Source organism: Streptomyces sp. NPDC027663, from assembly GCF_055566415.1.
In genome coordinates, this window is sequence record NZ_JBVHSK010000007.1 from 1 (window position 1) to 49246 (window position 49246).

Annotated in this window: 36 protein-coding genes and 2 pseudogenes; 13 read left to right on the forward strand and 25 right to left on the reverse strand. The window is 70.6% G+C overall.

The window, feature by feature from the left end:
* Positions 1-261: 261 nt before the first annotated feature.
* The 3 genes from ACZ4SF_RS20005 to thyX form a co-directional block, all read right to left on the reverse strand.
* Positions 262-1947, reverse strand: coding sequence for a ribonuclease J (locus tag ACZ4SF_RS20005; RefSeq protein WP_468386020.1), 1686 nt, complete (start codon positions 1945-1947; stop codon positions 262-264).
* 156 nt (positions 1948-2103) lie between these two features.
* Positions 2104-3003, reverse strand: a complete 900-nt coding sequence (gene dapA / locus ACZ4SF_RS20010; protein WP_468386023.1) for a 4-hydroxy-tetrahydrodipicolinate synthase — start codon at positions 3001-3003, stop codon at positions 2104-2106.
* Between the two features lie 211 nt (positions 3004-3214).
* Entirely contained in the window at positions 3215-3964 is a 750-nt protein-coding gene (gene thyX / locus ACZ4SF_RS20015; RefSeq protein ID WP_468386026.1) for an FAD-dependent thymidylate synthase, read from the reverse strand.
* Positions 3965-4137: 173 nt separating this feature from the next.
* Between thyX and ACZ4SF_RS20020 the strand changes: the two genes are divergently transcribed.
* Together ACZ4SF_RS20020 and ACZ4SF_RS20025 are read left to right on the forward strand one after the other, a co-directional pair.
* Entirely contained in the window at positions 4138-4374 is a 237-nt protein-coding gene (locus tag ACZ4SF_RS20020; protein ID WP_468386029.1) for a hypothetical protein, read from the forward strand.
* A 143-nt stretch (positions 4375-4517) separates the two neighbouring features.
* Positions 4518-5069 (forward strand): hypothetical protein, encoded by a 552-nt coding sequence (locus ACZ4SF_RS20025; RefSeq protein WP_468386031.1) that lies wholly within the window; start codon positions 4518-4520, stop codon positions 5067-5069.
* Between the two features lie 240 nt (positions 5070-5309).
* Here ACZ4SF_RS20025 and ACZ4SF_RS20030 read toward each other — a convergent pair whose 3' ends face one another.
* From ACZ4SF_RS20030 to rpsO, 5 genes are all read right to left on the reverse strand, one after another.
* Positions 5310-5762 (reverse strand): tetratricopeptide repeat protein, encoded by a 453-nt coding sequence (locus tag ACZ4SF_RS20030; RefSeq protein WP_468386034.1) that lies wholly within the window; start codon positions 5760-5762, stop codon positions 5310-5312.
* A gap of 10 nt (positions 5763-5772) precedes the next feature.
* The gene (gene dapB / locus ACZ4SF_RS20035) at positions 5773-6525 is read right to left on the reverse strand and encodes a 4-hydroxy-tetrahydrodipicolinate reductase (protein ID WP_468386037.1); all 753 of its coding nucleotides are present in this window, start codon (positions 6523-6525) and stop codon (positions 5773-5775) included.
* Between the two features lie 26 nt (positions 6526-6551).
* Positions 6552-7931: a M16 family metallopeptidase gene (locus ACZ4SF_RS20040; protein WP_468386039.1), complete on the reverse strand. Its 1380-nt coding sequence runs from the start codon at positions 7929-7931 to the stop codon at positions 6552-6554.
* Positions 7928-10147, reverse strand: a complete 2220-nt coding sequence (locus ACZ4SF_RS20045; protein ID WP_468386041.1) for a polyribonucleotide nucleotidyltransferase — start codon at positions 10145-10147, stop codon at positions 7928-7930. The genes ACZ4SF_RS20040 and ACZ4SF_RS20045 overlap by 4 nt, the downstream gene beginning before the upstream one ends.
* A gap of 353 nt (positions 10148-10500) precedes the next feature.
* A complete protein-coding gene (gene rpsO, locus ACZ4SF_RS20050; RefSeq protein WP_003997419.1) occupies positions 10501-10788 on the reverse strand; it encodes a 30S ribosomal protein S15 in 288 nt (95 codons plus the stop codon).
* 275 nt (positions 10789-11063) lie between these two features.
* Between rpsO and ACZ4SF_RS20055 the strand changes: the two genes are divergently transcribed.
* Positions 11064-11357 carry a DUF397 domain-containing protein gene (locus ACZ4SF_RS20055; RefSeq protein WP_468386044.1) on the forward strand — a complete coding sequence of 98 codons (294 nt, stop codon included), beginning with the start codon at positions 11064-11066 and terminating at the stop codon, positions 11355-11357.
* 67 nt (positions 11358-11424) lie between these two features.
* Here ACZ4SF_RS20055 and eccD read toward each other — a convergent pair whose 3' ends face one another.
* Positions 11425-12930: a type VII secretion integral membrane protein EccD gene (eccD, locus tag ACZ4SF_RS20060; RefSeq protein WP_468386788.1), complete on the reverse strand. Its 1506-nt coding sequence runs from the start codon at positions 12928-12930 to the stop codon at positions 11425-11427.
* 300 nt (positions 12931-13230) lie between these two features.
* Between eccD and eccCa the strand changes: the two genes are divergently transcribed.
* The 3 genes from eccCa (at position 13231) to ACZ4SF_RS20075 (ending at position 18125) form a co-directional block, all read left to right on the forward strand.
* Positions 13231-17196 (forward strand): type VII secretion protein EccCa, encoded by a 3966-nt coding sequence (eccCa, locus tag ACZ4SF_RS20065; RefSeq protein ID WP_468386047.1) that lies wholly within the window; start codon positions 13231-13233, stop codon positions 17194-17196.
* 70 nt (positions 17197-17266) lie between these two features.
* Positions 17267-17428 (forward strand): hypothetical protein, encoded by a 162-nt coding sequence (locus ACZ4SF_RS20070; RefSeq protein WP_468386050.1) that lies wholly within the window; start codon positions 17267-17269, stop codon positions 17426-17428.
* A 130-nt stretch (positions 17429-17558) separates the two neighbouring features.
* Positions 17559-18125 (forward strand): hypothetical protein, encoded by a 567-nt coding sequence (locus ACZ4SF_RS20075; RefSeq protein WP_468386053.1) that lies wholly within the window; start codon positions 17559-17561, stop codon positions 18123-18125.
* 114 nt (positions 18126-18239) lie between these two features.
* Here ACZ4SF_RS20075 and ACZ4SF_RS20080 read toward each other — a convergent pair whose 3' ends face one another.
* From ACZ4SF_RS20080 to ACZ4SF_RS20100, 5 genes are all read right to left on the reverse strand, one after another.
* Positions 18240-18542 (reverse strand): WXG100 family type VII secretion target, encoded by a 303-nt coding sequence (locus tag ACZ4SF_RS20080; RefSeq protein ID WP_468386055.1) that lies wholly within the window; start codon positions 18540-18542, stop codon positions 18240-18242.
* Between the two features lie 38 nt (positions 18543-18580).
* Entirely contained in the window at positions 18581-18922 is a 342-nt protein-coding gene (locus ACZ4SF_RS20085; RefSeq protein ID WP_468386058.1) for a WXG100 family type VII secretion target, read from the reverse strand.
* Positions 18923-19042: 120 nt separating this feature from the next.
* Positions 19043-20311 (reverse strand): S8 family serine peptidase, encoded by a 1269-nt coding sequence (locus ACZ4SF_RS20090; RefSeq protein ID WP_468386791.1) that lies wholly within the window; start codon positions 20309-20311, stop codon positions 19043-19045.
* Positions 20312-20362: 51 nt separating this feature from the next.
* Entirely contained in the window at positions 20363-22195 is a 1833-nt protein-coding gene (locus ACZ4SF_RS20095) for a hypothetical protein (protein ID WP_468386061.1), read from the reverse strand.
* Positions 22188-22652 (reverse strand): hypothetical protein, encoded by a 465-nt coding sequence (locus ACZ4SF_RS20100; protein WP_468386064.1) that lies wholly within the window; start codon positions 22650-22652, stop codon positions 22188-22190. The genes ACZ4SF_RS20095 and ACZ4SF_RS20100 overlap by 8 nt, the downstream gene beginning before the upstream one ends.
* A 514-nt stretch (positions 22653-23166) precedes the next feature.
* On the opposite strand from ACZ4SF_RS20100, the pseudogene ACZ4SF_RS20105 reads away from it, so the two are divergent.
* The 3 genes and pseudogenes from ACZ4SF_RS20105 to ACZ4SF_RS20115 all read left to right on the forward strand — a co-directional run bounded on the left by ACZ4SF_RS20105 (position 23167) and on the right by ACZ4SF_RS20115 (position 26608).
* Positions 23167-23683 (forward strand): annotated as a pseudogene (locus tag ACZ4SF_RS20105) (hypothetical protein).
* Between the two features lie 67 nt (positions 23684-23750).
* Positions 23751-26048, forward strand: coding sequence for a hypothetical protein (locus ACZ4SF_RS20110; RefSeq protein WP_468386067.1), 2298 nt, complete (start codon positions 23751-23753; stop codon positions 26046-26048).
* Between the two features lie 65 nt (positions 26049-26113).
* Positions 26114-26608, forward strand: a complete 495-nt coding sequence (locus ACZ4SF_RS20115; RefSeq protein ID WP_468386070.1) for a hypothetical protein — start codon at positions 26114-26116, stop codon at positions 26606-26608.
* A gap of 207 nt (positions 26609-26815) precedes the next feature.
* Here ACZ4SF_RS20115 and mycP read toward each other — a convergent pair whose 3' ends face one another.
* Together mycP and eccB are read right to left on the reverse strand one after the other, a co-directional pair.
* The gene (mycP, locus tag ACZ4SF_RS20120) at positions 26816-28057 is read right to left on the reverse strand and encodes a type VII secretion-associated serine protease mycosin (RefSeq protein WP_468386073.1); all 1242 of its coding nucleotides are present in this window, start codon (positions 28055-28057) and stop codon (positions 26816-26818) included.
* 11 nt (positions 28058-28068) lie between these two features.
* Positions 28069-29595 (reverse strand): type VII secretion protein EccB, encoded by a 1527-nt coding sequence (eccB, locus tag ACZ4SF_RS20125; protein ID WP_468386076.1) that lies wholly within the window; start codon positions 29593-29595, stop codon positions 28069-28071.
* 197 nt (positions 29596-29792) lie between these two features.
* On the opposite strand from eccB, the gene eccE reads away from it, so the two are divergent.
* The 4 genes and pseudogenes from eccE to ACZ4SF_RS20145 all read left to right on the forward strand — a co-directional run bounded on the left by eccE (position 29793) and on the right by ACZ4SF_RS20145 (position 36296).
* Complete coding sequence (eccE, locus tag ACZ4SF_RS20130) at positions 29793-31130, forward strand: type VII secretion protein EccE (protein ID WP_468386079.1); 1338 nt, start codon at positions 29793-29795, stop codon at positions 31128-31130.
* On the forward strand, positions 31127-31915 hold the full coding sequence (locus ACZ4SF_RS20135) for a hypothetical protein (protein ID WP_468386082.1): 789 nt from the start codon (positions 31127-31129) through the stop codon (positions 31913-31915). The genes eccE and ACZ4SF_RS20135 overlap by 4 nt, the downstream gene beginning before the upstream one ends.
* A gap of 322 nt (positions 31916-32237) precedes the next feature.
* A pseudogene (locus ACZ4SF_RS20140) lies at positions 32238-32294 on the forward strand (hypothetical protein); the annotation flags it as partial.
* Between the two features lie 558 nt (positions 32295-32852).
* Positions 32853-36296 (forward strand): nucleotide-binding protein, encoded by a 3444-nt coding sequence (locus ACZ4SF_RS20145; RefSeq protein ID WP_468386794.1) that lies wholly within the window; start codon positions 32853-32855, stop codon positions 36294-36296.
* Between the two features lie 79 nt (positions 36297-36375).
* On the opposite strand, the gene ACZ4SF_RS20150 is transcribed toward ACZ4SF_RS20145, so the two are convergent.
* The 9 genes from ACZ4SF_RS20150 to rimP form a co-directional block, all read right to left on the reverse strand.
* A complete protein-coding gene (locus ACZ4SF_RS20150; protein ID WP_468386085.1) occupies positions 36376-37323 on the reverse strand; it encodes a bifunctional riboflavin kinase/FAD synthetase in 948 nt (315 codons plus the stop codon).
* A gap of 260 nt (positions 37324-37583) precedes the next feature.
* A complete protein-coding gene (locus ACZ4SF_RS20155; protein WP_468386088.1) occupies positions 37584-41558 on the reverse strand; it encodes a trypsin-like peptidase domain-containing protein in 3975 nt (1324 codons plus the stop codon).
* 252 nt (positions 41559-41810) lie between these two features.
* On the reverse strand, positions 41811-42716 hold the full coding sequence (gene truB / locus ACZ4SF_RS20160; RefSeq protein WP_468386090.1) for a tRNA pseudouridine(55) synthase TruB: 906 nt from the start codon (positions 42714-42716) through the stop codon (positions 41811-41813).
* Entirely contained in the window at positions 42713-43168 is a 456-nt protein-coding gene (gene rbfA, locus ACZ4SF_RS20165) for a 30S ribosome-binding factor RbfA (RefSeq protein ID WP_468386093.1), read from the reverse strand. Before rbfA ends, truB begins: the two co-directional genes overlap by 4 nt.
* Before the next feature lie 41 nt (positions 43169-43209).
* The gene (locus tag ACZ4SF_RS20170) at positions 43210-43503 is read right to left on the reverse strand and encodes a DUF503 domain-containing protein (RefSeq protein ID WP_468386096.1); all 294 of its coding nucleotides are present in this window, start codon (positions 43501-43503) and stop codon (positions 43210-43212) included.
* Between the two features lie 450 nt (positions 43504-43953).
* The gene (infB, locus tag ACZ4SF_RS20175) at positions 43954-47040 is read right to left on the reverse strand and encodes a translation initiation factor IF-2 (RefSeq protein ID WP_468386098.1); all 3087 of its coding nucleotides are present in this window, start codon (positions 47038-47040) and stop codon (positions 43954-43956) included.
* Between the two features lie 145 nt (positions 47041-47185).
* Positions 47186-47482, reverse strand: a complete 297-nt coding sequence (locus ACZ4SF_RS20180) for a YlxR family protein (RefSeq protein ID WP_468386101.1) — start codon at positions 47480-47482, stop codon at positions 47186-47188.
* Positions 47483-47572: 90 nt separating this feature from the next.
* The gene (nusA, locus tag ACZ4SF_RS20185; protein WP_468386104.1) at positions 47573-48559 is read right to left on the reverse strand and encodes a transcription termination factor NusA; all 987 of its coding nucleotides are present in this window, start codon (positions 48557-48559) and stop codon (positions 47573-47575) included.
* Positions 48560-48561: 2 nt separating this feature from the next.
* Positions 48562-49074, reverse strand: a complete 513-nt coding sequence (rimP, locus tag ACZ4SF_RS20190; protein WP_468386107.1) for a ribosome maturation factor RimP — start codon at positions 49072-49074, stop codon at positions 48562-48564.
* Positions 49075-49246 lie beyond the last annotated feature (172 nt).

Here is a 49246-nt window from a genome sequence, read left to right on the forward strand (position 1 = left end):
CCCTTCGTGTTTCCCAGTCTATCAGATCTTTTCTCGATCCGATTTCCTCGGTGCTTTCCAGGTTCCCGCTCTCGCGTTTCCCTTTCCGGCGGTTCCGACTTTATCAGAAGTTCTGAGTCGGTTTTCCCACCCGCTCCGGGCATCCGTGTCCAGCGCGTGAAGTGCTGGGGTTCCCGGTTGGGCGGAGCCGTAAACGTACTGGAGCGGGGCGCCCCGATGCAAATCGAGGCGCCCCGCTCCGGGCTCACATCCGACGGGGCGTCAGACCTCCACGACCACCGGGAGGATCATCGGCCTGCGGCGATACGTGTCCGAGACCCACTTGCCGAGGGTCCGGCGGATCAGTTGCTGGAGCTGGTGCGGCTCCACGACGCCGTCCTGGGCGGACCGCTCCAGGACTTCCGTGATCTTCGGGAGGACGTCGGCGAACGCCGAGTCCTCGATGCCGGAGCCGCGGGCCTGGACGTGCGGGCCTCCGGTGATCTTGCCGGTGGAGGCGTCCACGACCACGAAGACCGAGATGATGCCCTCGTCGCCGAGGATCTTGCGGTCCTTGAGCGCCGGCTCACCGACGTCGCCGACCGAGAGGCCGTCGACGTAGACGTAGCCTGCCTGGACCTTGCCGGAGATCTTGGCCTTGCCCTCGACGAGGTCGACCGCCACGCCGTCCTCGGCGATGACGATCCGGTCGTGCGGGACGCCCGTGAGCGCGCCCAGTTCGGCGTTGGCCCGCAGGTGGCGCCACTCGCCGTGGACCGGCATCAGGTTCCTCGGGCGGCAGATGTTGTAGAAGTACAGCAGCTCGCCCGCGGAGGCGTGGCCGGAGACGTGCACCTTGGCGTTGCCCTTGTGGACGACGTTCGCGCCCCATCGGGTCAGGCCGTTGATCACGCGGTAGACCGCGTTCTCGTTCCCGGGGATCAGCGAGGACGCCAGGATGACCGTGTCGCCGTCGACGATGCGGATCTGGTGGTCACGGTTGGCCATACGGGACAGGGCCGCCATCGGCTCGCCCTGGGAACCCGTGCAGACCAGGACCACCTCGTGGTCGGGCAGGTCGTCCAGCGTCCTGACGTCGACCACCAGGCCCGGCGGGACCTTCAGGTAGCCGAGGTCGCGGGCGATGCCCATGTTGCGGACCATGGAGCGGCCGACGAAGGCGACCCTGCGGCCGTACTCGTGGGCCGCGTCCAGAATCTGCTGGATGCGGTGGACATGACTGGCGAAGCTCGCCACGATGATCCGCTTGCGGGCGCCGGCGAAGACCTGCCGCAGGACGTTGGAGATGTCGCGCTCGTGCGGCGTGAAGCCCGGGACCTCGGCGTTCGTCGAGTCGCTGAGGAGGAGGTCGATGCCCTCTTCGCTCAGCCGGGCGAAGGCGTGCAGGTCGGTGAGGCGGTTGTCCAGCGGGAGCTGGTCCATCTTGAAGTCGCCGGTGTGCACCACCATGCCCGCGGGGGTGCGGATGGCGACGGCCAGGGCGTCCGGGATGGAGTGGTTGACGGCGACGAACTCGCAGTCGAAGGGGCCGATGCGCTCACGGTTCCCCTCCGCCACCTCCAGGGTGTACGGACGGATCCGGTGCTCCTGGAGCTTGGCCTCGATGAGGGCGAGGGTCAGCTTGGAGCCGATCAGCGGAATGTCCGGCTTCTCGCGGAGCAGGAAGGGGACGCCGCCGATGTGGTCCTCGTGGCCGTGCGTGAGGACGATGCCCTCGATGTCGTCGAGGCGGTCCCGGACGGACGAGAAGTCCGGCAGGATCAGGTCGATTCCGGGCTGCTCCTCCTCGGGGAAGAGCACTCCGCAGTCGACGATCAGCAGGCGGCCGCCGTACTCGAAGACCGTCATGTTGCGGCCGATCTCGCCGAGACCGCCGAGCGGGGTGACCCGCAGACCGCCCTCGGGGAGCGGCGGCGGCGGGCCCAGTTCAGGATGCGGATGACTCAAAAGACTCTCCTCACCACGCGCGCCACGTACCGGTCGGGCACGTGGCGCGCATGACGTTCGTGCAGAAGCAGTTGTCGTTGTGGGGTGCGGGCACCGGTGGCCCGCTGTCTTCTGTTGTTCTTCAGTTGTGAAGCCCTTGTGGTGCCAAGTCCGTTGTCAGAGCTGTACCCCGCCGGCAGCAAGATCGATCTTGAGCTGGGAGATCTCCTCGGGCGAGCACTCGACCATCGGCGAGCGCAGCGGCCCGGCGGGCAGTCCCTGCAGGGCGAGTGCGGCCTTGGTGGTCATGACGCCCTGGGTGCGGAACATGCCGGTGTAGACCGGGAGCAGCTTCTGGTGGATCTCGGTGGCCTTGACGACGTCGCCGGAGACGTAGGCGTCCACCAGCGCACGCAGGTCGGGGGTGACCACATGGCCGACGACCGAGACGAAGCCGACCGCGCCGACGGAGAGCAGCGGGAGGTTGAGCATGTCGTCGCCGGAGTACCAGGCGAGGCCGGACTGGGCGATGGCCCAGCTGGCGCGGCCCAGGTCTCCCTTGGCGTCCTTGTTGGCGACGATCCGGGGGTGCTCGGCGAGCCGGACGAGCGTCTCGGTGTTGATCGGGACGCCGCTGCGGCCGGGGATGTCGTAGAGCATGACCGGCAGGCCGGTGGCGTCGGCGACCGTCGTGAAGTGCCGGTACAGGCCCTCTTGCGGGGGCTTGTTGTAGTACGGCGTGACGACCAGCAGGCCGTGGGCGCCGTCGCGCTCGGCCTGGCGGGCCAGCTCGACGCTGTGGTGGGTGTCGTTGGTGCCGACGCCGGCGACGACGTGGGCGCGGTCGCCGACGGCCTCCAGAACGGCTCGTACGAGGTCCGATTTCTCCGCGTCGCTGGTGGTGGGGGACTCGCCGGTGGTGCCGTTGACGATCAGGCCGTCGTTGCCTGCGTCCACCAGGTGGGCGGCGAGCCGCTGCGCGCCGTCGAGGTCGAGTGCGCCGTCCGCCGTGAAGGGCGTGACCATGGCGGTGAGGACCCGCCCGAAGGGGGTCTGCGGAGTCGAGGTCGGAGCCATGGGTAACACGCTACTCGGTGCTTGAAGCGGGGTGCGCCCTCGGGGTATCGGGAAAGTCAGGACAAATATGGAGCCCGGCACTGCCTGCTCGGGGGTTCAAGCAGTGCCGGGTCCGTTTGATCAGGCTAGATGAACTTCTCTAAATGCCGCAATACGGACACTTCGCCAGGCTGATCCGTACACCCGTTCCCGGTGCCCGAACAGGGCTTCGTTACGGGGCCACACGCCCGTTCGCGTTGAAGGCCGCGTACGTCAGCGGCATGAGCTTCGCCCACTCCGCCTCCATCTTCTCGCCCACCATCTCGATCTCCCGCTGCGGGAAGGACGGCACCTTGGCCAGCTCGTGCTGGGTGCGCAGGCCGAGGAAGTGCATCAGGGAGCGGGCGTTGCAGGTGGCGTACATCGAGGAGTAGAGGCCGACGGGGAGGGCCGCGCGGGCGACCTCGCGGGCGACGCCCTCGGCGAGCATCTTCTGGTACGCCGTATAGGCCTGCTCGTACGACTCCCGGAGCGTGCTGGACACCGCCTCCTGCTGGGCCGGGGTGCCCTCGACGAAGACGTACTTGCCCGGGCGGCCCTCCTGCACGAGCTTGCGGGAAGCGTCGGGGACGTAGAAGACCGGCTGGAGCTCGCGGTAGCGGCCGGACTCCTCGTTGTACGACCAGCCCACCCGGTGCCGCATGAACTCGCGGAAGACGAAGATCGGGGCACTGATGAAGAACGTCATCGAGTTGTGCTCGAACGGGCTGCCGTGCCGGTCGCGCATCAGGTAGTTGATCAGGCCCTTGGAGCGCTCGGGGTCCTTCTTCAGCTCGTCCAGGGACTGCTCGCCGGCGGTGGAGACGCGGGCGGCGAAGAGGACGTCGGCGTCCGAAGCGCTGGACTTCACCAGCTCGACGGTGACATCGCTGCGGAACGTGAGCGACTCGGGGGTGGTCACGGGGGTCGGGGTCCTTCCCATCACTGAGTGGTTCGCGCCCACCTTACGGGGCACCCGCCGAGGCCGGAGCAGTACCTCGCCTCAAAAAACGCACCCGCGATTTTTTCGGACATGGGCACCATTTGTGTCACTCGATCGTCTGTACCGGTGAGGCCTGCACGCTCGGCCCGAGACCCGAGAGGAAGCCAACCGCCATGTTCCGTCGGCGCGAGCCCGTACCCTTCGCCTTCCTGGCCGAGGCGGACCGGTTCCGCAGCAATGTCACTCCCCCGCCGCGCACGCAGGCGTCCTTCGGCGAGATGGCCGGGCGCTGGCTGCTGGGGCTCACCCTCGTCGCCGGGCTCGTCGGCTCCCTGATCCTGGCCATGCCGGCGCTGTCCACGCCGTCCGGTGCGCCGACGCAGCAGTCCCAGGCGTCCCAGGGGCGCTGATGCCGGGCCCGGCACGGCGCTCACCGGGAGCCGTTACCCTTCCGGACGCTCAAGGCTGGTGAGCGGGAACACGGCCGGATAGCCTCACCGGGCACAGCCCACGCGAGGACCGGAGCACGTGGGCCCGCGAGTGAGGACCAGCCGTGCCCCTGCCCTTCCTGACGGCCGACCGCACCTTCGAGACCACGTCCGAGAGCGCACTGCCGTACGACGATCCGGACCACTGGCGCCGCCCCTACCGGCCCGGGCCCTGGCGGGTGTGCGCCGCCGCGCTGGGCCTGCTGCTCGCCTCGTTCGTCCTCTTCGCCGCGGTCCTCATCGCTCTGACCTCGCTGTCCTCCGCGGGAGCGGTCCTCGTCGCGGGCCTGGCGATCGTCGTCGGCTCGCTGCGGCTGCTGCGCATGGGTGTGTGGGTCAGCGGGCGCGGGCTGCGCCGGGTCGGCTTCCTGGGAACGCGGACGCTGCCGTGGGCGCGGGTGGTCTCCGTGCGGACGGTGCAGCAGCCGGTGCGCTGGCTGGGGCTGCCGCGCACGGTGCAGGGGCAGGCGCTGGCGCTCGTACGCAAGGACCGGCGCGCCGAGGACACTCCGCCGCTGCTGACCACGCACGGCCTGGACTTCCTGGGCCGCCCGGCGGCCTTCGACCGGGCGGCCGACACGGTGGAGGCATGGGCCGCGGAGAACCGTCGCGGCTGAACCGGGCGCGCCGAAGGGGCCGGCCCGCGGTGGTGCGGGCCGGCCCCTTCGGCTCACAGGTACGGCCGGCGGGGCGGCTCGGCGGGCTCGTGGCCTCCGGCGGGCCTCCGCGAGTTCGACCGGGAGGCGGGTGTCCGCGGGGCTGCCGAGCCGGCGGGGCGGCTCGGCGGGCTCGTGGCCTCCGGCGAGCCTCCGCGAGTTCAACCGCGAGGCGGGTGTCCGCGGGGCTGCCGGTGAGGGTCACACCTGGGCCGGTCTGCCGCCGTGCAGGGCGATGGCTCGCTGCATCGCCTTGCGGGCACGCGGGGTGTCGCGGGCGTCGTGGTAGGCGACGGCGAGCCGGAACCAGCAGCGCCAGTCGTCGGGAGTCGCCTCCGTCTCGGCCTTGCGCTTGGCGAAGACCTCGTCGGCCGAGTCCCGGTCGATGCGGCCGCCCTCGGTGCGCTTCAGCTCGTCGACGGGCAGTCCGCCCTCGGCGTCGAGTTCGGCGGCGAGCTGGTTGGCCCGGCGGACGAACTGGGTGTTCTTCCACAGGAACCACAGGCCGATGACCGGCAGGATCAGCACCGCCACGCCGAAGGTGACGGTGAGGAGCGTGCCGGACTGGATGAGCATCACGCCGCGGCTGCCGACCAGGACGAAGTAGAAGACCAGGACGGCGGCCGTGACGAGATAGGTGATCTTCGCGCGCATGACGGGTGGCTCAGCTCAGGTCGAGGAAGTGCTCCAGGCCGAAGGTCAGGCCGGGAGTGGTCACCACGCGGCGGGCGCCGAGCAGGATGCCCGGCATGAAGCTGCTGTGGTGCAGGGAGTCGTGGCGGACGGTGAGGGTCTCGCCCTCGCCGCCGAGCAGCACCTCCTGGTGGGCCAGCAGGCCCCGCAGGCGGACCGCGTGCACGGGAACGCCGTCGACGTTCGCGCCCCGCGCGCCGTCCAGGGCCGTGACGGTGGCGTCCGGCGCCGGGGCCGTACCGGCGGCCCGGCGGGCCTCGGCGATGAGCTGGGCCGTGCGCGTGGCGGTTCCGGAGGGCGCGTCCACCTTGTTCGGGTGGTGCAGCTCGACCACCTCGACGGACTCGAAGTACGGCGCGGCGATCTGCGCGAACTTCATGGTCAGCACGGCGCCGATGGAGAAGTTCGGCGCGATGAGCACACCGGTCTCCGGGGACTGGGCGAGCCAGCCCTTGAGCTGCGCGAGGCGGTCGTCGGTCCACCCGGTCGTACCGACGACCGCGTGGATGCCGTGGCGCACGCAGAAGTCGAGGTTGCCCATGACCGAGGCGGGGGTGGTCAGCTCGACGGCGACCTGGGCGCCGGTCTCCGCCAGCGTCTCCAGCTTGTCGCCCCGGCCGAGGGCGGCGACCAGTTCCATGTCCTCGGCGGCTTCGACCGCCTTGACCGCCTCGGATCCGATGCGGCCCCCGGCACCGAGGACCGCCACGCGCAGCTTGCTCATGTTCCTGCTTCCTAACCGGTGGGGTTTCAGGCGACCACGTCGTGCAGCCGGGCCGCCTGCTTGTCCTTCAGCGGGCCGATGACCGAGAGCGAGGGACGCTGTCCCAGGATGTCCCGGGCGACCGAGCGGACCTCGTCGGGGGTGACCGCCGCTATCTTCGCCAGCATGTCGTCGACGGACATCTGCTCGCCCCAGCACAGCTCGCTCTTGCCGATACGGTTCATCAGCGCGCCGGTGTCCTCCAGGCCCAGGACCGTGGACCCCCGGAGCTGACCGATGGCGCGGGCGATCTCGTCGTCGGAGAGGCCGTTCTGCGCGACGTGGTCGAGTTCGTCGCGGCAGATCCGCAGCACGTCGTGGACCTGGCTGGGCCGGCAGCCGGCGTACACACCGAACAGGCCGCAGTCGGCGAAGCCGGAGGTGTACGAGTACACGCTGTAGGCGAGGCCCCGCTTCTCCCGGACCTCCTGGAAGAGGCGGGAGGACATGCCGCCGCCGAGGGCGGTGTTGAGCACGCCCATCGCCCAGCGGCGGTCGTCGGTACGGGCGAGGCCCGGCATCCCGAGGACGACGTGCGCCTGCTCGGTCTTGCGGCCGAGCAGCTCGACCTTGCCGGAGGTGCGGATCGTACGGCTGCCGTCGCGCGGGGCGATGGGCCGCGCGTCCGCGCTCTTGAAGGCGCCGGCCTTCTCGAAGGCCGCGCGGACCTGGCGTACGACCTTGTTGTGGTCGATGTTGCCGGCGCAGGCGACCACGAGGTGGGTCGGGTCGTAGTGCTTCTTGTAGAAGCGGCGGATGCGGTCGGCGGTGAGGGCGTTGACCGTGTCGACCGTGCCGAGGACCGGGCGGCCGAGGGCGTTGTCGCCGAACATGGTGTGCGCGAACAGGTCGTGCACGCAGTCGCCCGGGTCGTCCTCGGTCATGGCGATCTCTTCGAGGATCGCGCCGCGCTCGACGTCGACGTCCTCCTCCAGGATCAGCGAGCCGGTCAGCATGTCGCACACGACGTCGATGGCGAGCGGCAGGTCGGTGTCGAGCACGCGCGCGTAGTAGCACGTGTACTCCTTGGCCGTGAACGCGTTCATCTCGCCGCCGACGGCGTCGAGGGCCGAGGAGATGTCGAGCGCGCTGCGGCGGGACGTGCCCTTGAAGAGCAGGTGCTCCAGGTAGTGCGTGGCGCCGTTCAGGGCCGGGGTCTCGTCGCGGGAGCCGACGTGCGCCCAGATACCGAAGGTCGCGGACCGGACCGAGGGCAGGGTCTCGGTGACGATGCGCAGGCCGCCCGGGAGGGTGGTCTTGCGGACCGTGCCGATGCCGTTCTGGCCCTTGATGAGGGTTTGGGTACGGGCGACGGCCCGCGCCTCCGAAGAGGGGCGGGCCGTCACCTTGGAGCTACGGGACGTCACTGCTCGGCGTCGTCCTTCGCCTCGTCGTTGCCTTCCTCGCCCTCGATCACCGGAACGAGGGAGAGCTTGCCGCGGGAGTCGATCTCGGCGATCTCGACCTGGACCTTCTGGCCCACGCCGAGGACGTCCTCGACGTTCTCCACGCGCTTGCCGCCGGCGAGCTTGCGGATCTGCGAGATGTGCAGCAGACCGTCCTTGCCGGGCAGCAGGGAGACGAACGCACCGAAGGTGGTCGTCTTGACGACCGTACCCAGGTACCGCTCGCCGACCTCGGGCATCGTCGGGTTGGCGATGCCGTTGATCGTGGCACGGGCGGCCTCCGCCGAGGGACCGTCGGCGGCACCGATGTAGATCGTGCCGTCGTCCTCGATGGTGATCTCGGCGCCCGTGTCCTCCTGGATCTGGTTGATCATCTTGCCCTTGGGGCCGATGACCTCACCGATCTTGTCGACCGGGATCTTGACGGTGATGATCCGCGGGGCGTGCGGGGACATCTCGTCGGGCCGGTCGATGGCCTCCATCATCACGTCGAGGATGTGGAGACGGGCGTCGCGGGCCTGCTTGAGGGCCGCGGCCAGGACGGAGGCCGGGATGCCGTCCAGCTTGGTGTCGAGCTGGAGGGCGGTCACGAACTCCTTGGTGCCGGCGACCTTGAAGTCCATGTCGCCGAAGGCGTCCTCCGCACCGAGGATGTCGGTGAGGGTGACGTAGTGCGTCTCGCCGTCGATCTCCTGGGAGATCAGGCCCATGGCGATACCGGCGACGGGGGCCTTCAGCGGCACACCGGCGTTCAGCAGCGACATGGTGGAGGCGCAGACCGAGCCCATGGACGTCGAGCCGTTGGAGCTCAGCGCCTCGGAGACCTGGCGGATCGCGTAGGGGAACTCCTCGCGCGTCGGCAGGACCGGCACCAGGGCGCGCTCGGCGAGCGCGCCGTGGCCGATCTCGCGGCGCTTCGGGGAGCCGACGCGGCCGGTCTCACCGGTGGAGTACGGCGGGAAGTTGTAGTTGTGCATGTAGCGCTTGCGGGTCACCGGGGAGAGGGTGTCCAGCTGCTGCTCCATGCGGAGCATGTTGAGGGTGGTGACGCCCAGGATCTGGGTCTCGCCACGCTCGAACACCGCGGAGCCGTGCACGCGCGGGATGGCCTCGACCTCGGCGGCCAGCGTGCGGATGTCGGTGACACCGCGGCCGTCGATGCGCTTCTTCTCCTTGATCACGCGCTCGCGGACCAGCTGCTTGGTGAGCGAGCGGTACGCGGCGGAGATCTCCTTCTCGCGGCCCTCGAACTCCGGCAGGAGCTTCTCGGCGGCCAGACCCTTGACGCGGTCCAGCTCGGCCTCGCGCTCCTGCTTGCCGGCGATGGTGAGCGCCTGGGCCAGCTCGGGGCGGACGGCGGCCGACAGGGCCTCCAGCACGTCGTCCTGGTAGTCCAGGAAGATCGGGAACTCGCCGGTCGGCTTGGCGGCCTTGGCGGCGAGGTCGGCCTGGGCGCGGCACAAAACCTTGATGAAGGGCTTCGCGGCTTCCAGACCGGCGGCGACGACCTCTTCGGTCGGCGCCTCGGCGCCGCCCTCGACGAGCTTGATGGTCCCGTCGGTGGCCTCGGCCTCGACCATCATGATCGCGACGTCGCCGTCCTCCAGGACACGGCCGGCGACGACCATGTCGAAGACGGCGTCCTCCAGCTCGGTGTGGGTCGGGAAGGCGACCCACTGACCGCGGATCAGCGCGACGCGGACGCCGCCGATCGGGCCGGAGAAGGGCAGACCGGCCAGCTGCGTGGACGCGGACGCGGCGTTGATCGCGACGACGTCGTACAGGTGGTCGGGGTTGAGCGCCATGATCGTGGCGACGACCTGGATCTCGTTGCGCAGGCCCTTCTTGAAGGAGGGGCGCAGCGGGCGGTCGATGAGGCGGCAGGTGAGGATCGCGTCCTCGGACGGCCGGCCCTCACGGCGGAAGAAGCTGCCGGGGATCTTGCCGGCGGCGTACATCCGCTCCTCGACGTCCACCGTGAGCGGGAAGAAGTCGAGCTGGTCCTTGGGGTTCTTGGAGGCGGTGGTGGCCGACAGCACCATGGTGTCGTCGTCCAGGTACGCCACGGCGGAACCGGCGGCCTGCTTGGCCAGGCGGCCCGTCTCGAAGCGGATGGTGCGGGTGCCGAAGGCGCCATTGTCGATGACGGCCTCGGCGTAGTGGGTCTCGTTCTCCACTAGCGTTTTCTCCGTTACTTATCGTCTTTCGTCCCTTGGCTGCCCGTGTGGCAGGGGGACTGCGGCGGAGAAGCGCGCCGTGCGGTGCGGGCCGGTCTTCGATCGAAGCACCCGGGGCTCGCTTCCCCCCGGGGGCCACTACCGAGGACCGGCGGCGGCGAGGTGCGCTTCTCGCTGTTCGTTGTCGTGCTGTGTCGTACGTATTGCGTTGTGCTACCACACTACAAAGCGTGAGTGACACTCCGCATGTTTCCGCACATACGGCGGAGTATTCCGGGTGCGCGGCTCAGCCGTGCATACGGCAAAGGGAGCGGTCCCCGAGATCGTCCGGGAACCGCTCCCTTCATGGCGTCTTACTTGGCGCCCGCCGCACCGCGACGGATGCCGAGGCGGTCGACCAGCGCACGGAAGCGCTGGATGTCCTTCTTCGCCAGGTACTGCAGCAGGCGACGGCGCTGACCGACCAGGATCAGCAGACCACGACGGGAGTGGTGGTCGTGCTTGTGGGTCTTGAGGTGCTCCGTCAGGTCGGAGATCCGACGGGAGAGCAGAGCGACCTGGACCTCGGGGGAGCCGGTGTCACCCTCCTTGGTACCGAACTCGGCGATGATCTGCTTCTTCGTAGCGGCGTCGAGCGACACGCGTACTCCTCATAGTCTGTGAGTGCCACCGAGTGCCCCCGGTCTGCATCTCGGGGGAGCTTCCGTTACTCGGGAGGCGGGGATCCGCTGGGCGCGGCCCCCAGAACACCGTCGTTTCGGTGGGTCCGGGGGTGCGTACACAAACGGCCGTCGCCCAGAGTACCAGGCGATGGCGGGCATCCTTCGCCCGGCCGCTGAACGGGCCTGGTGGGACGGGCTCGGCCACTAGGGTGAGCGCCGGGACCGTACCTACCTCGGAGAGGGGTCGCTGCACGATGGCGGAGACGGAAGCGGAGATCAAGGCGCGCAAGGAGCGGGAGCGGGACGAGCTGTACGCCCTCGACATCTCGGGCGTCGAGTGGAACTGCGCACCGGGCACGGAGGAGCACGAGGAGCGGGTCGAGATCGCGTACCTGCCCGGCGGGGCGGTGGCGATGCGGTCCTCCCTCGACCCGGACACCGTGCTGCGCTACACCGAGGCGGAGTGGCGGGCGTTCGTGCTGGGGGCGCGGGACGGCGAGTTCGATCTGGAGCCGATGGCTCATGACGGGGGGCTCGAGGTGCAGTGAGCCGCGCCTCGCCGACGACAGCGGGCCCCGGCTCACGAAGAGCCGGGGCCCGCTGTCGTCGGCGCAGCTATTTGCTGGTCATGGATCGTGCCGTCGCATACACGTCGAAGACCGCCAGGGTGAGCGGGATCAGCGTGAGCAGGACGAAGCCCTCGCAGATCTCAAGGAAGCGGCCCCAGAAGGGGGTCAGTCCGCGGCGCGGCAGTATCAGGCCCAACGTGGTGACCAGGCCCGCGGCGAGGGCGATGACCGCGATCAGCCAGATGGTGCGGATCTCGAGGTCGGTGCGGTCGCCGGCCAGCGCCGCTCGCACGATGTGCAGCGGCGGGTCGAGGGCGAGACCGAGGCCCAGCAGGACCAGGGAGGCGAGCCCCGCCGCCAGGACCGAGGCGACCTGGGCCGTGTAGCGGAACAGGCTGGCGCGCATGACCATCGCGACGCCGGTCGCGGCAGCGAGCAGCTGGGCCCAGATGTCGTCGGAGAAGCCGAGCACGGCCGACGCTCCGACGGCGAGCAGTGCGCAGCCGCCGACCAGTCCGACGAGAAGTTCGTGTCCGCGCCGCGCCTGCGCCTCGATGCGCTCGGCGTCGACGGGTTCCTGCGTCGCGGACTCGGCGCCGTAGGCGGAGGTGCGGGGAGTGCCGTTGCTGGGGTTCTCGAAGCCGATCGGCAGCCGGGCGAAACGCATGGACATGCCCGGCAGGAAGGCGAGGGCGCCGACGGCGACGGGAGCACACACGCCCGCCATCTCGGTCGGGGCCCAGTTGGTGAGGGTCGCCACGAAGACGACGACGAGGGCGATCACCGAGGCGAACACGAAGGCCACGAAGGGACCGTCGCCGTGGGGTGAACAGAGCGCGAGGACCAGCGCCGCGACGAGCACGGCCGCGCAGGCCAGCAGGAACTGCAGTCTGCCGATGCCCTCGCCGCCGGCCAGCGGCAGCAGGCCGCTGCCGCCGACGCCGATGTTGGGCAGTGCGCCGAGGCCGAGAGCGACGGCCGAACCGCGGTCGTCGTAGACGCGGGCGCGAACCGCGGAGAGCACGACGAGGAGGACGCCGGTGACGGCGGCGAGAATGCCGGCCAGACCGTGCATGTCGTGGCGCGGGTCGGCGGTCCAGGCGACGAACGCGAGCAGCACGGCCAGCACGCCGCCGCCGACGAGGCCGGCGGCCCGGGTCAGATCCCCGCTCCACAGCTTGTGCTGCTTGGTGACGGCGGAGGCGACAGCCTCGGCGACGTCGTCGTGGACGGCCGGCGGCAGGGACTCCGCGAACGGCCGCAGGGTGAGGAGTTCGCCGTCGAGTATGCGCTGGGCGGCGAAGGAACGGGCGCTGTCCAGCACGGTGCCGTCGGTGCGGACCAGGTGGTAGCCGACCGGGGCGCCCGCTGCGGGGCTCTGCTGGGACAGCCGGAGGATCTCGGGATAGAGGTCGGCGACCGGGACGTCGTCGGGCAGTGCCACGTCGATACGGCTGTCCGGCGCGACGATGGTGACCCGGCAGAAGCCGAGTCCGGTGCCGGACCCGGACGGGGCTCCCGTCCCGGGTCCGCCGGTGGCGGCGGCCGTCATGCTCACCTGCTGCTCCCCCTCAGTGGTGGTGGTGCGTCTATGTCGTGAAGGTCCCGTGCCGGTTCGCCCGGTGCGCGGCGACCGCGGCGCCGTGGGGCGGAATTCCAGGCTCTTCCCACCTCACCATTGAGGGGTTTGTCCTGGTCCATCCAGCCTGCTCGGCGTGTGCTCACGCGAACATCCGGCACCCTACCGCTCACCCGTGTCGCGTGAACTCAGTAGGATCACGCGGCGGCCTGCGCTCGCCGGACACGGGGTGGCGGGCGGAACGCCTGGGTCGGGCAAGGGAATTGGTGAGCGGTGAGCCAGATTGTCGTGAAGCGCCCCCCTAGGGCGCTGCCGTCCGAAGTGCCCACGGAAGTGGTCGCTGTCCAGCCACCACCTGAACTGCCCCGGGGGCATCAGGAGAGCGTGCTGATGCAGCTGCTGCCCACGTTGGGCATGGGTGGCTCGGTGGTCTTCTTCTTCACGAACGGCCAGCCGTTCATGAAGATCATGGGCATGATCATGATTGCCTCGACGGTGGCGATGTCCATCGCGATGGTGGTCCGCTTCCGCCGCGGCTCCCAGGGGCAACTGGCCGACATGCGCCGCGACTACCTCAGCTATCTGTCGCAGACGCGCAAGTCCGCCGTGCAGACGGCGAAGGCGCAGCGGGACGCCCAGTACTACCTGCACCCCTCCCCCGAGCAGCTGTGGGCGCTCGTCGCCGAGGGCAGCCGGGTGTGGGAACGACGGCCCGGTGACGAGGACTTCGCGCACGTCCGCATCGGCCTGGGCCCGCAGCCGCTGGCCACGCCGCTCATCGCCCCGGAAACGGGTCCCGTCGAGCAACTGGAGCCGCTGACCGCGGGCGCGATGCAGCGGTTCCTCGGCGCGCACAACACCGTCGGCGAACTGCCGATGGCAGTGTCGCTGCGCGCCTTCTACCACGTCACGGTCAGCGGTGAACCGCAGTCCGTACGGGCCTCGGCCCGCGCTCTGGTCGGCTCGCTGGCCTCGCTGCACTCTCCCCAGGACCTGGTCATCGCGGTGGCCGCGGGCCGCGAGGCGCTGCCGCACTGGGACTGGGCGAAGTGGCTGCCGCACGTACAGGCACCGGGTGCCGTGGACGGCGCGGGCTCTCGCCGGCTGATCGGTGTCGACCCGCGCGAACTGGAGGACCTGCTCGCCTCCCGGCTGACCGGCCGGCCGCGCTTCCACCCCGGCGCGACGCCGCTGCTGGACGAACCGCACCTCGTGCTCGTACTGGACGACCTGTCTCTGCTGCCGGACTCGGTGCTCGCCAACCCGGAGGGACTGCAGGGCGTCACGGTGCTCGAGGTGGTGCCGGGCGACCTCACGACGGCGGGCGGCGACCTGTCCATCGTCGTGCAGCCCGGCGTGCTGCGCCTGGAATCCGGGCACGGCGAGGTCTACGAGGGCACGCCCGACACCCTCTCGTACGAGTCCGCGGAGGCGCTGGCACGGCAGCTGGCGCCGCTGCGCATGGCGTCGGGCGGCGACGACGACGAACCGCTGCTCGCCAACCTGGAGTTCACCGACCTGCTGAGCCTCGGCGACGCGGCGTCCGTCGACACCAAGCGGACCTGGCGGCCTCGCGCGCTCGCGGAGCGGCTGCGGGTGCCGATCGGTGTCGGCGAGGACGGCCGGCCCGTGATGCTGGATCTGAAGGAGGCCGCACAGGAGGGCATGGGCCCGCACGGCCTGTGCGTCGGCGCCACCGGTTCCGGCAAGTCGGAGCTGCTGCGCACCCTGGTGCTGGGCCTCGCGGTCACCCACTCCTCGGAGACCCTCAACTTCGTCCTCGCGGACTTCAAGGGCGGTGCGACCTTCGCCGGCATGGCGCAGATGCCGCACGTGGCGGCCGTCATCACCAACCTCGCCGACGACCTGACCCTGGTCGACCGCATGGGCGACTCGATCCGCGGTGAGCTGAACCGCCGCCAGGAGCTGCTGCGCGACGCGGGCAACTACGCCAACATCCACGACTACGAGAAGGCACGTGCGGCGGGTGCCCCGCTGCAGCCGATCCCGTCACTCGTCCTGGTGATCGACGAGTTCAGCGAGTTGCTGACCGCCAAGCCCGACTTCATCGAGATGTTCGTGCAGATCGGCCGTATCGGCCGGTCGCTGGGCGTGCATCTGCTGCTCGCCTCGCAGCGCCTGGAGGAGGGCCGTCTGCGCGGCCTGGAGACGTATCTCTCCTACCGGATCGGTCTGCGTACCTTCTCCGCGGCCGAGTCCCGGGCCGCGCTCGGCGTCCCCGACGCCTACGAACTCCCCAACGTTCCCGGCTCCGGCTTCCTGAAGTTCGGCACGGACGAGATGGTCCGCTTCAAGGCGGCGTACGTCTCCGGCGTGTACCGCGCGGGATCCCAGCGGGCGGCCCTGCCCGGCGGACAGTTGCCCGTGGACCGGCGGCCGGTGCTGTTCACGGCCACCGAGGTACCCGTGCAGTACACCGCCGTTCCGCAGCAGCGGACGCAGGCCGAGCCCGAGGTGGACGAGGCGCTGGCCGACACGGTCCTCGACGTGATCGTGCGTCGGCTCGAGGCGCAGGGCCCGGCGGCGCACCAGGTGTGGCTGCCGCCGCTGGAGAACCCGCCTTCCCTGGACGCGCTGCTGCCTGGCCTGGCGGCGGTGGAGGGCCGTGGACTGACCCAGCCGAACTACGAGGGCGCAGGCCGCCTGGTCGTGCCCGTCGGCCTGGTCGACAAGCCGTACGAGCAGCGCCGCGACCGGCTGATGCTCGACTTCTCCGGCGCGGCGGGCCACATGCAGATCGTCGGCGGCCCCCAGTCCGGCAAGTCCACGCTTCTGCGCAGCCTCATCTGCTCCTTCGCGCTCACCCACACCCCGCACGAGGTGCAGTTCTACGGCCTCGACTTCGGTGGCGGCGGTATGGCGGCGCTGGACGGGCTGCCGCACGTCGGTGGCACCGCCTCGCGCCTGGACCCGGAGCGGGTCCGCCGTACCGTCTCCGAGGTGTACGGCGTCCTGACCCGCCGTGAGGAGTACTTCCGCACGGCCGGCATCGCCTCGATCGCCGACTACCGTGCCCGGCGCGCTCGCGGCGAGATCTCGGTCACCGACCAGCCGTGGGGTGATGTCTTCCTGATCATCGACGGCTGGGGCAACTTCCGCACGGACTACGAGGGCCTGGAGCCGGCGGTCCTGGACATCGTCGCGCGTGGCCTCGGTTACGGCATCCATCTGGTGATCACGGCGTCGCGCTCGATGGAGGTCCGGGCGAACCTCAAGGACCACCTGATGAACCGCCTGGAGCTGCGCCTGGGTGACGTGATGGACTCGGAGATCGACCGCAAGGTGGCGGCGAACGTCCCCGCGGGTGTCCCCGGCCGGGGCCTCTCCCCCCAGAAGCTGCACCTCATGGCGGCGGTGCCGCGCATCGACGGCCTCACCTCCGACACCGACCTCGCCGAGGCCACGGCCGCGCTCACGACCGAGGTCGGCCGCCACTGGCAGGCCCCGGGCGCACCCAAGGTACGGCTGCTGCCACGCCGGCTGGAGGCGGTCCAGCTGCCCCCGGGCGACCGGTTCCGGCAGCGGGGCGTCGCCTTCGCGCTCGACGAGGAGAACCTGGAGCCGGTGTTCGTCGACTTCGAGCAGGACCCCTTCTTCCTGATCTTCGGCGAGAGCGAGTCCGGCAAGTCCAACCTGCTGCGCCTGCTGATCGAGCAGCTGACACTGCGGTACGGCGGCGACGAGGCGAAGTTCTTCGTGGTGGACAACCGCCGGTCACTGCTGGACGTCACGCCGGCGTCCCACCTGGCGGAGTACATCCCGATGTCCAGCCAGATGGACCACCACATGGCGGCCCTGGCCGACCTCATGCAACGCCGCACGCCGACCGCCGACGTCACGGCGCAGCAGCTGCGGGACCGCAGCTGGTGGCGCGGCCCGCAGGTGTTCGTGGTGATCGACGACTACGACCTCGTCTCCACGTCCAGCGGCAACCCGCTCAGCGGCCTGACGGAGATGCTGCCCTTCGCGCGTGACGTCGGCGTCCGCTTCATCATCGCCCGCTCCTCCGCGGGTGCGGGCCGCGCCTCCTACGAGCCGTTCATGCAGCGCATGAAGGAACTCGGCGCCCAGGGCATCGTCCTGGCCGGCGACCCGGCCGAGGGCGACGTCCTCGCCGGGGTCCGACCACGCCCGATGCCGGCGGGACGAGGAGTCTTCGTGTCACGGAAGCGGGGGAAGCCGCTCGTTCAGACGGGGCTGGTGGAAGTGGAGTACTGAGGCACAGGCACTGCTCACTTGACGAGAATCCCGTCTCTGCAAGGGACGGGAGGACGGGGAGGAACCGCGCATGGCGTGGGACGGGTGGGAACAGCTGAAGGCAGAGGCGGCGCAGGGCCGGCCGGCACACATGCGCCTCGATCAAGTGACTCCCGACACCGGAAACAGCGGAAGTTCGCGCGGTGACCTCTCCGTCCACCAGAAGGACGGCCGGCCTCCGTACAAGGACTGAGCGGGGACGTCAAGTGCAGCGGATCACAGAGCGTGGTACACGCAGAACGGCTTTCTCACTCACGGCAGCAGTTCTTCTTGTCGGGGGTTGCAGCGACAACTCCCGACATGAGCCGGTGAAAACCCCTGGGGTGGCCGCGAGCAAGGTCTGCGACCGAGCGTTCGATGACGCCTCGGCCGGCCAGGCATTGCAACGCCTGGCCGGCACTGACCGGTTCGACGAATCCGCAGGCGCCGGTGAGGCAGACGAGCCGCGTACGTTTTCCATGCGAAACGCGGTCGAGTATTTGCACGACGAATACCGCAAGCGCAGCGCATGCTGGGTGTACAAGACCGGTGACGGCAGCGGGCAGCCCCTTCTTGAGGTCCGGTTTTCGGCATCCCAAAGTCACCCTTCGGCATCCGGTAAGGAAGCCGGAGGCGACAGGGTCAGGTATTCTTTGGGACTCTACGCGCAGGTGAGTGACGCCGGGGCCGACCTGTTTTTCCAGTGTCCCACCAGAGCAGCGTCCAAGGACGCGTACATCGGCGACACGAAGTACGTGAAAGCGGAACTGTTTTCCGCTGCCTCCCGATTGCACGGCAACAGTGTCGACAAAGACCGCATGGTGATCCTCAACGCCGTCTCCCGGAAAGTCGCCCAGGAGGCGGGCTGCGCTGCGGAAGCCAACCTGCCGGCCACGGTGCCCGAACACTGAGTTCCTTCAGCGTGCCGCCTACGCCCCGCTGTCGCCGTCCGGGCACGACAGAGGGTGGGCACCTCCCGTGCGTGCCCACCCCGCTGCCGTGACGTGTCGGTCGGTACGGCCGACTTACATGAAGTAGCTGGCGGCCTTCCGGTCGCCGCCCTGGTAGTCGCCGCCGGCCGCGTGCACGACCTTGCCGATCTGGACCAGAGCCTCGTGGATGCCCTTGGCCTCGCGGTCCCAGGCGGCCTGCTGCTCGGTGTACGCGTTGTGGGCCTCGCCCTCCCACATGCTGGCGACGCCCGCGACCTTCTGCTTGATGGCCTCGAGGCCCTCTTCGAGCCTCCGCGCGTGGTCGGCCAGCTGGGTGGCGGTCTCGTCGAGGCTGCCGTAAGTGACTTCGAGCTCGCCGCTGTTGTTGGCGCTCATGATTGCTCCGTTGCTGAGATGTGTTGGCCGGGTGGGGATCAGTAGCTGGACAGCGCCGAGTGCGAGCCGCCGAGATCGACGTCGATGCTCTGGACCTGGGCGCGGACCTCGTCTTCCGTGCCGTCCTTGATCTTCCGGGTGCTGCTCATGGCCTCGATGAACTTGGCGAGGATGTTGCCGATCTTGACCATGCGCTCGTTGATCTCGGTCTGCTTGGTGTTGAACGCGCCGGCGCCGATGCCCTTCCAGTGGCCTTCGAGGCTGTCGATAAGAGCCTGCAGCTGCGTGAGCTGGCCCTTGATGCCCTCGAAACGGTGCAGAAGCTCCTTTTCGAGGACGATGATGTCCTTGTCGCTTACCTTCTGACGCCCTGTCGCCATTTCCATGCCTTTCGTTACGAAGTGACCTTGCCGGTGTGCTGGGCCGTGAGTCGGACATCAGCACGGACGGCAAGCGGGCTTCTGCTCACTCGGTGAATGAGCAGGTATGCGGGAGACGGCTCAGGCGTTACGGCGTGCGCGCAGCACGACGAAACCGACGCCCCCGATGACTAGTACGGCGGCTGCGGCGCCGATGATCACCCAGGTTTGGGTGCCGCTACCGGAGCCGGCGTCCTTCGCGGTGGCGGAGGTGGGGCCATTGGCTGAGCCGGCCTCCTTGCCGGGCTTCTTCGACGCCCCGGGAGAGGGGGTGGCCGAAGAGCTTCCGGCGGCGGTGATGTCCTCGTCCGGGTCCGTTCCGTTCTCGGCGGCGAGGGGGTCCCTGTTGGCCGCGCCCGGATCGATGTCCTTTTTGATCAGCACCCGGCGCGGGCGGATGATGCCATAGCCGAGATACTTGCTGGGCTTGTTCTTGGCCCAGGTGCGACCGGCGGTGTCGATGAACGAGCGGAGGACCTGGTTGGCCGTCCAGTCGGGGTGAGCGGACCAGACGAGGGCGGCGGAGGCGGAGGCGATGGCGGAGGCGGGGCTGGTTCCCTGTGTGGTGCAGTACTTGGTGAAAGTGTTGTCGCACCAGCCCGGAATGTTGAGCCCCGGAGCCGAAAGATCCACGTCATTTCCGTACGTGGAAAATTTGCCGACCGTACCGGACTTGTCGATAGCGGCAACACCGATAGCGTACGGGTCGCCAGCCGGGTAACTGCGCTTATTGCCCTTGTCGCCCTCATTGCCTACCGCAGCGAACAGCAACTTTCCTTTGGAGGCGGCATACTTGATAGCGTCTTCCTCCTCGGAGCTGTAGTACTCACTCCCGAAGGACATGTTGATGATCTTGGCGTCGCTGTCGGCGGCGGCTCTGATCGCCTCCTCGGACGTGATTTGCTTGGCCTGATCCTTCTCATCTTTCCCATCAGGCTGCGAAACGTTGATGGGGATGATCTTCGCCCCAGGAGCAAGCCCTTTTATGCCGCCGCCAGCGCCAGTTCCGGCAATCAGCTCGGCCATCGACGTACCATGGCCCTCCGTATCCCGGGTCGCGTGGTAGGCCGCAGACTTCGGTACCTCATCGACCAGCACCTGCCCCTTCAGTGAAGAGGTCTCGGGGTTCACTCCGCTGTCAATGACAGCGACCTTCATCCCCTGGCCGGTGCTGTACTTCCAGATCTCCTCGGCACCCATCGCGTCCAGATACCACTGCTTCGACTGAACGTCGTCCGATGCCACAGCCCCGGGGGCCAGTCCTGCCGACGCGATGACCAGCGCGCCCAGTGCCGAGCACACAGCAGACAGCCGTCTCGCGTTGCGTCTCGTCAGGAGGGCAGTCCTCATGCCGCGTCGGCCGGTTCCTGGCTTCATGCCTGTGTACGTCCTCGCTCGTGTTCAGTCGCTGTTCTTTGGCACATCACGCCGCCGCTGCGACGGGTGGCGCTGTTCCTTCTCGGCAGTCCCACCACTGCGGCCGGCCTCGCCACCCGGGCCCTGACGGCTGCCCACCGCACCCCGCCCGAGCCCAGCACCATCCGGAGCGGAGTTCTTCGCTGAGTTGCGGGGCGCGCCGATGACACCCTCGGGATTGCTCGCCGAGCGCAGGACTGCTTGGCCCGCGCCGGGTTCCGTCCTGGCCGTGGGCGCACCGACGACTCCGCGCTGACCGACAGCACCCTTCGTCGTCGGCGTGGAGGAGGCCGGTTCTTCGGCGCCGACGACCATACCGCGCGGGACACGAGGATTGGCCGTCCCTCCCGGCGTACGGCCCGTGACGGACTTGCCGCCAACGACGCCGTTGCGCACCGGACCGGTGGGACCAGTTGCTCCGGTACGCCCGCCAGGCGTGCTGGTGGTCCGCGGGGTTCCGCCGGTGACAGGGCGCCCCACCGGCGAACGACCGGACTGAACGGGACCCCGCGCCCCCGGCTGACCCGCCGGGGTCGCGCGCCCCACGGCACGAGCGGCCTGTCCCATCGGCCCCTGCGGCGCACGGCCACCGGGGACGGAGCGCCCTGCCTGGCCCATGGGACCTTGCGGAACGCGGCCGCCCGAGACGGTACGCCCCGGCTGGCCCGCGGGCCCCTGCGGCACTCGGCCGCTTCCGGTACCCGAAGGACCGGTGCGTCCTTGTGCGGTCACGGGGGGCCGACCGGTCGGCCCATAGCCGGGGGTACGACCGGAGGTCGGCGTGACGGGAGGCACCATCGGCCCTGGGGGCCACGGAGGTGTGTGCCCGTTGCCGCCACTGGTAGTCGGCAGGGTGGGTGCCGGAGAGCTGGGCGGTGCAGCGGGCGTCTGCGGTGGCAGGGTGGTCGTGGTGTTGATCTCCGTGCCGACGTCATGGCCGGAGGGTGCACTGGGCTCGGGGACTTCCTTCAGGGGCGGTACGTGACCACTGGTCCCTGTTTCCCTCGAGGTAGCCGGCTCGACATGGCTTTCCGCCGCGCTTCTGTGGTTTCCCGCCACACTTCCCTGGAGGGTAGGCGTGGACGATCTCGAACCGCTCGGCGTCCCGTTGTCCATGAACCGTGGCGGCTGCGGCACCCCCACATCCGGAATAGGCGTGTACGGCTTCGGATCGGTGTCCATCGCCATACCCAGCCCCATCGCGGACACCGAATAGAACGACGCCAGCCGGTTCGCCTGGTTGATCGCCTCTTGCCGGTTCTTCTCGACCCTCAGCGCCGTCTCGTAGTCCGGGTTGCCGTCGACCTGCTTGGCCTTGGGCAGCTTGGAGGGGAGCAACTGCTCGTGCTCGGGCCGAGGATCCCGCTCGGTCGGCATGGAGTTACGCACGGAGGCCAGCCCCGTCGCGGCGGCGGAGATCTCGGTGGCGGCGACATCGGCGAAGGTCGCGAGATTCTTGGTCCAGTCGACGAGGCCGTCGGTCCAGGAGCGGAACTGTGCCGCGCCGTCGCCCTCCCAGTCGACGCCCTTGAGGTTGCGCTCCAGATCCGTCGCCGCGTCGTGGATGGCCGTACGGGCGTCCCACAGCGCCCTGCTGGCCGTCTCCAGGTGCTCCGGGTTGGACTGGTGGACCAGGTCGATCATCGCGTTGAGTTTGTGGTTCTCGAAGTCGGTCCTGCCTGCGGACAGAGCCGCCCCGATCGGCGTACCCCTGAACCCGTTCCGCAGGTGACTGATCGTGTTGGCCATGCCGACCTGGCGGTTGGCCTGCTCGACGTCGGTCTTGTACTCGGGCTTCTGCTGCCAGTTGTCAGCCAATGGAATCCTCCCCCGCGGACTTGTCGCCGCCGGCGTGCTCGGCCTCGGCAGGCTTCTTCTCGGCGTGCTCGCCCTTCGGCTGCGTCGCCTTGTGATGCTCCTCGGCGAGGTGCGAGCGGATCTCCCAGAACCTACGACGCACCTCGCCCTCCGTACCGTCGTACGTGACGTCGGCCGCATGCGTCGCGAGCATCAATGCCTCGATCTGCAGGCCCAGGTTCTTCGACAGCGAGGTGAGGCGCTCGTGCACCTGCTCGTACTTGCCGTGCAGCTCGGTCGCCTCTTGGAAGGGGATGCTCGAGCCGCTGAACGAACCGAGACCGATCGTGTGCTGTGCAAGATTGGAGGGACTGCCTGGAGCGCCCTCGAAAGCTGTCAGGGCGTCGTCCACCTGCTTCTTGAACTTCGACAGCGCATCGATGCCGCGCCTCATCCCCGAGCCGCCACCGTCGCCCACTGCGACCCCTTCCCCGTTTCCCCGTTTCCCCGTTGATACAGCCGGACGGACCGGGTAGCTCATGGCTGCACCCCAGGATCCATCCCTGACCACTGTAGTCACTGTGTAAATCGCGGCCAACTGAACTCTGCGACAGCTGAGTTGCAATGGCGTCCCGAAGTGACCGGCTTACGGCAGGCGAATGACAACAAGACAGTCAATCGCGACAGAAGGTGCCCGGCATCTGTGCAGAAGTTTCACATGCGTGCCGCATGAAGAGCAGCGAAGGCACTCCGGAGCAGAACTTTGCAATCACAAAACCCCACCCACGGGCAGCCCCCGGGCCTTGCCGCACAGCTCGGAGCCGACTCCCGGAGTGGCCCATGCGGAAGCCCTCAACCCCCGGTCGACGGCCGCCCTTCGCTGAACTTTCACGTCCGATACATCACCTATGGCGGACATGGAGCAAACCGTCGTCAGGGTGGGTTGCTAGCTTGACGTGACGCCGGCATCTCCGCGGGGGAAGGGGCCTTCCATGGCATGGGACGAGTGGGAGCATCTGAAGACGCAGGCTGCCGAGGGACAGTCGGCCCACATGCAGCTGAACCACGTCGACGGGGGCGGCGGCACCTACGGCCCCTACGTGATCCCCAGCAAGACCGGTGACCTCAAGGTGGGCCACAAGGACCTGGAGAAGATCGGCGGTGCCGCCCACCACCTCTACGACCAGCTCTGGAACAAGGCGCGCGTCGCGACCCCCCAGCAGTGACTCCGCGGCCGGTGACCTCACCGAGCAGGGCTTCGCCCTGGGCGCCGGGCTGCAGCACGTCTCCAACCGCTGGGAGGAGCAGCTGAAGTCCCTGATGGACGCCTGCGCCCAGATCTCCAACCACATGCAGACCACCAAGACCGTGCACGCGAACGACGAGCACTACATCCAGCGGCAGATGAGCAGCATCGACGCGCTGGACGCCGGGTTCGACGAACGGGTCGGGGCCCCGGGCGACAAGAACCCCTACGGGGACGACGGCAAGGGCAAGAAGAAGGACTAGCGGCGTCCGGTTGTCGACGACGCAGGCGATCACACCATCGGCACCGCTGCCCCGGGGACGACCACCAATGGACTTCAACGCCCTCTACCACGCCAACTTCAAGCTGCTCGACGACGCCGTCACCGACTGGTCGACGCTCGTGACACACCTCGCGAACCTCAAGAAGGACGCCGAGGACAGCCTGCACCAGGCCGCCGCCAAGGCCGACTGGGCCGGGGTGAACGCGCAGGTCTCCAAGCAGTTCATCGGCAAGACGGCCGGCGAGTTCGGCGATGCCCACACGCAGGCGACCACCATCCGCAACATCCTGCGTGACACCCGGAACGAGCTGAAGTCGTTCCACCAGCAGCTGACGGACGCCGTCTCACGCGGACACGGGAAGAATCTCACCGTCATCGACGCCGGCGAAGGCAAGTTCACGGTCATGGGCAACACGCGCCCCGACTGGAGCTCCGATCCCAGCGGCAAGACGAGCACGACCGACCAGAAGGAAGTCGACGACCTCCGCAACGAGATCCAGGGCATCCTCAGCAAGGCCACCGAGAGCGACAACACGGCCAAGACCGTCCTCATGGCGATCGCCGACCAGTCCACGACGGGCTTCTCCGACGCCGGCTACAAGGACCGGGACACCGCGGCGGCGGCCGTGAAGAAGGCCGATGAGCTGGCGAAGCTGGCGAAGAAGGATCCGGAGCACCTCACGGTCGAGGAGTTCGACCGCCTGAACGCCGGACTGAAGAAGTACCACGACGATCCGCTGTTCGCCGAGCGCTTCACGACCGGCCTCGGGGCGAAGAAGACGCTGGAGTTCTGGGCCGGCGTCGTGGATCCCTCGGTGGCACCGGATCTCACTCGCGAGCGACGAGAGCAGTTCGACGAACTGCAGAAGAGCCTGGGAATGACGCTGGCCACGGCGAGCCAGAGCGACACGGTCTCGATGGCTCAGTGGAAGCGGGACGTCATCGAGTCGGGTGACGAACAGGTCGGGCACCGGGCGACCGTCCGTGGCTTCCAGGTCATGAGCAATCTCATGCGCGTCGGCGACTACGACGACACGTTCATGACCGAGTACGGCAAGCAGTTGATGGCCACGGAGCGGAAGCTCACGCACGACGGTAAGTACGGCGCCTGGCAGCGGATGGCTCACGACCCGTACTTGAACCGGTTGAGCGGGGACACGGGTTGGGACCCGCTCGGCGGATACCTCAAGGGACTCTCCAACAACCCGGCTGCGGCCACCGAGTTCTTCAACGACGACTTCATCCCGAAGGACGGCGACCACAAGCACGCCGTCTCCAACTTCAAGTACTTGTTCGAAGACCGCGATTGGCCACAGGCGATCAAGAACGACGAGAGCCGTGAAGGGAGCCACGACGCGCGCAACAACCTGGCTTCCGCCCTGGAAGCGGCCGCCACGGGTCATCCTGCGGGTGAGCTGCCCACCGATGACACACCGGCACACAACGCGGGCCAGGCCAAGCTGTTCGAAAGCATCGTGTCTTCGGTCTCGGACGACAACGGGCGCCTCACGGACCACAGCTACATGTCGGACAGCATCGGCCAGATCGCCTCGGAGTACCTTCCGGACATCGACCGAGCGACGACCGATGTCGACCCGCATCCGGAGAAGGGCGACGCTGACGGTCAGGCGGCGTGGAACCGCATCCAGAAGCTCTACCCAGCACAAGGTGAGGCTGCCGAACTGGACCACCGCGAGGTATCGCGCTTCCTCTTCGCCGTCGGCCAGGACCCGAAGGGGTACGCGGCCGTCGAAGTAGGCCAGAAGAACTACATGGGTAAGCTGATGGAATACCACCTGAATCCGGATCTCCCTGAAAGCGAACGCCCCAATCACGATCTGGAACTTACGGTGCGGGATATTGCACGACACTCCGGCCAGGTTTCAGGAACCCTTGCCATGGGTCGGAACGAGGCAGTCGCAGGACCAGCAGACGCCAAGGACAAGGATTTCGACCACTCGATTGCCCAGTGGAAGAACCTGGTGTCCGGAACTGTCGGTACCGGCGTCGGCGTAGGCACCTCCTACATCGCGTCTCCGGCAATCGGCGCGGGAGTGGGCGGTGCTGCCGGAACGGCCACCAGCATGATGCTGGAGGAACTCTTCAAGGACGCCGAGGGCAGCGCGAAGGATGACGCCGGCAGCCAGATAGGAAAGGACTGGCAGCTCGGCAACGAAAACAACATGAAGTACACCAGGAAGGCTGCATTCGACGCAGCCAGGGCATACCACATCCCGAACGGTGGTGACGTGTCCACGTGGGCTGAGGACTCCTCCTCCAAGGGCTACACGGAAGGCGGCTATTACATGCAGCGAGTAGGACCCGAACTCGTCACGGACATCTGATGTCTACATCCAGCCGGCCGAAGAAGGCCGGATGCACGTTCACGCGGCGAGCCACGACAGCCGCAGTGGCCATTTCGCTGCTCGGTTTGATCTCGGGATGCTCGGGACCGGCACCGAAGAAGGAGTACGACGTACCCAAGGCACTGTGTGGCGTGCCCATGAACCCTGACGTTCTTTCTCCCTTGCTGCCGGCGGGCAAGAAGGTCAGGGTCCTGGAAACGCGCCCGGTGCCCTCCCGAACGCTCTGCCGGGTGGATGTCGACGGCAAATGGGCGTTGTCGGCGGATCTCCAGTGGTGGGAGGACGACGCGGACGTGACAATGATCGTTTTCGCCAACCCGCGGACTGACGAGTCCCCGCAGTCGACCGGGAACGACTTCTTCTACACCGGCAGTGGGGCAGTCAAGTTGGTCAAAGGTTGCGAGAACCCTGACCACACCGGGCATGTGCTGTACACCTCCCTGCAGATCCGCGACACCGACCTCGGCGACACCGCCGCCATGAAGAAGTTGTCGGCCGCGTTCACCGATGCGGTGGGAGGGTCCGATGAATGCTCGTAGGGCGGCCGTGGCGGTCTCGGCCTCCCTGGCCCTGCTGAGCGGGTGCAGTGGCAGTTCGCCGGTGTTTTCGCGCGGCGCGCGGAAGAAGCGCAGGCGAACAGGACGCCGTCGGCACGGATCGAGGCGTCCGCAAGCTGAGCCGCAGACCGCGTCCGTGCTTCTTGAGCGTCGTGCCGGGCAGGGCGCACAGCGGCACCGTCCCGGACCTCATGGTCGGCTTCCCGACGTCCGGCGCCTCCGGCGCGCGTCCCGCAACGCCACCGCTCCCCCGCCGAGGCCCGCCACCAGTACGGCCACGCCGATCGCGACGTACGTCGAGATGCGGGCCGTGCGTTCCTGGGGGGTCTCACCGAGGGTCAGTTTCGCGGGGGTGGGGGCTTCCGCGTGGGTGAGGCCCGCGTCGGGACGGGGGGACTCGATCGGGTGGTCGTCCTCGGTGAGGGCGCGAACCGGGTCCACGACGCCCCAGCCGACCAGGCGGTCGTGTCCCGCGATGGAGCGTTCGGCGGTCTGCTCGATCTGGGCCGCGATCTCGCGGGGTGTCCAGTTGCGGTGCTTGGCCTTGATCAGCGCTGCGACGCCGGCCACATAGGGGGCGGAGAAGCTGGTGCCGTTGTCCGGGCAGTGGCCGCCCTTCGGGACCGTGGAGATCATGTCGACGCCGGGGGCCGCCACGCCCACGAAGTCGCCCGACTGCGAGAAGGCCGCCCGTTCGTTGTTGCGGTCGGAGGCGGCCACGGCAAGGACGCCCTGGTAGGAAGCCGGGTACGTCTTCTTCACGTTGCCTCCCACGCCGTCGTTGCCCGCGGAGGCGACCACCACGATGCCGGCCGCCAGTGCCTCGTCGACCGACCGGTGCAGGACCTCGTCGGGGGCGATGGCGTTGGCGGTGTCCTGGGAGATGTTGATGACATCGGCCTTCTGCTTGATCGCGTGCCGGATCGCCTGGGCGAGGGTGAGAGCGGTGCCGTTTCCCTCCGCGTCGTTCTGCTTGATCGGAATGATGGTGGCCTCGGGGGCAAGACCCACGAAGCCCGTGCCCTTCATGGGGCGGGCCGCGATGATGCCCGCCACGCGCGTGCCGTGGCCGACCGTGTCGGTCGTGCCCTTGCTGTTGCCGCGGTCGACGGGCTGCCCGGACTTGTCCTTCCGCGGAAGGAAATTGGCGCCCAGGGACGCCTCGACCGCATGGGTGAGCTGCGGGTTGGCCGTGTCGACTCCCGTGTCGATGACGGCGACCCTGACGTTCTTGCCCTTCGACTGGCTCCACAGCTCGTCGAGGTTGACGCGCTGCAGCGACCAGGGCGTGCCTGTGTACTTGTGGTTCGTCTTGGAGAACGTGCACTGGTCGGAGGCCGAGTCCGCCGTGGCCGCCGGTGCCGTCAGCAGGGTGGCGGCCACCGTGAGGGTCGTCGCCAGGGTCGTACGCATCACGAGCATCCGCGTCATCGTCGTACCCCTCAGGAACCCTGCGGCTGGCGGGCCGCCGCGGTCGACAGGCGGGGGCCGGTGGGGAGGAATTTCGACCAGGGCACCGGGACGGGGGCCGGCTTGACATCGGCGTAGCCGAGGCGGGTCTGTGCCAGCTTGGCCTCCTGCTGAAGCTGCTTGAGCTTCTTGGCCGAGACGCCGATGCCCTTGTCGTCGGTGGCGCTGTCGTCGTTGGACTGGAGGGCGTAGCGCAGACCGGTGTCGGTGACCAGGAACACGCCTCCGACCGTGGTCTCGTGGCCCTGGTACTGGCGGTAGAGCTGGCCGGAGCCGGCGGTGACGTAGGCGCTGGAGGAGCCGGTGGGCAGGGACGCCGGGAAGTCGGTGCCGGCCCACGTGGTCAGTGTCGTGTCGCCGTCGGAGTCGACGTGGTTCAGGACGTTGCAGATGGTGTTGCGGCTGCCGTCGGCGCCGGAGGGGTCGTTGACCGCGCTGGGCTTCTCGGTGGGCCACTTGTGCTCGGCGGCGAACGGCTCACCGCGGGTGATGGCTCCCGCGCTGACCTCCTGGGGGTGCCCTGCCTGGCCGAGTTTCACGAGGTCCTTGCTGACCAGGAGAAGCTGCGCGACGAAGTCGGATACGGGGGCGACCCGGCCGGGCAGGACGACGAAGTACTGCTCCTGGCCGTTGACGGGGGCCCTGAGCACCATGCCGACGCGGTTGGCCTGCTCGTCCAGCTGGCCGGGGGCGTCGGCCGCGGCACCCGGGGCGCCGGTGATCGGCGGGAAGCTGACCGGGTCGCCCTCGTGAAGGGTGGCGATCCACTCCTTGTTCACCCGCTGGGGGGTGCGATCGGCGCCGACGAGGGTCTGCAGCAGCAGGCTGTCGGAGGCGTCCACCGGGTATGCGGTGCCGTGTGCGTCGACCACGTACTGCTTCTTGTCCGGGGTGGTGACGTAGAGGAGTTCACCGCCGTGCAGCTTCTCCTTGGTGCCGTGGAGCTTGTCCTGGTCCCGCTGGGCCAGGACGAAGGCGGCCTTCTGGATGGAGGTGCCGTTGCCGCTGGGGCGTTCGCAGACGGCCCACTGCTTGGCCGCGCCGGCCTCCTTGCCGGACGGGAGCCGGTCGGGGGCGTAGGGGATGCCGATGGTGACGCCGTGCGGGATCTTGCCGTTGTCGAGGATCGACTCGTCGACGGTGACGACGTCGACATCGCTCTGGGCGTCGAGGACGAGCTTGGCCGAGGCCATGTTGAGGACCGGGTGGAGCTGGGTCTTGTGCTTCGTCTCCAGCACGACGTACCGGGTGGTGGACTTGCTGGCGATGATCACCTTCTGTCCCGGCTGGTCCCAGCCCTGCGGTGCCGTCGGCTTGAACATGCCCCAGGCACCGAAGGCCGCCAGCACGATCACACCCACGATCGCTCCGGGCACGATGGCGCGCAGCGGCCGGGGCGCCCCCTCGTCGGAGGCATCCGGTGACGACTGCACGAACGAAGCGAGCATACGGCGCTTCGCGAAGGTGTAGGCGTTGAGTTGATCCCGCCGAGATGCCATCTGTGCCCGTTTCTCCCCGTGTCTCACGCGGAGTGCGCCCGGGGACCTTGCTCCCCCGCCCTCCGTTGTCGGACCCGGCCCCTACTATGCCTGGTACGGAGCGAGTCTCGTGGAGCGGGTAGGGTACCTGGGCCCTCAAGGGCCTTGTTCAGTGGCCTGGTTCCAGCGAGTTGTGAGCAAATCGGGGGGATGGAGTGATGGCTTCCGGGACGCGGACGCGGACGCGCGGCCGGTCGACGGCACGAGGTCGCGCGGCCGGGTCCGGGACGCCGCCGCCCGGGGCGTCCGCCCAGCGCGGTGCCGAGCGGCAGCAGATCACGCTCGGTCTCAGGCAGCGGCCGGGCCAGGCCGGCTCGTTCCGTTTGCAACGGCTCGTGCTGGTGGAGCTGGCGGCGGCGGTGCTGCTCGCCGGCTGGACCGTCGGCATGGCGGCCCTGGTGCCGGCCGCGGTGGTCGCACTGGTGCTGCTCCTGCTGGCTTTCGTACGGCGGCGCGGCCGGTCCCTGCCGGAGTGGCTCGCCACGGCCCGGGAGCTGCGCGCGCGGCAGAAGCAGGCCGCGAACACCCCCATACCAACGGGCACGGAGCCGGGGCTGGTTCCGGCGGTGGAGTGCGAGCCGGCCCTGCGCACCTACTCGTACGGCGCGCGGGACCGGCGGCCGGTCGGCATCGTCGGTGACGGGACGTTCGTCACAGCCGTGCTCCAGGTGGAGGCCGACGCGACCGCGCTGCGGGCCGAACGGAACCGGCAGCCACTGCCGCTGCGCCTGGTGCGGGACGCACTCGAAGTGGACGGCATCTTCCTGGAGTCGGCGCAGATCGTGCTGCACACCCAGCCGGCGCCTGCGCTGCATCTGCCCCAGCAGTCCGTGGCCGTCGCCAACTACCTCCCGCTGCAGGAACAGACCGGCGCCCCGGCCGTGCGCATCACCTGGATCGCGCTGAAGCTCGACCCCGAGCTGTGTGCGGAGGCCGTGGCCGCGCGTGGCGGCGGGCTGGTAGGAGCCCAGAGGTGCGTCGTGCGGGCCGCGGACCATCTGGCGAGCCGGCTGACCGGCGCCGGGTTCCGGGCGCGGGTGCTGGACGAGGAGGAACTGGTCGCCGCCCTCGCGACCTCCGCCTGCGCCAACCCGCTGGTCACCGCAGAGGCCGGACGCAGCGAGACGCGCGAACGGCGCACGGAGGAGTCCGGACGCAGCTGGCGCTGTGACAACCGGCGGCACACGACGTACTGGGTCCGGCGCTGGCCCCAACTAGGGGGCGAGCGGGGCGAGTCACTTCCGCAGTTCATCGCGCGCGTCACTGCCGTACCGGCGCTGGCGACCACCTTCAGTCTCACCCTCACGCGCGCGGACCGGCAGGAGGTGTCGCTCTGCGGACACCTGCGGGTGACGGGGCGCAGCGACGACGAACTCGTGGCCGCACGGCGAGCGTTGGAGGGCGCGGCTCGCGAGGCGGGGGCCGGCCTGGCTCGCCTCGACCGAGAGCAACTGCCCGGCATGCTGGCCACTCTGCCTCTCGGAGGTGTGCGTTGACGACGTTTCCGACGACTGCCCCGGCGCCGGGCGCGCCCACGCAGGGGGCTCAGGAGCCGACCCCGCTGCAGCGCGTGGGCGAACGGCTGCGGCACGGACTCGGTCTGATCGGGCCCCGGCACGGCCGGCACGGACTGTCCGTGCAGCAGTTGGACGCGCTCGCCCTGCCCATCGGCGACGACGGGGTCGTGGCCGGCGTCGACGCCGAGGGACAGCCGGCCGTCCTGGGCATCAACCGGCCCACGCCGTACGACGTCGTCCTGATCGGCGGCCTGTGGACCGCACAGGTCCTGGCGCTGCGCTCGGCCGCCACCGGTGCCCGGGTCGCCGTGGAGACCGGGCGGCCGCAGGCCTGGATGCAGATGGTGCATGCCATGGGCGGTGGGCAGAACGGACTGTCGGTGTACGACGTCGGGCGGGTGCCGCCGCAGGGTGCTTCGGCGGGTACGCCCGTTCTGGTGGTGCGGGACTGCGGTATGCGGCCCCCGCGCGGGCGCGTGGTCTCCGGGCCCTGGCAGTCGGTGCTGACGCTGTTGCCGTATCTGAGCCCGGTCGCGCCCCGGTTGCTGCGACAGGCGCGGCTCGCGGGTATCCAGCGGGTGTCGCCGGACGAGGCGGCCGAACTGGGGCGCACGATGGGCCTGTCGCGCACCGAGGTGGAGTCGTTGCCGGCGCTCCCCGACGGCGTCACCCTGTGGTGCAGCGACCGTGACCGGCAGTACGTGCTGACGCAACCCACCGACGCCGAGATCGGATTGTTGGGCACGCCCCGGCGAATGGACTGAACTGCCCTTACCCGTCCCTTTTGTTCAGGGTGTCGTAGCGGCTCGGCGGGGTGCACCGGGTGTCTCCGCGCGTGCCGTGACCCGGTGTGCGTGTGCGGAGAGGTGGGCGGGCCTGCCGAGGCGTGGCTCGTGGTGATTAGGCTGGGAGCGGGCGCGATGGCAGGACCCGTGGGCCGGGCGTCGGTGTCCCGGGGGAGGGCCGCTGGACCGGACTGCCCCGAACGACTACGGACGACTCGGTACGACACGACATGGTCGCCCCGGCACGGCATGAGGGTGCTCGACCACACCAGGAGGAACTGTGAGCAGCGATCGGGACGGGATGCGCGGGGGCTGGGACACACCCGGCGATGACCAGCCCGACGCGGAGGCCATCGAGACCACCGGCGAGTTCACCATCGACTACGCTCCCCCCGCCTGGTACACGCAGAACGCGTCCGGTGCGACGCCGGGACCGGGTGGTGCCGGCGGTTTCGCCGGCACCGGCGGCTCCGGTGCCGCGGGCGACTCGGCCGCTCCGGCCGGCTCCGGGGTGCCGTCGTTCCCGACGGGTTCACCGGTTCCGGGACCGACACCGCCACCGCCGGCCGCCCAGCCGGCGGGCACTCCGCCGCAGGGCACTCCGTTCACTCCGCCGCAAGGCCCTTCGTACACCCCGCCGCAGGGGACTTCGTACCCCCCGCCGCAGGGCGCTCCGTACGCTCCGGCCCAGGAGGGTGCGTTCACTCCGCCTCAGGGCGTTCCGGCCCAAGAGGGTGCCTTCACTCCGGCCCAGGGCGTTCCGGCCCAGGGCGGCGGGTTCACTCCGCCTCAGGGGGCTTCGTACTCTTCGCCTGCAGCGGCTGAGGGCGCACCGTTCGCCGCCGCCGCACCGGCCGAGGGGGCGCCCTACGCTCCGGCCGCGCAGCCTGCGCCGCCGGTCGGTGACCCCGTGCCTATGCCGAGGCTGCCCGAGGGGTTCGAGCCGCAGCAGGCCGCCCAGCAGTCGCAGCCTGCCCACCCGGAGACGCCTGCCGCTTCCGCCGCGGTCCAGCCCGAGACAAGCAACGGCGACCTGGAAAGCGGGGCGACCATGCGGTTCTCCGCCGTCGCTCTGAAGCGCCAGATGGCCGAGATCGCCGAGCGCGCGGCAGCCGCCGGGACGCAGGGTGAGACCGGGGACGAGGGTTCCGCGGAGGCCTCGGCTCCGGCGGCCGGTGCAGGTTCGGGAGGTGGCTCCGCTGCTTCGGCCCCGGAGGACGGCTCCGATGCTTCGGGGGCCGGTTCCGCTACGGAGGGCTCCGCCGGTGACCCCGAGGACGCGTCCAAGGGCCCGGAAGCCTCTGGCAGCGAGGGTGTCGCGTCGGAGGGTGCGGTGACCGAGGCCGCCGTCCCGGAGGCCGCCGCGGCCGACGGGGACCAGGAGCCAGAGGAGAGTGCTCCGGCGGACGACGCCGAGGGCCCGGCCGCGCCGGGGGCGGCGGAGACCGCCTCCGGGGAGTCGGCCGACGCAGGGCACCCCGCCGCGGCGCAAGCCGGCATCGACGCCGACGCCGACGCCGAGAACGCTGATGGCGAGAACGCTGATGGCGAGAAGGCTCGTGGCGAGGAGGGCGGCGCGGAGACGGCTGCCGCCGAGAGGGGTGCGGCAGACGCCGTGCGGACCGTCGCGCCGGAGGAGTCTGCCGAGCCCGGTGAGACCGCCGGCTCCGGTCGGCCCGCTGCAACAGAACCGTCGGATGCCGTAGCGGCGGACAACGCGGCAGCGGGTGCCGTGGCGGCGGACGCGGCAGCCCCAACGGCCCCAGCGCCTCAGGCGGACCCGGTGGCCCAGGCGGCCCAGGCGGGCGCGCCGCAGCAGGGGGCGTCTCAGACGGGGGTGCCGGAGGGCAGCGCTCTGGGCAGCGGCGCCTCGGGCAACGCCGCCCGGCAGACCGCTGTGCCTCAGACGGACGCGGAGGCCCCGCAGGCCGCCCCGCAGGCCGCCTCGCAGGTCAACGCGCATCAGCCCGGCACAGGGCAGCCTGTTGTCGGGCAGCCCAGCGGTTACGGCTTCCCGCCGCCCGGCGCGGCCGACCCGGGCACTCCGCACGCCGCCGCGGCCCACCCCGGCACTCCGGGACCCGGCGCCCAGCAGGCCACCGCGCCCGAGCCCGCCGCCGGTGCCCCGCACCCCGCTGCACCCACCACTCCCCCGGCACCGCACGGCGCCCAGCCCGGCTGGACCCCGCCGCCCGCGCCGCAGAACGGGCTGCCTCCGCTGCCGCCCTCGTACCAGCCCGCCGCCCCGGCACCCGCGGCCCACTGGCCCGCGCAGGCCGACCCGCAGCAGGCCGGCCTGCAGCCCGGCCCCATGCCCGGTCAGCAGCCGCAGCCACAGCCGCCGGCCGCACAAGGTCCCGCCGGCATGCCAGGACAGCAGCCGCCGTTCCAGCCGCAGGCCCCGCAGCCCGCACCCGCCGCGTGGAACCAGCCGAACCAGCCGAACCAGCCGAACCTGACCGGCCAGGCCAATCCCTCTGGCGAGGCCCGTCCCACTGGCCAGGTGAACCCGACTGGCCGGCCGAACCTCGACGGCCAGCCCGCCACCGGGCCGCAGTCGGCGCCGAATGCGCCCACGCCGCCCAGCGGCTACGGTTTCCCGCAGCCCGGCGCGCCCACTCCCCCGGCCCAGCCCGGCGGGTACGGCTTCCCGCAGAGCCCGGCCCCTCAGCCGAACCCCAACGCCCCCACTCCGCCGAGCGGTTACGGCTTCCCCCAGCAGGGTGCGCCCAATCCTCAGGCTCAGCCCGGCGGCTACGGCTTCCCTCAGCAAGGGGCTCCCAACCCCCAGGTGCAGCCCGGTGGTTACGGGTTCCCGCAGAATCCGCAGAACTTGCAGAACCCGCAGAGCCCGCAGAACCTGGACTCGGCATCCGTCTCCGACGGGCCGAACGGCCCGAACGCTCCGATCGACCCGCGTTCCGGTGCCGCTTGGCCGCAGCCTGTGCAGCACGACCAGCGGCAGCCGACCAACCCCGGTGCCGCGCCGCTCGGTTACACCGCTGCCGTGGAGCTGTCCTCGGACCGGCTGCTGAACAACAAGAGGCAGAAGGCGAAGAGCGGCCGGCCCGCGGCAGCCGGCGGGCGGTTCAAGATCGGTGGCAAGAAGGAGGAGGCCGAGCGGCAGCGGAAGCTGGAGCTGATCCGTACGCCGGTGCTGTCCTGCTACCGGATAGCGGTCATCAGTCTCAAGGGCGGCGTCGGCAAGACGACCACGACGACCGCGCTCGGCTCGACCCTTGCCACCGAGCGGCAGGACAAGATCCTCGCCATCGACGCCAACCCTGACGCCGGTACGCTCGGCCGCCGGGTGCGCCGGGAGACCGGGGCCACCATCCGTGACCTCGTCCAGGCGATCCCGTACCTGAACTCGTACATGGACATCCGCCGGTTCACGTCCCAGTCGCCCTCCGGCCTGGAGATCATCGCCAACGACGTGGACCCGGCCGTCTCGACCACGTTCAACGACGAGGACTACCGACGCGCGATCGACGTCCTCGGCCGGCAGTACCCGGTCATCCTCACCGACTCGGGCACGGGTCTGCTGTACAGCGCCATGCGCGGGGTGCTCGACCTCGCCGACCAGCTCATCATCATCTCCACACCGTCCGTGGACGGGGCGAGCAGCGCCAGTACCACGCTGGACTGGCTGTCCGCGCACGGCTACGCGGACCTGGTCTCGCGGTCCCTCACCGTGATCTCCGGGGTCCGCGAGACCGGCAAGATGATCAAGGTCGATGACATCGTGTCGCACTTCCAGACGCGGACCCGCGGGGTCGTGGTCGTGCCCTTCGACGAGCATCTGGCCGCCGGTGCCGAGGTCGATCTCGACATGATGCGGCCGAAGACGCGCGAGGCGTACTTCAACCTCGCCGCGCTGGTCGCCGAGGACTTCGTCCGGCACCAGCAGGCGCACGGGCTGTGGACGAGTGACGGCAACCCGCCGCCGGTGGCCGCGCCGCCCATGCCGGGCCAGCCGCTGCCGAGTCAGCTGTACGGCGCCGACCAGCCCTACCAGCAGCAGGGCCCTGGGCAGCAGCCGTACCAGCAGCCGGCCCCTGGTCAGCAGCCGTACCCGCAGGTCCCTGGGCAGCAGCCGTACCCGCAGGATCCCGCTCAGCAGCCGTACCCACAGAGCCCCGGCCAGCAGCCCTACCCGCAGGCTCCGGGCCAGCCGCAGGCTCCGGGCCAGCCGTACGCGCCGGACCAGCAGCCGTACCCACCGCAACAGGCGCAGCAGCCGTACCCCGCGCCGTCTGGTTACCCGCAGCAGCCCGGCCAGCCCCAGCCGCAACCCCAGGCCCCCCAGCCCCAGCCGCCGCACGGGCAGCAGCCGCCACAGGCTCCGCCTCAGCAGTAAGGCCCACCAGAAAGCGAAAGGGCGGCCGGTGCTCATCGCACCGGCCGCCCTTTCGCTTCGCTCCAGAAGCCGACCAGCGTCAGTCGTCCGCCGCCACGATCGCCCTGCACCGCTTCACATCCGCGGCCATCTGCTCCAGCAGGGCCTCCAGCGACTCGAACTTCGCCTGGCCGCGCACGTACGCGAGGAAGTCGACGGCGACGTGCAGGCCGTACAGGTCGAGGCCGACGCGGTCGATGGCGTACGCCTCCACCGTGCGCTCGGTGCCGTCGAACTGCGGGTTCGTACCGACGGAGATCGCGGCGGGCATGGCCTCGCCCTGGGCGTGCAGATAGCCGGCGTACACGCCGTCGGCGGGGATGGCGGTGTGCGGGAGCGTCTCGACGTTGGCGGTCGGGAAGCCCAGCTCACGGCCGCGCTGGGCACCGCGGACGACGACGCCCTCCACGCGGTGCGGACGGCCCAGGATCTCGCGCGCGCCCGCGACGTCGCCCTCGGCGACCAGGCGGCGGGTCAGCGTGGACGAGAACGGCTCGCCGCCGCCCGCCTCACCGGTGACGTAGAGGTCGACGACCTCGACCTCGAAGTCGTAGACCTTGCCCTGCTCGGTGAGGAACTCGACGTCGCCGGCCGCCTTGTGGCCGAAGCGGAAGTTGGGGCCTTCCACGACCGCCTTGGCGTGCAGCTTGTCCACCAGGACCTTCACCACGAAGTCGGCCGGGGACAGCTTCGAGAACTCGGTGGTGAAAGGGAGGATGAGGACCGCGTCCACGCCCAGCTCGGCCATCAGTTCGGCGCGGCGGTGGTGCGGGGCCAGCAGCGGCGGGTGGCTGCCGGGGCGGACGACCTCGCTGGGGTGCGGGTCGAAGGTGACGACCACGGCGGGGACGCCGAGTTCGTGGGCGCGGTCGACGGCGTGCTTGATGATCAGCTGGTGGCCGCGGTGGACGCCGTCGTAGGAACCGATGGTGACGACGCTGCGCCCCCAGTCCTGGGGGATGTCCTCCAAGCCACGCCAGCGCTGCACTGTGACCGCTCCTCGAACCCTTGTCCGTGTCTGCCTATACCTCGTTGTGCAGGTCTAAGGGTGCCATGCCGGGTGCTCCGCGCCACCATCGGCATGGGGGCTGTGACGGGGCGCACGTTTCCCGGCGCAGCTCAGCCCGGTCGGGTCCGCCGCGCCCCGCCCAAACCGCTACGAGCCGGCACGCGTACGCCCCCCGCCCGCACCGGCCTCCGTCGCACCCCGCACCCCGCCCGAACCGGTGCTCGTAGCCCCGCGTCCGCTCAAGCCGGTACCCGTACACCCGCCAGGTTCTCGATCATGCGGCGCGTGCTGGGGCCCACCACCACGGCCCAGTCGTCCGGGGTGTCGGTCAGCCAGCGGGCCATGCGTGCGGCGAAGCCGGGCACGTGCCGGCCGAGGTCGACCAGGCCGCGGTCGAAGTGGGTGGCTCCCTCGGGCGTGCGGACCAGGAGCATGCCGGTGCGGTGGACGAGGCCCCGGGCCTCCTCCTCCCCGCCGCCCCCGTCCCCCGCCGCCGCGTACAGGACGGCGTCCAGGACGGCCGGGTCTTCTTCCCGCGCCAGCAGGAACTCCAGCAGCTCGCGGCGGAGCGGGCGGGAGGCGGGGGTGCCGGCGGCGGCGAGGACGGTGGCGAGGGCCGCCCGGACCTGTTCGGGGCCGCCGTCGAGCAGGCCGGTGACGAGGGGCAGCAGGACCGAGCGGGCGGTGGGGCCCTGGTCCAGGCGGCGGTCGACGTAGCCGGCGACGTGCCCGGCGGTCTCCGGGCGCAGCCGTACCGCCTCCTGGACCAGGGCGGCGACCCGGCGGGCCAGGGGCGGAGTGGTGACGTCGGCGAGGCTGCGCAGGGCTGCTCCGGTGTCCGGGCCGCCGGTGTCCGGGGCGCGCAGGCGGGTGCGGAAGGCCTCCAGGACCAGCTCCGGGTGTGTGGCGAGGGCCGGGACGAGAGCGCTCGGCGGGAACTGGGGGTCGCCGTCGGTGAAGTGGCGCAGTGCCGCGGTCAGGTGCCGGTCCCTGGTGTGGGGGTCGCGGACCAGCAGGGCCAGGGCGCCGCCGTGCAGGGTGCAGTCGGCGGGGCGGGCGAGCAGGGCGAGGGCGGCGTAGCGCAGCAGCTCGCGGTCCGCGTCCGAACGGACGTGCGGGGCCGCGCGCAGCCCGAACGCCACGGCCGCCACCCGGCGGGCGGGGCGTTCGTCATGCGCCCAGCGGTCGACGGCCCGGCAGACGGCCGACGGCTCCTCCTCGGCGAGGACGGCGAGCAGCTCGTCCGCGCGCCGGTGCGCGCAGGTCACGAGCACCTCGGTGAGACCGTCCAGAGCGGCGTGCCGGTGGGTGTGCAGCAGCGCCTGCGCGGCGGTGGCCACGGTGGCGTGCGGGGTCGCGGGGAGCGGCCGCTCGTCGGCGAACCAGCGCGTCAGCAGGGGCTGTACGACGCCGGGCGCGGCGGCGAGCAGGCCGGCCACGGCGTCCAGGTGGCGGTCGGCTGCCGCAGGCGGTGCCGGGTCCGCCAGCACGAGCCTGCGCAGCAGGTCGAGGCGCTCGGTGTCGGAGACGGGCAGGGCGGTCCAGAAGGCGGGGCCGAACTCGGCCGGCACCGGCCGCCCGGTGCGGTGCCGGGCGACGATGCGGTCGGCGAGCAGGCGCAGCACCTCGGTGTACGGCGTCGCGTCCGGAACCTGGAGCAGGGTCCCGGCGAGCAGCCGGGCACCCCACCAGGAGTCCGGGTCACGCTCCAGAGCGTCGGCCAACTCCCTCAGCCGGACGGAGAGTTGTTGATGTCCGTGCTCGCGGGCGAAGTGCAGCAGGGCCTGTACGACGGGGCCGACGCGGTGGTGCGGCACCGGGACGGGGTGGGTCTCGGGCGGCGCACCTGTCCGGTGCACCAGGGCGCGCAGCGCCTCGTCCAGGTCCAGGTGCATGCCCTGGATCCAGTCGGCGAACTCCTCGTGGGCGAAGCGGTAGCCGTCGCCGGCCGGTACGAGGAGGCCTTCGGTGAGCACGGCGGAGGCCCAGCCGGTACCGCCGCCGAGCCGGGCCGGGGCCGGGCCCCAGGGGAACACCGCCTCGAACGACTCCCGGTCCAGATCGCCCTGTCCGGGCCCGAGGCTGCGCCGGGCGGCCTCGTGCACCTGCCCGGCCACCCGCGCGGCGAGCCGCCGTACGGCCGTGCCGCGCAAGCCGGCGGAGGCGGCCAGGCGGACCGCGACGCGCAGGCACATCAGGTCCAGGTAGGCGGCGAAGACCTCGTGCCGGCCGACCGGACCGGCGGCCGGCGCGTCGGGCGCGTCGGGCACGGCCGCGCGGACCTCGGCCATCAGCCGCAGGGTGAGCGGATGCCGCGCGTCCCGCTCGACGAGGGCCCCGTCCGGGATGCCGTAGCGAACCTGTGCCCGCCGCGCCTCACCGACCCCGAAGTCACCGAGCCGAAGGCAGGGAGGGAGTCCGGCGGGGGCCGGCCTGGTGAGGAGGCCGGCCGGGGCGTCGCCGGCCGGGGCGTCGCTGGCCGCGGAGTCGCTGGCCGGGGCGTCGCTGGCCGCGGAGTCGCCCGACGGTGAGTCGGCGGCCGGGGAGTCGCCAGACGGGGAGTCGCCAGACGGGGAGTCGCCAGACGGGGAGTCGCCAGACGGGGAGTCGTCAGACGGGGAGTCGTCAGACGGGGAGTCGGCGGCCGGGACGCGGTGCTCCGGGACGCGGTGCGCCGGCTCGGTGCCGCCGCCCGAGGAGCCGCCCCCGTCGGCCGAGCCGGGGAAGCGGGCCGAGGCAGCCGCCGCCCCCGCGCGCTCCCCCGAGCGGCACTGCGGAGCTTCCGCCGAGTCGCCCGCGCCCTGGAGGCGAGATCCCGTGCCCGTCGGCGGGTGCAGTGCTTCCGGCGGGAAGCAGCTTCCCGCGCGCTCCCAGTGTTCCTCGCGGCAGGCCACCACCAGGCGTGCTCCGGTCTCGCGCAGCCAGGCGACGGTGCCCCGGGTCCATTCGGGCAGGCGGTGGGCGAGGGCCGGGGGCATCTCCTCGGGGCCGTCGAGGAGGAGGAGCAGGGGGCGGCCTGAGCGGACGGCGAGGCGGGCCAGGTGTTCGGGGGTGAGGTCGCCGAGGTCCTCGGGGCGGACGCCGCGGGATGCGGCGACGATCCGGGCGGCCCGCGCCACGGCACGGCGCGCGGCGTCGGCCAGGGAGTCATCGGTGTCGTGCAGGTCGGCGCCGCGCAGCCACAGCGTGGGCGCGGGCCGTTCGCCCCGGGCACGGCGGGCGGTGAGGGCCGCGAGTTCCGTCGTACGGCCGGTGCCCGGGGCGCCGACGAGTCCGAGCACGAGCCGGTCGCCGTCGGAGAAGGCCGTCAACTCGCGGGCGACACCGGCCCGTTCCACGGGTTCGGTGGCATCGGGGTGGCCGGTGAGGGCGCCCGCCGGACCGTCCTGGCCCACCGAGGTGGCGGTCAGCTGGAGGATGCCGGCGAGGTTGAGGTCGGTGCCGTAGGCGGGGACGGTGACCGCGTTGCGGGCGAGCAGCGCGGCGAGGGGGCCGTCGGCGGGGCGCAAGGGAACAGCGAAGCCCACGTCGCGCTGGGCGGTGTGCAGTGCGGTGCCGAGGACGCCGACGACGGCGCCGGTGCCGGCGTCGAGCACCGGTCCGCCGGCCGCGCCGCTGCCGAGCCGGAGCGCGTCCCGGCCTGCCGTGCCGATGGCCAGTTCCAGCGCGTCGTCGAGGAGGTGGAAGCGGTCGGTGGCGGTGTACGTCGCCTGGGTGGCGGCCAGCACCCGGGCCTCGCGCCAGCAGCCGGCGACGATGCGTACGTAGCTGCCCGCGTCGATCCGTTCCCGCACGGTCAGCGGCAGTGGATCCACGTCCAGGCCCTCGGTACGCACCAGGGCGAGGTCCAGGTCGGGCAGCGGGGTGACGTCGTCGGCGCCGACGACGCAGGTGCGGTCTCCTGCCGCGTGCAGCACCAGCCGGGGCAGGCCGTCGACCGTCTCGTGACTGGTGAGCAGGGTGCCCTCGTGGTCGGCGAGGAAGCCCAGGCCGCGCGGGCGGCCGGCCAGGTCCCGGATCTGTACGAGGGCGGCCTCGGCGCGGTCCGTATCGCCGCCCGGGGTGCCGGGAAGCTCGGCGTCCGGCCGCGGTCCGCCGTACGGGCGCTGCCCGTGCTGTCCGCGACCGCCCGCGTGGTGTGAGTGGTCACGGTGACCGGAGTCGTCCCGGTGTTCCCGGCGCCCGCCTCCGGTGCGCGGGCCCCGTCCCACCATGCCCGTACCTCCCCGCCCGTCCCCGTGCCCTGTCTCCGACGGTAGGCGCGCGGTGATCGGCGGGACAGATGCCGCGGTGAACGCGCCCCCTTCCGCTCCCCCGGTTCACTCCGAGCGCCTGCCCGGTCGGGTGAATAGGCGCGGGCTGCTGGATAACCCTAGGGGTGGGGGAACCGAGGGGGACCGTGGAGCGGCGGCAGGGCCAACCGTGGCCGGCCGCCGCTCCACGGGCAGAACCTCCCGGGGGGCGGGTCAGCCGAAGACGGCCAGGCTCTTCGCCTTGCCCCGGTGCTCCTCGACGAGCGCGATGAAGCGGCCCTCGGGGTCGAAGACGGCGACGGTACCGGCGCCCGCGTACTCCTCGGGCATCTCCAGCCGGACGCCGTTCAGCAGCAGCCGGGCCCGCTTGGCGTCGACCTCCCAGCGCCGGAACGCCGCGCCTGCGGCCTCCGCGATCGGCATCACGGTCAGCTCCTGCTGGAGCTGGTCGAGCGTCTTCGCCGCGTCGAGCTTGTACGGGCCGACGCGCGTGCGGCGCAGTGCCGTGAGGTGGCCGCCCACGCCCAGGTCCGCACCCAGGTCACGGGCGAGGGCACGGATGTAGGTGCCGGAGGAGCAGACCACCGACACCACCAGGTCGAGGACGGGTGTGCCGTCCTCGGCGACCGCGTCCCGGACGTCGTACACCGCGAAGGAGGAGATGCTCACCGGCCGGGCGGGGATCTCGAAGTCCTCGCCCTCGCGGGCCCGCTTGTACGACCGTACGCCGTCGATCTTGATGGCGCTGACCTTGGAGGGCACCTGCATGATGTCGCCGGTCAGCTTGGCGATACCGGCGTCGATGGCGTCCCGGGTCACCTTGGAGGCGTCGGTGGACGAGGTGATCTCGCCCTCGGCGTCGTCGGTGACCGTGTTCTGGCCCAGGCGGACGGTGCCCAGGTACTCCTTCTCGGTCAGCGCGAGGTGCCCGAGGAGCTTGGTGGCGCGCTCGACGCCGAGGACCAGGACACCGGTCGCCATCGGGTCGAGGGTGCCGGCGTGGCCGACGCGGCGGGTCCTGGCGATCCCGCGCATCTTGGCGACCACGTCGTGCGAAGTGAAGCCCGACGGCTTGTCGACGATGACGAGGCCGTCGGGCGTGGTGTGCTTCTGGGTCATTCCGCGGCGTCGCTGTCCGTCTCGGTGTCGTCGTCCGGCTTCTTGTAGGGGTCCGCGCCGCCGGCGTACGAGGCGCCCGTGGCCGCCTCGCGCACCTTCTGGTCGGACTGCCGGGCCTTGTCGAGGAGGTCCTCGATGGTCCGGGCGGTGTCCGGCAGGGCGTCCGCGACGAAGCTCAGGGTGGGCGTGAACTTCACCCCGGCCGCGCGGCCCACCTCGGAGCGCAGGATGCCCTTGGCGCTCTCCAGGCCCGCGGCAGCGGCCTGCCGCTCCTCCTCGTCGCCGTAGACCGTGTAGAAGACGGTCGCCTCCCGCAGATCACCCGTGACCCGGGTGTCCGTGATGGTGACGTGCGAGCCGAGCCGCGGGTCCTTGATCCCGCGCTGCAGCTTCTGGGCCACCACCTCCCGGATGAGGTCCGCCAGCCTTTTCGCCCGCGCGTTGTCGGCCACTGGTCCGTCTCCCGTTCTTTCTTCTTCTTAACGTTCTGTGGTCAGTCGTCGTCGCCGTGGAGACGCCGTCGTACGGACAGCAGTTCCACCTCCGGGCGGGCGGCGACCAATCGTTCGCACCGGTCCAGTACGTCGGTGAGGTGCGCCGAGTCGCCGGAGACCGCCGCGAGGCCGATGATCGCCCGCCGGTAGAGGTCCATGTGGTCCACCTCGGCCGCGCTCACCGCGTACTTCCGCTGGAGTTCGGCGACGATCGGGCGGACTACGGAGCGTTTCTCCTTCAGCGAGTGGACGTCGCCGAGGAGGAGGTCGAAGGACAGAGTCCCCACGTACATGTATGTAACCGGTTCACCCGCCGGTACGGGATCGATGGCCCCGGGTCCGTGTGGTCGGGGACATCAAGAACGGTACCGCGTACCTGCCGGTGGCTCGACAGGGTTTCGGTGCCGTGGGGTGGGGTGCCGCCCGGGGGCTGCGCCCCCGGACCCCCGTCCTGCCCGCCCGCCCACCAGTCTCGCTCCGCCAAGAGCCGACCCCCACGGGGCTCCGCCCCGGACCCCGTTCCGCTCCCCCGCCCGACCGAGTCGGATGGTGGGTGGCCGAGAGGGGGCCGGTCTCGATTCGCTGGGCTTCGCTGGGATGTGGGGTCGGCCGGCCGGGGTCCGGGACGGAGCCCCGGGGCGCCGGCTTTCCGGCCGAGCGAGTCGGGTGGGCGGTTGGGCGGGAAAACGGCGTGCTGGCCGACAGAACCACTGTTCCGTCGGCCAGCACGAAACCGTCGGCCGTTACACCCGCGGCTTCTCGCGCATCTCGTACGTCGCGATGACGTCGTCGACCTTGATGTCGTTGAAGTTTCCGAGGTTGATACCACCCTCGAAGCCTTCGCGGATCTCGGTGACGTCGTCCTTGAAGCGACGCAGGCCGTCGATGTTGAGGTTCTCCGCGACCACCTTGCCGTCGCGGATGAGGCGCGCCTTGGTGTTGCGCTTGACCTCGCCCGACCGGATGAGCACACCGGCGATGTTGCCCAGCTTGGACGACTTGAAGACCTCGCGGATCTCCGCCGTACCGAGCTCGACCTCCTCGTACTCCGGCTTGAGCATGCCCTTGAGGGCCGCCTCAATCTCCTCGATCGCCTGGTAGATGACCGAGTAGTACCGGACGTCCACACCCTCGCGCTCGGCCATCTGCGCCGCGCGGCCGGCCGCGCGGACGTTGAAGCCGATGACGATGGCGTCGGAGCCCATGGCCAGGTCGATGTCGGACTCCGTGACCGCACCGACGCCGCGGTGCAGGACGCGGATGTCGACCTCTTCGCCGACGTCCAGCTGGAGCAGCGAGGACTCGAGGGCCTCGACGGAACCAGAGGCGTCACCCTTGATGATCAGGTTCAGCTGCTGGACCTCGCCGGCCTTGAGCACCTTGTCCAGGTCCTCCAGCGACACGCGGCGCGTGCGCTTGGCGAACGCGGCGTTGCGCTCACGTGCGGCGCGCTTCTCCGCGATCTGGCGGGCCGTACGGTCCTCCTCGACCACGAGGAAGTTGTCGCCGGCACCCGGGACGTTGGTCAGGCCCAGGACCTGGACCGGCGTCGACGGGCCGGCCTCGGCCACGTTGTTGCCGTTGTCGTCGAGCATGGCGCGGACGCGGCCGTAGGCGTCGCCCACCACCATCGTGTCGCCGACCCGCAGCGTGCCTCGCTGGACGAGGACCGTCGCCACGGCACCACGGCCGCGGTCGAGACGGGACTCGATCGAGATGCCCTGCGCGTCCTGGTTCGGGTTGGCCCGCAGGTCGAGCGAGGCGTCGGCCGTGAGGACCACGGCCTCCAGCAGCGAGTCGATGTGCAGACCCTGCTTGGCGGAGATGTCGACGAACATGGTGTCGCCGCCGTACTCCTCGGCCACCAGGCCGTACTCGGTCAGCTGACCGCGCACCTTGGTCGGGTCGGCACCCTCGACGTCGATCTTGTTGACCGCGACCACGATCGGCACGTCGGCCGCCTTGGCGTGGTTCAGCGCCTCGACCGTCTGCGGCATGACGCCGTCGTTGGCCGCGACGACCAGGATCGCGATGTCGGTCGACTTCGCACCACGGGCACGCATGGCGGTGAACGCCTCGTGACCCGGGGTGTCGATGAAGGTGATCCTGCGCTCTTCGTCGTTGACCTCGGTGGAGACCTGGTAGGCACCGATGTGCTGAGTGATGCCGCCGGCCTCGCCCGCGATGACGTTCGTCTTGCGGATGGCGTCGAGCAGTCGGGTCTTACCGTGGTCGACGTGACCCATGACGGTGACGACCGGCGGACGGACCACCAGGTCCTCCTCGTCGCCCTCGTCCTCGCCGAACTCGATGTCGAAGGACTCGAGCAGCTCGCGGTCCTCCTCCTCGGGGCTGACGATCTGAACCGTGTAGTTCATCTCGCCGGCGAGGAGCTCCAGCGTCTCGTCGGAGACGGACTGCGTGGCCGTGACCATCTCGCCGAGGTTCATCATGACCGCGACGAGCGACGCCGGGTTGGCGTTGATCTTCTCCGCGAAGTCGGTGAGGGAAGCACCGCGCGACAGGCGAATGGTCTCGCCGTTGCCGCGAGGCAGCATCACGCCGCCGACCGACGGGGCCTGCATGGCCTCGTACTCCTGGCGCCTCTGCCGCTTCGACTTGCGGCCACGACGCGCGGGACCACCGGGACGACCGAAGGCGCCCTGCGTGCCACCACGGCCACCGGGACCGCCCGGACGACCGCCGAAGCCGGGACGGCCACCGCCGCCACCGGGACCACCGGGACGACCGGCGAAACCACCGCCGCCGCCACCACCGGGACCGGCGGGACGACCGGCGAAGCCGCCGCCACCGCCACCCGGACGACCGGCGAAGCCGCCGCCGCCCGGACGACCGCCGCCGCCACCGGGACGACCGCCGCCACCGGGGCCACGGCCGCCGGGACCACCGCCGGGACGCGGACCCGCAGCGGGACGCTGCGGCATCATGCCGGGGTTCGGACGCGGGCCGCCGGGGCCACCGCCGGGACGGGGACCGCCCTGCGGACGCGGCATCGAGCCCGGGGTCGGGCGCGGACCGCCCGGAGCCTGCGGACGGGGACCGCCGCCCTGGGCGCCGGGCGCCTGGGGACGGGGACCGCCGCCGGGGGCACCGGGACCACCCGGACGCGGGCCGCCCTGCGGGCGCGGGGCCTGCGGGCGGGCCATGCCGGTGGAGCCACCGGAGGTGAAGGGGTTGTTGCCCGGACGCGGGCCGGCCGGACGGCCACCCGGACGCTGACCGGCACCGCCGGGACGCGGGGCACCGCCCTGGGCGGCAGCGGGACGCTGGTCGCGCTGCTGGCCCTGACCGGGACCGCCGGGACGGGCGCCGGGCTTCGGAGCACCCGGACGGGCGCCGGGACGCGGACCCTGGGCGGCCGGAGCCTGCGGGGTCTGCGCGGCCGGAGCAGCCGGCGGAGCGGTGAACTCCGGGGCGGCCGGGGCCGGGCGCGGCGCGGGCTTGGGACCCGGTACCGGACGCGGGCCGGGGGCCTGCGCGGGTGCCGAGGGGGCCGACGGCGCGGCGGGCTGCTGGGCAGCGGGTGCCGTCGGCGGCTTGGGGGCTGCCGGCTTCGGGGCAGCAGGACGGGCCGCCTGCGCCGGAGAGGGCGCGGCGGGCCTGGGGGCGGCCTTGCGCGGGGCGGGCTTCGCGGCGGACTTGCCGCTCCCACCGCCCTGGAAGGCGTCGGTCAACTTGCGTACAACGGGCGCTTCGATGGTCGAAGACGCCGAACGGACGAATTCACCGAGTTCCTGGAGCTTGGCCATGACGACCTTGCTCTCGACACCGAACTCCTTGGCGAGTTCGTAGACCCGGACCTTAGCCACTTCGCTCCTTTGAGGTCCGGGTTGAAGCCGGACCGTCGCTAGTTCATGGGCGTACTCATCGCGTACTCATCGAGTGCTCATCGCAATCTCGACCTGCTTTCGACTCGCGAGGTACCAGGCCGCACGGGGTTCCGTACGGCTCGTCTTACGGCGTTGCCTGCTCGGCAACTGTTGTCTGCTCGACGTATCGGCGCAACGCGTTTGTGTCGAGCGCTCCCGGGGCGCGCAGTGCCCGCGGGAACGCCCGGCGACGTACCGCCTGGTCGAGACAGACCAGGGAGGGGTGCACATAAGCACCCCGGCCGGGCAGCGTACCGCGAGGATCGGGGGCACATGTGTCCTCGATCTTCACGATCCGCAGCAGATCACTCTTGGCCGCCCGCTCCCGGCACCCCACACAGGTGCGTTCAGGGCATGCTCGGGTGTGCGTCCGGCCAGACACCTCTAAGTCTACCTCCCCGTACCGACCTCACCCCTTTGGGGCAAAGATCGAACGGCTGTTGTCGTGATTCCAGCGCCCTGCGGCCTGGATCTATTCCCCGGCGTGCTCGGTGTCGGGCCGGATGTCGATCCGCCAGCCGGTGAGCCGGGCCGCGAGGCGGGCGTTCTGGCCCTCCTTGCCGATCGCGAGCGACAACTGGTAGTCCGGCACCGTCACCCGAGCGGAGCGGGCGGCCATGTCCACGACCTCCACCTTGCTCACCCGTGCGGGTGACAGCGCGTTGGCGACCATCTCGGCCGGGTCGTCCGACCAGTCGACGATGTCGATCTTCTCGCCGTTCAGCTCGCCCATCACATTGCGCACCCGGCCGCCCATCGGGCCGATGCAGGCACCCTTGGCGTTCAGGCCCGTACGGGTGGACCGTACGGCGATCTTGGTGCGGTGACCGGCCTCACGGGCGATCGCGGCGATCTCGACGGAGCCGTCGGCGATCTCCGGCACCTCCAGGGCGAAGAGCTTCTTCACCAGGTTCGGGTGCGTGCGGGAGAGGGTCACGGAGGGGCCGCGGACGCCCTTGGCGACCCGGACGACGTAGCTGCGCAGCCGCATGCCGTGCGGGTACGTCTCGCCGGGCACCTGCTCCTGCACCGGCAGGATGGCCTCCAGCTTGCCGATGTCGACGAGCACGTTCTTCGGGTCGCGGCCCTGCTGGACCACGCCGGTGACGATGTCGCCCTCGCGGCCGGCGTACTCGCCGAGCGTGGCGTCGTCCTCCGCGTCGCGCAGCCGCTGCAGGATCACCTGCTTGGCGGTGGTGGCGGCGATCCGGCCGAAGCCGGACGGGGTGTCGTCGAACTCCCGGGGCTCCTGCCCCTCCGCCAGATCCTCGGGGTCCTCCTTCGCCCACACGGTCACATGCCCGGTCTCCCGGTTGAGCTCCACGCGCGCGTGTCGGCGGCTTCCCTCGGTGCGGTGGTAGGCGATGAGGAGGGCGGACTCGATCGCCTCGACCAGCAGGTCGAAGGAGATCTCCTTCTCCCGAACCAAGCCCCGCAGGGCACTCATGTCGATGTCCATGGCTACGCCTCCTCCTCTTCCTTCATGTCCTTGTTGCTGTCCTTGCGGTTGAACTCGACCTGCACCCGCGCCTTGTCGATCTCCGGGAAGGCGAGTCTGCGGGCGGTGGCCTTGCGGCCCTTCACCCCGGGCACCTCGACGTCGATGCCCTCGTCGTCGACCTTCTGGATCCGCGCGACCAGTTCGCCGCCCTCGGTCAGCTGGAACTTCACGAGCCGGTCGACGGCGCGCACGAAGTGCCGGTGCTCGGTGAGGAGGCGCTCCGCGCCGGGGGTGCCGACCTCCAGGTCGTACGCCGCGTCACCCATCGCGTTGGTCTCGTCGAGCTTCGCCGAGAGCGCACGGCTCACATCGGCGATCGCGTCCAGGTCCGCTCCGGTGTCGGAGTCCACGACGACACGCAGCACACGCTTGCGTCCGACGGAGTCCACGGCGATCTCTTCGAGATCCAGCCCCTGGGAGGTGACGAGCGGTTCGAGCAGCTCTCGCAGCCTCTCGCTCTGGGTGGTGCTCATCCGGGTGACTCCTCGGCCGCGTGTGCTGTTGTGGGATGGGTCGCGTGTCTGGTCAAAGGGTATCCGGTCGCGGGGGGTGTTGCGTCCTGCCTCCGGCGGCGGGGCCCGGCGCCTTCGCGCCCGGGAGTGTGGTGTCCGGGCGGGTTCGCGCGGGGGGTGCGGGGCGGAACCG

Excerpts from the sequence above, each read along its gene's own strand:
- dapA (WP_468386023.1), bottom strand. The coding sequence starts at position 3,003 with ATGGCTCCGACCTCGACTCCGCAGACCCCCTTCGGGCGGGTCCTCACC.
- thyX (WP_468386026.1), bottom strand. The coding sequence starts at position 3,964 with ATGGGAAGGACCCCGACCCCCGTGACCACCCCCGAGTCGCTCACGTTC.
- ACZ4SF_RS20020 (WP_468386029.1), top strand. The coding sequence starts at position 4,138 with ATGTTCCGTCGGCGCGAGCCCGTACCCTTCGCCTTCCTGGCCGAGGCG.
- ACZ4SF_RS20030 (WP_468386034.1), bottom strand. The coding sequence starts at position 5,762 with ATGCGCGCGAAGATCACCTATCTCGTCACGGCCGCCGTCCTGGTCTTC.
- dapB (WP_468386037.1), bottom strand. The coding sequence starts at position 6,525 with ATGAGCAAGCTGCGCGTGGCGGTCCTCGGTGCCGGGGGCCGCATCGGA.
- ACZ4SF_RS20055 (WP_468386044.1), top strand. The coding sequence starts at position 11,064 with ATGGCGGAGACGGAAGCGGAGATCAAGGCGCGCAAGGAGCGGGAGCGG.
- eccD (WP_468386788.1), bottom strand. The coding sequence starts at position 12,930 with ATGACGGCCGCCGCCACCGGCGGACCCGGGACGGGAGCCCCGTCCGGG.
- ACZ4SF_RS20070 (WP_468386050.1), top strand. The coding sequence starts at position 17,267 with ATGGCGTGGGACGGGTGGGAACAGCTGAAGGCAGAGGCGGCGCAGGGC.
- ACZ4SF_RS20080 (WP_468386055.1), bottom strand. The coding sequence starts at position 18,542 with ATGAGCGCCAACAACAGCGGCGAGCTCGAAGTCACTTACGGCAGCCTC.
- ACZ4SF_RS20085 (WP_468386058.1), bottom strand. The coding sequence starts at position 18,922 with ATGGCGACAGGGCGTCAGAAGGTAAGCGACAAGGACATCATCGTCCTC.
- ACZ4SF_RS20090 (WP_468386791.1), bottom strand. The coding sequence starts at position 20,311 with ATGAGGACTGCCCTCCTGACGAGACGCAACGCGAGACGGCTGTCTGCT.
- ACZ4SF_RS20110 (WP_468386067.1), top strand. The coding sequence starts at position 23,751 with ATGGACTTCAACGCCCTCTACCACGCCAACTTCAAGCTGCTCGACGAC.
- mycP (WP_468386073.1), bottom strand. The coding sequence starts at position 28,057 with ATGACGCGGATGCTCGTGATGCGTACGACCCTGGCGACGACCCTCACG.
- eccB (WP_468386076.1), bottom strand. The coding sequence starts at position 29,595 with ATGGCATCTCGGCGGGATCAACTCAACGCCTACACCTTCGCGAAGCGC.
- eccE (WP_468386079.1), top strand. The coding sequence starts at position 29,793 with ATGGCTTCCGGGACGCGGACGCGGACGCGCGGCCGGTCGACGGCACGA.
- ACZ4SF_RS20145 (WP_468386794.1), top strand. The coding sequence starts at position 32,853 with ATGCCGAGGCTGCCCGAGGGGTTCGAGCCGCAGCAGGCCGCCCAGCAG.
- ACZ4SF_RS20155 (WP_468386088.1), bottom strand. The coding sequence starts at position 41,558 with ATGGTGGGACGGGGCCCGCGCACCGGAGGCGGGCGCCGGGAACACCGG.
- truB (WP_468386090.1), bottom strand. The coding sequence starts at position 42,716 with ATGACCCAGAAGCACACCACGCCCGACGGCCTCGTCATCGTCGACAAG.
- ACZ4SF_RS20170 (WP_468386096.1), bottom strand. The coding sequence starts at position 43,503 with ATGTACGTGGGGACTCTGTCCTTCGACCTCCTCCTCGGCGACGTCCAC.
- nusA (WP_468386104.1), bottom strand. The coding sequence starts at position 48,559 with ATGGACATCGACATGAGTGCCCTGCGGGGCTTGGTTCGGGAGAAGGAG.
- rimP (WP_468386107.1), bottom strand. The coding sequence starts at position 49,074 with ATGAGCACCACCCAGAGCGAGAGGCTGCGAGAGCTGCTCGAACCGCTC.